The organism is Stenotrophomonas sp. 2694 (assembly GCF_040548715.1).
Taxonomy (GTDB): Bacteria; Pseudomonadota; Gammaproteobacteria; order Xanthomonadales; family Xanthomonadaceae; genus Stenotrophomonas; species Stenotrophomonas indicatrix.
This window is the reverse complement of sequence record NZ_JBEPSG010000006.1, coordinates 1-57,089: the sequence shown is the minus strand read 5'-3', so window position 1 is coordinate 57,089 and position 57,089 is coordinate 1. Positions and strand designations below refer to the sequence as shown.

The window sequence follows — 57,089 nt, the reverse complement described above, 5'->3', positions numbered from 1 at the left end:
TACGTGCTGGACGATTCGCAGGAAGGCATCCGCAACCCCGTCGGCATGACCGGCGTGCGCCTGGAGGTGCATGCGCACCTGGTGGTGTGCGCGCAGTCGGCTGCGGCCAACATCAGCAAGTGCGTGCAGCGCTGCGGCCTGCAGGTGGACGACCTGGTGTTGTCCTCGCTGGCGTCCAGCGTGGCGGTGCTGACCGCCGACGAGCGCGAGCTGGGCGTGGTGCTGGTCGACATGGGCGCCGGCACCACCGACATCGCAGTGTTCGTGCAGGGCGCGATCTGCCACACCGCCTCGCTGCCGATTGCCGGCGACCACGTGACCAACGACATCGCGCACATGCTGCGCACGCCGACCCCGGAAGCCGAGCAGATCAAGGTGCGCTATGCATGCGCCCTGGCCCAGCTGGCCACCGCCGAGGAAAGCATCCAGGTGCCGTCGGTCGGTGATCGTCCGCCGCGCCGCATGCCGCGCCACGCGCTGGCGCAGGCCGTGCAGGGCCGCTACGAAGAGATCTTCGAAATGGTGCAGGCCGAACTGCGCCGCTCCGGGTTCGAGGAACTGGTGCGCGCCGGCATGGTGCTGACCGGTGGTGCCTCGAAGATGGAAGGCGTGGTCGAACTGGCCGAGGAAATGCTGCAGATGCCGGTACGCGTGGGCATCCCGCAGCACGTTACCGGGCTGGGCGAAGTGGTGGGCAACCCGGTGCATGCCACCGGCGTAGGCCTGCTGCTGATGGGCAGCCAGATCGAGCATCCGCGCCGGCCGTCGCTGCCGACCGGCCGCGCTGGAAGCATGTTCAAGAAACTCAAGACCTGGTTCCGCGGCGAATTCTGACGCGGCACCTGTACCACCCGGGCGCTGCCCGGCTGCAACACCGGCAACACGACGCTACACCGGCAACACACATAACCCACACAGCCGCAACGACGGCATGCAGCACGAAGGCAGGACGCCCGAACGCCCATGCAATCGAAAGCGGATACAACGAGGACACGGACATGGCGCATTTTGAACTGATCGAAAAGATGGCACCCAATGCGGTGATCAAGGTGGTTGGCGTGGGCGGCGGCGGCGGCAATGCCGTGGCGCACATGGTCAACTCGGCAGTGGATGGCGTGGAATTCATCACCGCCAACACCGACTCGCAGGCCATCAAGAATTGTGGTGCCAAGCTGCAGCTGCAGCTGGGTACCAATGTCACCAAGGGCCTGGGCGCAGGCGCGAATCCGGAAGTCGGCCGCCAGGCTGCGCTGGAAGACCGTGAGCGCATCATGGACGCGCTGCAGGGCGCGGACATGGTGTTCATCACCGCTGGCATGGGCGGTGGCACCGGTACCGGCGCTGCGCCGGTGGTGGCACAGCTGGCCAAGGAAATGGGCATCCTGACCGTGGCCGTGGTCACCAAGCCGTTCCCGTTCGAAGGCCGCCGCCGCATGCAGGTCGCGCTGAAGGGCATCGAAGAACTGAGCCAGCACTGCGACTCGCTGATCACCATCCCCAACGAGAAGCTGATCACCGTGCTGGGTCGCAACGCGACCATGATCCAGGCCTTCCGTGCCGCCAACGACGTGCTGCAGGGCGCCGTGCAGGGCATCGCCGACCTGATCGTGCGTCCGGGCCTGATCAACGTCGACTTCGCCGACGTGCGCACCGTCATGTCCGAAATGGGCCTGGCGATGATGGGTACCGGTACCGCCCGCGGCGATGACCGCGCGCAGGCTGCGGCCGAGTCGGCCATCCAGAACCCGCTGCTGGACGATGTGAACCTGGCTGGCGCCAACGGCATCCTGGTCAACATCACCGCCGGTGCCGACTTCACCATGGCCGAGTTCGACGAGATCGGCCGCACCATCGACGGCTTCGCTTCGGAAGACGCGACCGTGGTGGTGGGTACCGTGCTCGATCCGGACATGCAGGACGAAGTGCGCGTGACCGTGGTCGCCACGGGCCTGAACCGCGTCTCGGCCAGCAAGACCCAGCGTCCGGGTGAGCGTGCACCGATCAAGCTGGTCCGCAACGCCACCACCGGCCAGCCGGAGTTCGGCGAGTTTGACAACGGCGGCGATGCGGTGTCCAAGGCCGTCGGCGGCATGGGCCTGGGCCTGCGTCGTGCCAGCAGCGACAGCGTGGCAGCTTCCACCCCGACGGCTCCGGCCTCCTCGGCCCCGGCCGCGGCGGAACTGCCGAACGATTACCTGGACATCCCGGCGTTCCTGCGCCGCCAGGCGGACTGATCGACGCTGCCCGGGGCTTGTCCCCCCCGGGTTGCGCCACCATGTCCTGAAAACGCGGGCGCCGGGCCAGGATGGGCCCGGCCGCCCTGCTTCACGCGCGTCCCACCGGCGTTTCAGCCGGGGTAGGGGACCCTGCGTGTTAATCTACTGTGTCACTTCCGGTCGTCCCCCATGATCCAGCAACGCACCCTCAAGAACACGATCCGCGCCACCGGTGTAGGCCTGCACAGCGGCGACAAGGTCTACATGACCCTGCGCCCGGCGCCGGTCAACCATGGCATCGTGTTCCGGCGCGTGGACCTGGACCCGGTCGTGGAAGTGCCTGCGAAGGCCGAACTGGTCACCGAAGTGACCCTGTGCACCGGCCTGACCTGCAACGACGCCAAGATCCAGACCGTCGAGCACCTGATGTCGGCCCTGGCCGGTCTGGGTGTGGACAACATCATCGTCGAACTGTCCTCGGCCGAGCTGCCGATCATGGACGGTTCGTCCGGCCCGTTCGTGTTCCTGCTGCAGTCGGCAGGCATCGTCGAACAGGATGCGCCCAAGCGCTTCATCCGCGTGCTGAAGACCGTGGAAGTGACCGAGGGCGACAAGATGGCCCGCTTTACCCCGTACGAGGGGTACAAGCTGGGCTTCACCATCCAGTTCGACCACCCGATGATCCCGGCCAAGCAGTCGCGCCAGGAAATCGAGTTCTCGACGATGGCCTACACCAAGGAAATCTCCCGCGCGCGCACCTTCGGCTTCATGCGCGACCTGGAATACATGCGCGAGCGCAATCTCGGCCTCGGCGGTTCGATGGACAACGCCATCGTTCTCGACGAGTTCCGCGTGCTCAACGAAGACGGCCTGCGCTATGCCGACGAATTCGTGCGCCACAAGATCCTTGACGCGATCGGCGACCTCTATCTGGCCGGCGGCCAGGTGCTGGGTGCCTACGAGGGCTTCAAGTCCGGCCACGCGCTCAACAACAAGCTGGTGCGGGCGCTGATGGCCGATGCCACCGCCTGGGAATGGGTCACTTACGACTCGCCGGCCGTGCCGGACCCGGTGGTGTACGCCACACCGGCCTATGCCTGATTTCACAAGTTGTTGAATTTGAATGCAAAAACGCCGCCTTCCAGGGCGGCGTCTGCGTTTCCGGCGTTGTTTGACGCACTGGCGCAGTTGGTGACGCGACGGCCGGGCCGAGGTCACGGTTTTGTGAACCTGTTGGATCCGAAGCCTGAATTTAACGTTGTTTTAACAACAATCTAACGACTGGCCCACCGGGGCCAGCTAGGATGCGACCCGGCCCCCGAAATGTTTCACGCTGCGGTGACACGCGCGACGGGGAGTGGAGCAGGACGCTCCGCTGCTTTCAGGTTTCCCGCTTCGGTTTCGAAGGAAGGTCCTGCAGAGCTGCCAAGGCGTCGCGTAGCCCTTTGTGCGTGGCGGCTGAAACTGCGTGGGGTCCATTCCGGTTGTCGAGCGCTGGGGAGCGCGTGGGAGTGGGAGACGCAGTCTTGACGGTCACCTTGGTGGCCTTCAGCCCGATGGACCGGGCCGCGTCGAGCAACTGGGCTTCGGCAAGCCGCAACTTGGCATGCCAGACCGGGGACTCGACGAGAAAAACGAGGTGTTCCCCGTCCACATTGGCCAGCCGGCAACGGCTGCGCAGAGGTGGCGGCAACTGGGGGCGCAACTGACGGTCCAGCGCGTCGAGCCATAGGGCACGCCGCAGCGGGTTCCCGCTTTTGTCCGCCATCACTGCATCCAGGGCCGGTTTCGGTCGGGATGCGGGACGAACGCTGGATTTCGGCTCAGACATGAAAACTCACTGATGGCATTCAAAAAGATCGTAATCAAAACGCGTGAAGGACAGGCCAAATCGGCGCTCACGCGTTTGCGGTTCTACTTCGAGGACCGCCCCCGAGCCCTGCTGGGCAGCGTGCTCGGCGCAGGTTGCATTATCGGCCTTGCCGGTGGAATTGGCGTCAGCGCGCTCAATGACTCGCGCCTGCAGGCCAAGGTCGACCGCCAGGAGGCCGAGCTGGCCAAGGTCCAGCGTGATGCGCAGACCCAGGTCAACGCGCTGGCTGCCCGCCTCGGCGAGCTGCAGGCGCAGGCCACCCGCCTGAACGCCCTGGGCGAGCGACTGACCCAGATGGGCAAGCTGGAAGACGGCGAATTCGACTTCAACGAGACCCCCGGCCTCGGTGACGGCGATGCCGGCGGCCCGACCGCCGACATTCCGGTGAAGGACGTCAACGCCGACTTACAGGTGCTGGAGCAGCGATTTGCTGCTTCAGGCCGCCAGTTGTCGGTGATGGAATCGCTGATGTTCGACCACCAGCTGCAGCAGAACGCCGTGCCCTCGCGCATGCCGATCCGCAACAGCTACGTCACGTCCGGCTTCGGTACCCGTGCCGACCCGTTCGGTCGCGGTGCCGCCACCCACAAGGGCATGGACTTCCACGCCCGCGTCGGTGACCCGGTGATGTCGGTGGCCGACGGCGTGGTCAGCTTCTCCGGGGTCAAGGGCGGCTACGGCAACGTGGTCGATGTGGACCACGGCAACGGCTACGTCACCCGCTACGCGCACAATTCGCGCCTGGTGGTGAAGGTCGGCGACCTCGTCCGTGCCGGCCAGGAAGTGGCCAAGGCCGGTTCCACCGGTCGTTCGACCGGCGCCCACGTGCACTTCGAGGTGTGGGAGAACGGCAACGTGGTCAACCCGCGCAAGTTCCTCGGCGATGGCGGCAATACCCCGGTCGGGCGCATCACCCGCGGTTGATTCGGGCCCCCGTACTCCGGGGCGGTAGTGCCGGCCGCTGGCCGGCAACCTCATGATCTTCGGCAACATCGCGGATTGCCGGCCAGCGGCCGGCACTACCGGAATGTTCGGATGCCAATGCCGCCACAGGGTTGAAACCCCAGCGGCCCATCCCAAGCTACAATGGGTGTTGCCATCGACAGGGCGCCAGGCGCCCTGATTCGTTTGCGGCGGACGGATCCTTCCCGGAGCCGTGCGGCATTTCCATCCAACCCGGTTCCCTCAATGATCAACAGCCTGCTTACCCGCGTATTTGGCAGTCGTAATGAACGACAGCTGCGCCAGCTCAACCGCATCGTCGCCAAGATCAATGCGCTGGAGCCGGAGATCGAGAAGCTTTCCGACGAGCAGCTGCAGGCCAAGACGCCGGAATTCAAGCAGCGCATCGCCGGTGGTGAAGCCCTGGACAAGGTGTTGCCGGAAGCGTTCGCGGTCTGCCGCGAGGCCGGTCGCCGCGTGCTGGGCATGCGCCACTACGACGTGCAGCTGATCGGCGGCATGGTGCTTCACCTGGGCAAGATCGCAGAAATGCGCACCGGTGAAGGCAAGACCCTGGTGGCGACCCTGCCGGTGTACCTCAACGCGCTGGAAGGCAAGGGCGTGCACGTGGTCACCGTGAACGACTACCTGGCCCGCCGCGATGCCGCGCAGATGGGCAAGCTGTACAACTGGCTGGGCCTGAGCGTGGGCGTGGTCTACCCGGGCATGCCGCACAGCGACAAGCGCGAAGCCTATGGTTCGGACATCACCTACGGCACCAACAACGAATTCGGTTTCGACTACCTGCGCGACAACATGGCGCTGTCCAAGGCTGACCGCTACCAGCGCGGCCTGCACTACGCCATCGTCGACGAAGTCGACTCCATCCTGATCGACGAAGCGCGTACCCCGCTGATCATCTCCGGCCCGGCCGACGATTCCCCGGAGCTGTACATCCGCGTCAACCGCATCGTGCCGAACCTGGTCAAGCAGGAAGCGGAAGACGGCGAAGGCGACTTCTGGGTCGACGAGAAGGGCAAGCAGGTGCACCTGTCCGAAGCGGGCATGGAGCACGCCGAACAGCTGCTGGTGGAAGCGGGCATCCTCGATGCCGAGACCGAAGGCCTGTACGCGGCGCAGAACCTGACCGTGGTCCACCACCTCAACGCCGCCCTGCGCGCGCACGCCATCTACCAGCGCGATGTGGACTACATCGTGCGCGATGGCGAAGTGGTCATCGTCGACGAATTCACCGGCCGTACCCTGGCCGGCCGCCGCTGGTCCGATGGCCTGCACCAGGCGGTGGAAGCGAAGGAAGGCGTGCCGGTCCAGCGCGAGAACCAGACGCTGGCCAGCATCACCTTCCAGAACCTGTTCCGCATGTACAAGAAGCTGTCCGGCATGACCGGTACGGCCGATACCGAAGCGTTCGAATTCCAGAGCATCTATGGCCTGGAAGTGGTGGTGATCCCGACCAACCGCCCGACCATCCGCAAGGATAGCCCGGACCAGGTGTTCCTCAACCGCAAGGGCAAGTTCAATGCGGTGCTGGCCGACATCGAAGAGTGCGCCAAGCGCGGCCAGCCGGTGCTGGTGGGTACCACCTCGATCGAAACCTCGGAAATGCTGTCCGAGCACCTGCGCAAGGCGGGTGTGAAGCACGAAGTGCTCAACGCCAAGCAGCACGACCGCGAAGCGACCATCGTCGCCAACGCCGGTCGTCCGGCCGCCGTGACCATCGCCACCAACATGGCCGGTCGTGGTACCGACATCGTGCTGGGTGGTTCGCTGGAAGCGGAAATCCACGAGCTGGGCGAAGGCGCGACCGACGAGCAGAAGGCCGCGATCAAGGCCGAGTGGCAGAAGCGCCATGACGCGGTCAAGGCGGCCGGCGGCCTGCACATCGTCGGCACCGAACGCCACGAATCGCGTCGTATCGACAACCAGCTGCGTGGCCGTTCGGGCCGCCAGGGTGACCCGGGCTCGTCCCGTTTCTACCTGTCGCTGGAAGACAACCTGATGCGCATCTTCGCCTCCGACTGGGTGCAGAAGGCCATGCGCATGATGGGCATGAAGGAAGACGACGTCATCGAAGACCGCCTGGTCAGCCGCCAGATTGAAAAGGCGCAGCGCAAGGTCGAGGCCCACAACTTCGACATCCGCAAGAACCTGCTGGATTTCGACGACGTCAACAACGACCAGCGCAAGGTGATCTACGCCCAGCGCGACGAACTGCTGGACGCCGAGTCGGTGAAGGACAACGTCGATGGCATCCGCGACGACGTGATCTTCGACATCGTTGCCCGCTTCGTGCCGCCGAACTCGGTGGACGAGCAGTGGGACCTGCGTGGCCTGGAAGCCACCCTGCAGTCGGACTTCGGTGTGGACATGTCGCTGACCGATCTGGTCAAGTCGCACGAGGAACTGGACGCCGAAGGCATCACCGCCAAGGTGCAGGAGCGCATCAACCAGCACTTCGCCGAGAAGGAAGCGGGTGTGGGCGAAGAGACCATGCGCGCGCTGGAGAAGCACGTGATGCTGACCGTGCTCGACCAGAGCTGGAAGGAGCACCTGGCACGCATGGATTACCTGCGCCAGGGCATCTACCTGCGCGGTTATGCGCAGAAGCAGCCGAAGCAGGAATACAAGAAGGAAGCCTTCGAGCTGTTCTCGGACATGCTGGAAAACGTCAAGCGCGAAGTGGTGACCCTGCTGGCCCGCGTGCGCATCCGCAGCGACGAGGAAGTGCAGGCACTGGAAGCGGCCGAGCGCCAGCAGGTGGAAGCCCGCCTGAGCCAGTCGCAGTTCCAGCACCAGGACGCTGGCGGCTACGGCGCCGACGAAGAGGCGGCGCAGGTGGAGGCCGCCCAGCAGGGCGTGGCGCAGCTGCAGCGTGACGAACCCAAGATCGGTCGCAACGATCCGTGCCCGTGCGGCAGCGGCAAGAAGTACAAGCACTGCCACGGCCAGCTGAGCTGACCCCGGAGAGCCCCGCGAAAGCGGGGCTTTCCTGTTCTGGGCCTTGAAGCGCCCGGCGATTGCGCCGGTGCCCCGCTTTTCGGCATGCTTCGGCCATGCCTTCCCCGAAACGATCGATCCACGTCGTAGCCGCCGTCATCACCGACGCCCGCGGCCGCATCCTGCTCAACCGCCGTACCGAAAGCCGCGACATGGCCGGCCTCTGGGAATTCCCGGGCGGCAAGCGCGAGCCCGGTGAGACCTCCGAACAGGCGCTGGTGCGCGAGCTGCACGAGGAGCTGGGCATCGAGGCCGAGGTGGGCGAGTGGATCATGGACGTGCCGCAGCGCTACCCGGACAAGGACCTGACCTTGGAAGTGCGCCACGTGCGCAGCTGGAAGGGCGCCCCGCGTGGACGCGAGGGCCAGGCCATCACCTGGGTGACGCCGGACAAGCTGGCCCGTTATTCAATGCCGCCGGCCGACCTGCCGGTGGTGGCCGCACTGCGCCAGCCGGACTGCTACCTGATCACCCCTGCGCCGGACATCGATGAGGGCGGCCTGCAGCGTTGGCACGGCCAGCTGCAGCAGGCGGTGGCTTCGGGGCAGCAACGCATCCAGCTGCGCCTGCCCGCCGAGCATCCACAGCGTCAGGGCGTGATCGAGCAGGCCGTGCGCGCGCATCGGCGCGGTGTGCAGTGGCTGCTCAACCGCGATATCGAACTGGCGCGCACCCTCGGCGTTGGCGTGCACCTGGGCAGCGAGCAGCTGCAGTCGCTGCAGGAACGGCCGCTGCCGTCCGGGCAGCTGGTGGCCGCCTCCTGCCACGGGCTTGAGCAGCTGCTGGCCGCACAGCGGCTGGGCTGCGACTTCGCCGTGCTGGGGCCGGTGCAGGCCACTGCGAGCCATCCCGATGCAGTGCCATTGGGGTGGGAGGCCTTCGCCGCGCTGCGCGCCCAGGTCTCGCTGCCGATCTATGCGCTCGGCGGCATGACACCGCAGCATGTGGCCGAGGCACGCCGGCATGGCGGGCAGGGTATCGCCGCCATCCGCGGACTATGGCCGGTGTAGCGCGATACACAGGGTCGGATCCCCGCGACGCGGGGCTCTGACCTCCTCGCTTGAATCCGGGGTCGGAGCCCCTTCCGCTGGAAGGGGATCCGACCCCTCACCGCAAGCAGTAGATCCACGCCATGCGTGGATGGCGGTTCAGCAGCACCCGCTCACAACGTAATCCAGAAACACCCATACTGCCGCCGCAGCCCAAGCACGGTCGCCGCGCGCGTGGCGCTGCCCGGCAGGGTCTGCTCCAACCGCAACCCGATCGGATGTCGCCGTGCAGCCGGCATCGGCACCGTTTCCGAATCCTGCGAGGCGATGCCCTGGCCCTCATCCAGATCCTGCCGCGGATACACCGGCACCACGTCCACCAGCGGCCGCCGCACCACCGATTCCAGCTGGCCAAGAATCCGCTGCGCGCCGGCATCGGACACCGCGCCCCACAGGTACAGCGAAGAAAGCCGGTTCACATCACCGATGCTGACCGCCGTATGCAAAGCCTGCACCAGTTCGCTCAGCCGGCGCGGACAGCTGCTGCCGAGGCTGTCGCGTTGCAGGGTATTGCCGGAAGGCGCCGGCGGTGGCCGCCGGGACTGCGCGCCCAGGCTGTCGCATGGGCGGTCGGTATAGACACTTTGCCCCTGCGGATCGGTGCAGCGGTTCAAGCGCGTGGTCTGCGCCTGCACACCGGCGCAGACACCGGGCAGCAGCAGGACCAGCAACAGGGACAGGACGAGCTTCATCGACGCAGCGTAGCGCCGATTGCGATAACGCAGCGTACTTTTCAGCCTTGCAGCAGCTTCAGTACCGAGACCGTCGGCTTGGCCAGGTTCAAGGTGTAGAAGTGCAGGCCCGGTGCGCCGCCTTCGACCAGGCGCTGGCACAGCTTGGCCACCACTTCGGCGCCGAAGGCGCGCACCGATTCGGCGTCGTCACCGTAGGCCTGCATCTTGCGGCTGATCCAGCGCGGGATTTCCGCACCGCACTGTTCGGAGAAACGGCGCAGCTGGCTGAAGTTGGAGATCGGCATGATGCCCGGGGTGATCGGCACCTGCACGCCGAGCCGCTGCACTTCGTCGACGAAGTGGAAGTAGGCGTCGGGATTGAAGAAGTACTGGGTGATGGCGGCATCGGCACCGGCGTCGACCTTGGCCTTGAAGTGCTTCAGGTCGAGCAGGGCGTCCTGCGCTTGCGGATGCGTTTCCGGATACGCGCCCACTTCGATGCGGAAGGCATCACCGTGTTCGGCACGGATGAAGGCGATCAGTTCGGAGGCATAGCGCATGTCGCCAGGAAAGCCCATGCCCGAGGGCAGGTCGCCGCGTAGTGCCACCAGGCGCCGGCAGCCGATGGCGCGGTAGAGCTTGAGCAGTTCGCGGATTTCCTGGCGGGTACCGCCGACGCAGGACAGGTGCGGTGCCGCGTCGAAGCCGTGGTGCTGGTTGAGATGGCGCACGGTCTCGGAGGTGTAGCTGAGGGTCGAGCCACCGGCGCCGAAGGTGCAGGACACGTACTCGGGGGCATAGGCCTTCAGCCTGGCCGCGGCACGGTCCAGCTGGGTGCGCTGTTCGTCGGTCTTGGGCGGATAGAACTCGAAGCTGATGGCGGTCATGGCACGGGCGGCGGCATCGGGTGTGAAGCAGTATATCTCTCCATCGAGATGGATGTGCGATGGATGTGTCGGGTCACGTCGTCCCGTGCGGGCGACCGTTCGCCCCGCTGACGGGCCGTTGCTCCGTAATCGCAACCGGGGCAACGGGAGCGAAGCCAAGCTGGTCCCAATCCCGGCACCACCCACGCGATGAAGGAGCAGACGATGAAGATCTTCCAGGCACTCTGGTACGCGATGAAGGCCTTGGCCAGGCTGGCGATGATCGGCATGGCGATGGCCGTGCTTGGCTCAGGCCCAGCCCATGCCACAGCCGTCGATAAAGCCGCCGTTGCAGGCGCAGTGCAGGTCGAGGTGCTCGGCAAGGGCCGTCCCTTGCTGATGATTCCCGGGCTTAACAGCAGTGCGGAGGTCTGGCGTGAGACCTGCCTGGCCCTGAAGGACGTGCAGTGCCATCTGGTGCAACTGCCGGGGTTTGCCGGTGCGGCGCCTGTCGATCCGCGCCCGGCCGATTTCCTGCCGGCGATGCGCGACGAACTACTGGGCTATCTGCAGGCGCGGCACCTGTCGAAGGTTGCCGTGATCGGTCACAGCCTGGGGGGTGTGCTGGCGATGCAACTGGCACTGAAGGCGCCCGATAGCATCGGTCCGCTGGTGATCGTTGATTCGCTGCCGTTCTATGCGGCGGTGATGAACCCGCAGGCCACCGCGCAGAACGTAGGGATGATGGCCGGGCAGCTGCGTGAAGGTTTGCTGGCGGCCGATGAGGCCAGCTTCAATGCACGCAACGATGCGACCGCCAAAGCCCTGACCCGCAGCACCCAGCATCTGCCGGAGCTGCAGCGTTGGGGGCGCGACAGTGATCGCACGAGCATGGCCGATGCGATGTACTCCATGCTGGTGCGCGATCTGCGTGATGACATCGACGGCATCCACACGCCGGTCCTGGTGCTGGGCAGCTGGGCCGCTTATCAGTCGATGGGGGGTACGGAAGCCAGTACCCGTGCGCAGTTCCAGGCGCAGTACGCGAAGCTGCCGGGTGTGCAGATCGAGATGAGCGCACAGGGTTACCACTTCCTGATGTGGGATGATCCGCGTTGGCTGCAGGCGCAGGTGCGCCGCTTCCTCGCCGCACATCCCTGACCGCCGTATGCCCTTTCCGCCACCGCCAAGGCTGCTCATGGACGCTACCACGCCTTCCCGCCGCTTCTGGATCCTCAACGCGCTGGCGTGGTCAGGCTATGCGACGTACAGCCTGTGGCTGGGGGTGCGTATCGGCGGCGGTACGCTGTTCAGCGGCGTGGTGTTGATCTCCCTCAGCATTGCCGTTTCCCTGTGGTTGTGCAGCGGCGCGCTGCGTTCGGTCGCACTGCGGCAGCGCTGGTGGGATGGCAGTCTGGGCAGCCTGGTGTTGAAACTGGCAACTGGCGTGGTGGTCGGTGCCAGCATTGCACAGGCGCTGACGGCGGCGTTGTTGTTGCCGGCGCTGGCCATGGGCTGGGTGCAGTTGCCCGGTGGGCGTGCCGACTACCAGCTGTCGTCGGTCGTGCTGTACTGGATGAACACCGCCCTGTTCCTTTTGATGTGGACGGGACTGTGGGCGGGCCTGCATGGCTTGCGCCGCGCGCGCCACAGCGAGCTGGCGCGATTGCGCGTGGAGGCGGAGCGCAGCGCCCTGGAGCGCGATGCGTTGCGTGCGCGGCTGAATCCGCATTTCATGTTCAACGCATTGAACAACCTGCGAGCGCTGATTCTGGAAGAGCCCGAGCGTGCCCGCGACATGGTCACCCGCCTGTCGCGCACGCTGCGCCACGCGTTGGCCCACAATCGCAGTGAGCAGGTGACCCTGGCCGAGGAACTGGAAGTGGTCGACGACTATCTGGCCATCGAGGCGATCCACTTCGAACAGCGCCTGCAGGTGCGGCGGGAGATCGCCGCAGAGGCTGTGCAGGCACAACTGCCTGCGATGGCACTGCAGCTGTTGGTGGAGAACGCGATAAAACATGGCATTGCCAGCCGCGCTGGCGGCGGCGAGGTACATATCCGCGCGTCGCTGGACGATGACCTGCTGCGCCTCCAGGTGGACAACCCGCTCTGCACTGGCAGCGAACCTGCGCAAGGGCATGGTGTGGGACTGGCCTACCTGCGCGCGCAGCTTGGCACGCGCGGCCGTTTCACCCTGCAGCCGCTCGGCGACCGCATGCAGGCGCTGCTGGAGATTCCGCAATGACGGCCGTGCTGCGTGTGCTGATTGTCGATGATGCACGGCTGGCGCGGCAGGAGCTGCGGACGCTGCTGTCGTCGCTGCCATGGGTGCAGTGCGTGGGCGAGGCCGACGATGTGCCTGCTGCGCGCGAGGCGATCGCCACGCTGGCGCCGGACCTGGTGCTGCTGGATGTGCAGATGCCCTCCGGTACCGGCTTCGATGTACTGGACGGGTTGGAAAGGGTGCCCTCGGTGGTGTTCGTCACTGCCTACGACACCTACGCAGTACGCGCGTTCCGGGCCAATGCACTGGATTACCTGGTGAAGCCGGTGGAAGCGCCGCGACTGCTGGAAGCGCTGGAGCGTGCGCGTCATCATGCGGCGTTGGATACCGAACCTCCCACAGTGCACGGCACGCTGGGTGCGCAGGACCAGGTGTTCGTGCGCGAAGGCGAGCGCTGCTGGTTCGTGTCCATTGCCGAGATCCGTCGGCTGGTGGTGGACGGCAACTACACGCGGCTGTGGTTCCGCGACCAGAACGCATTGCTGGCCCGCAGCCTGAGCGCGTTGGAAGCACGCTTGCCATCGGACCTTTTCTTTCGTGCCAACCGCAACACGCTGGTCAACCTGCGGCGCATTCGCGCGGTCACGCCGAGCATTGGCGATGGTTACGATCTGGCACTGGATGATGGCAGTGAAGTGGAGGTGTCGCGGCGGCAGGCACGGGAGCTGCGCGAGCGGATGGCGCTGTAGCCGCCGATCCTACAGTTCCGCGCTGACCGGGCTGGTCACGAATCCCCACAGCAGCCGCGCCATCACCGCAGGTGAGCGTGCCTGCGCGCGGGAGTAGGCCAGCAGTGCATCCAGCCTTGGACGGTCGTAGAGGTGGCCGGCCAGCAGCACCGCATGCACGCGCCGGCTGTTGCCGATGTCCAGCAGAGGATTGCCGTCCAGCAGCACCAGGTCGGCCGCTTTGCCGACCTCGACACTGCCATGCCGGGCCTGCAGGCGAAGGTGCTGTGCGGCGTGCAACGTGGCTGCGCGCAGCACGTCGGCCTGGCTGAGTCCGGCCTGGTGCAGCAGTTGCAGTTCATCGTGATAGCGGAAGCCGCCAAGCCCGGTGTCGGTGCCCACCAACACCGGAACACCGGCGCGGTGCGCAGCACCGGTCAGTGCCAGGCCATGATTGAAATAGGCGTGCAGTGCGCGCTCGCCACGTTGGCCTGGATGGCGGGTGACCGTGGCCTGCAGGTCGTCGCGCCAGGCCCAGCGCGAAAGCGGATCGAGGTACGCCAGTCGCGGATCATCGATGAAGCCCGGATCGCGCGCGCGGGCATCCTCCTCTCGGGTGACATGAGTGGGCACGAAGGCGCTGCCGCTGGCCTGCATCAGCGCGAAGGCGGCCTTGCACCTTGCAGGCGCATAGCTGTCCACCAAGTGCTCGGCCAAGGCTGTCGGGTCTTCACCTTCCAGCGTCCCGCTGCGCCATGCAGCTGCGGAGCCGGAGCAGTGGCGAACGAACAGATGCGCGTGTTCAAAGCTGTGCTGTCCGGCCTGCAGTGCCTCTTCCAGCGCCACCGCCCTGGGCAGGTGGCCCACCAGTGGACGATGCAGTTGCCGCGCCTCGGCAGCCAGCCGTTGGTAGGTATCCGGGCGCAGCCGGTTGTAGACCTTCAGTGCATCCACGCCGCGCTCGGCGTACTCACGCGCGCGACGGACGGCGTCCTGTGGTGCCAGCGCAGGGTCTTCGAAGTAGAAGCTTGCCACCTGCACGAATCGCGGCGCGGTCAACGTGCCAGCGATGGCCTGTGCGTTCCAGCGACGCTTGTCAGCGACGCAGGCGATCAGCGGATCGGTCGGCTGCGGGCAGTCCATCATGTCGCGGGTGCCGGTGATGCCGTTGGCCAGCATCAACGGGAACTGCAGTTGCGGAGACAGCTGCAGTGCGTGGGTATGCATGTCCCAGAAGCCAGGCAGCAGCCAGCGGCCACCGGCGTCGAATACGTGCAAGGTGGCGTCGTGGGGGCCATTGCCGATGGCGATGATGGTGCCGTTGCGCACCGTTACAGTGGTGGGCGCGCTGGCAACGCCGTTCTGCACGTCCACCACCCGCGCATTGATGATCACCCGGCTGTTGCCGACATCGGGTGGCGGCGGCGCTGGCAACGGCCAGATCAGGGCGGCAGCGAACAGCAGGGGCGGAGCGAGAAGCACAGCCGCTACTGCCTTCAGCAGAGGCCGTTGGTGTGATCGAGGGGAAGGGGACGACGCGCGTGCTGCATCCATGAACCTGCAATCCCTACGGTGGGTCGAAGGCAGGGTGGGGCAAGTCCGGTTCGGATGCCAGTGACTCTCGGCCTGCTCCCCTTGCACCGCCGGTGGCGGTTACCCTGTGCAGCGGATTCTTCGATCACACCGCGCCATGTCCATCGTCCTCACCGATTTCGCCCGCCCCCGCCTGTTCCCGCGCGTACCGCGCGGCAACACCATCCAGGACTGCAGCGCCGAGCAGTTCCAGGCGCATCTCAACGCGCACCCGCCGCTGAAGGTGCTCGACGGCTACGCACCATTCTGCAAGCTGTTCGTCTATGAAAACTGGACCAGCACGCGCTGCCTGACCGTGCCGGTCACCGACGCCAACCGGCACCTGCTGCGCAGCGGCTACGAGGCGCGCAACCGTGAGGAACTGCCGGTGCTGGTGCGCTGGTTCGAGGGCGTGGAATCGCCACGGGCCAATTACCTGGTGGTGATCCTGTACAGCGCCGAGCAGCTGGCCAAGGAGGGTTCACCCATCGATGCGGACTGGGGCATCGTCGGCTGCATCTATACCGCCGAGCCGGAAGAAGTGCCGATGGCGCCGATCACCATGATGCGCAATGCGCTGGGCGTGGAGGAGGGTGGTTCGGGCGTGCCGCTGGACCGCGAAGCCTATCAGCGCGCGGTGGCGTTCTGGGAGAACAACGCCAACTGGCGGCCGTGAGAACACAGCATCGCGATGCGCGTCAGCGCACTGCGATGTGAAATCCGCTGCGGCCACCGCGGGATACGATGCTGTTTCCATCACAGCAGGAAGCAACGATGACGATCAGAACGTGGATGCCGTTGGCGGTGGCGCTGGGCGCCTTGCTGGGTTCAGCCGAGAGTTCAGCCCAGCGTTACGATGCCAACGCCGCATGCGGTGGATTGAGCAACGCGGCATCGATCCAGGATGTGGGCGTCAGCAGCATGGAGGCGCGTGCCCAGCAAGGGCGCTGCACGCTGCACGTCGTGGCTGCGGATGCGGAAGCGCTGGTGCGCCAGCAACGCATGCTGGAAGCGGTGTCGATGGCGGTATGCAAGGCCGCTGCGGAACCTCAGCCGTCCGCGCAGCCGCTGTCACTGGTGCTGCGATTCCCTGCGCGCTGCCCGCTGTCGTCCAAGGCGACACTGTTCCCTGCGGCCAGCGGCAACTGGAGGCGTGAATTCCCCGAGTACCCCTCTGCGGCTGTACGTGACGGGTTGCAGGGCAAAGTGCAGCTGAAGGCGCTGGTGAACGGGGACGGCAGGATTGTCGCGGCCGTGGTACGCGTGTCCAGTGGTCACGCGGTGCTGGACGCGGCAGCGGCCAAGGGGCTCCGCTCGTGGGCCATGCAACGCGACGCGCAACAGCCCGCGTTGCCCGCCATGAGTGTGATGGACGTGCCGGTGACCTTTGCTCTCAACGAATGAAGGATGTGCTCTCCTGGCTTTCGTAGCGGGAGCCGGCACAACCAGGCTTGGCGTGGATCCGCCTTCGCAGTAGAGCCACGCCACGCGTGGCTTCAATCAAGGGCGAGCAAGGTCCACTCCCACCACGGGTAGTGGTACTCACGGTCGGTGGCATCCCAGTGCTGGCCGCAGCAGGTGCAGGCCACCCGATGGCGGTCGCCCCAGCCATCCTCGGCCACGCCCTGTTCCAGCAGCCGCACATGCCCCTGCTCGATGAGCCGGCGTGGGTCGAAGAACAGGTAATCCGGATACAGCGCGCACAGGCAGCCTTTGCGCTCACGCCAATAACGCAGGCGGCGCAGTGCCGCTTGCAGGTGCACATCGTTGCTGACCAGCGCACCGCCAAGCTGCACGCCCTGGCAGGCCTGCTCGATCCGCTCGGTCTGCGGCGCCAGCGCATCCAGCGTCGTAGCGCTGAACAACCGCGCCAGGCTGCTGCTGGCGGCATGGATACGACTGGCATCGCGCGACAGCAGGTCCCGCAGCAGCACATCGGCCTGCGGGTCGTCCAGCCGCGGTGGCGGCGATGTGGACCAGGGCCAGCGCATCAACGGGGCCTGCCGATCGCGGCGTAGAGGCCGCCGGTCAGGTGCAGCAGGTCGGCCGGGGCCAGTTCCACTTCCAGGCCGCGGCGGCCGGCGCTGACATGCAGCGTGGGCAGCACCTGCGCGCTGGTATCGAGGAAGGTGCGCAGGCGCTTCTTCTGCCCGAGCGGACTGATGCCGCCGACCAGATAGCCGGTTGCGCGCTGCGCGGCATCGACGGCGGCCATCTCGCACTTCTTGCAGCCGGCCGCCTCGGCCAGTGCTTTCAGATCAAGCTGGCCGGCCACCGGCACGATGGCAACGAGCAGTTCGTGCGTTTCGGTGCTGGCCAGCAGGGTCTTGAATACCTGTGCCGGGTCCAGGCCCAGCTTTTCGACGGCTTCGCCGCCATAGGATTCGGCATGGGCATCGTGCACGTAGCTGTGCACGGTATGGGCGATCTTCTCGCGCTTGAGCAGGTTGATGGCCGGGGTCATGGGCGTATCGTAGCGCTCCGCCCGGGCATTGCCTTGACCGAGGCTATTGCCGCACCCTGCGATACTGCACGTCGGCTTTCCCAGGCTCCAGCATGCGCGCACCCGCTCACCTCCACGACCTGACCTTTGACACCGAAGTGGCAGCGGGCCCGTATCCACCGCAGGGTTTTCTGCCGATCGCCGAAGGCGCGTTGGGCAACGGCGATTGCTTCGGGCTGTACTGGCCATTGGGGCGCGAAGGCGCATTGCCGCTGGTCTGCGAGATGTTCCATGACGAGGGCAGGATGGTCTACAGCCATTCTTCGCTGGACGTGTTCGTGCACTGGTTGGGCATCAATCGCGCGCTGGACGAGGATGCGTGGGATGACGACGAGTGGGATCCGCGCGCGCATGATGTGGACGACGCAGACTCGCCTCTGCGGCTTGTCGAGTTGGCGCAGGGACATGTAGCCGCAGGCGAGCCCGCCGCTGCGATCCCACTGCTCGACGCCGCAACTGCGGCTTTTCCAGACCTGCAGAAGGGCTGGGCCATGCTCGCTGGCCAGCACATGCGGTTGCGCAATGCCGAGCTGGCGGTGCGCGCGGCGCGCTCGGCCGTGCTGGCCAACTGGGCCTTTGGCGTGCCCGAAGCCGGTGTGCTGCGCATCCTGAAATCGGCGCATGCTGGTGCGGATCCGGTGGTGGCGATGGCGCAGCAGATGGGCTTCGCCTTTGGCGGTGCCAGGAACAACCCGGACTATGCGTTGATGCAGGCCTGCATCGATCGGTGTTGGCAGATCGGCGATAGGGAGGCGGCACTACGGTTGTCGCACAACCGCTGTTACGTGATGGCCGCCGAGACGGTGTCATTCCAGGAGCGCGAGCGCTTTGATCTGCCCGCGTGGCAGCTCGCGTTCCGCGAACAGTGCCGCCTCGCCCTCGGCGACGACCGCCAGCGCATGCAGTAGAGCCACGCCGCGCGTGGATACCGAACCGGACGACAGGATCCACGCTGTGCGTGGATCCGATCCATCGCAGATCAGCGCGACAGCGGCTGCTGTGCCTGTGCCTGTTCCTGCGCCTGTCGTTGTGTCTGTTCGGTGTTCAACGCTTCGCTCTGGCGAGTGCTGGATGGCAGATCCTGGCTGACCGCCTGCGCAAGGTCGATGTAGGTGCGATGCGCGGCAGGATCGCCCAGCTGGCCCTGCACCGCGAATACACCCTGGCCGTCGGGGCGCGCCACCACGGTGTCCACCTGTGACATGCCGACAAGCTTGGACTCGTAGGCAACCTGTCCAGCGGCATTCTCCAGCTGGCCGCGGTCATGGAACAGCGGCGATAGTCCACCTTGGCTGCGCTGCTGTTCCAACGTTTCCAGCTTTTCCACGACCTGCTGGTAGCGCGGATTGTCGGCGTGCCCGGGCGTGGCCATGCTCGGTGCTGCTGATTCGGCCTGCTGATGCTGCTGGCTTGCCGCCTCCAGCGCACCCAAGGTGCCGCTGCCGGCTTTGCCGTCCACCGTCAGCTGATGATCGCGCTGGAACTGCTGGACCGCCTGCAGGGTGCCCGGGCCAAAGTGACCGTCGGCCACCAGCGGTGCACCGTTCTTGCCCGTGTAGCCGAGGTCGGCCAGCTTCTGCTGCATGGCCTGCACCTCATCGCCCTTTGCGCCGTTCACCAGCACGCCACTGCCAGCCGACGCACCGGGTGTGCTGGGCGAGCCGTGCGAGGGGGCATGGGTTGGGGTGATGCCCAGCTGGGTCATGGCCGTGTCGAAGCGTTGATCGCGGCTGGTCACGGCCGCAGGCGACTGGATGCCGAATTTGGTCGCATCGACGAAGGTCTGCACGTCGGCCCGGCTTGGTGGATCGCCGGCCTGGACGGTACCGCCCTGCAGCTTCTCCGCGTTGCCGGCCAGATAGCTGATGAACTGCGGGCCCATGCTGCCGAACTGGTTGTCATAGTCGGCCATGGCCAGCTGCAGTTCCGGGTTTGCCACGATGGCATCGGCGGCGGCCGGGTTGGTCGCACGCACCTTGGCGATGGCCTCGTCGACGCGCTCGATGGCGCTGTCCAGCTTGGCGTTGGTGAGCTGGTCGATGTTGGCCTGCGGAATGGCCTGCAGCTTGGCGTCGAGCGCGGCCAGCTGCTGTGTGCTCAGCCCCCCGTGCTGGGACAGCAGTTCGATGTCACCGTTGGTGAAGCCGTTGTCGCGCAGGAAGCGCCTGGCCTGGGGGTTGCCGCCGACGTCGAACTGCACCAGACCGAACGAGTAGGCGCTGGTGCCCTCCTGGGCGTATGAGAAATGGTCCAGGTGGCGGGTGTTGCCGCCCAGTTCGGTGTTGAGGAACAGCGTGGACAGCTGTTCGCGGGTGAGAGTGGAATCCGTTGCCATGGTCATCGTCCTTCAATGAGGAAAAGGGAGCCGTGCCCGCCCGGCTGATGTCAGCCGGCGCAGTGCTGCTGGGTGAAGCCGAGCAGCTGGCGGGTGGCCTCGGTGCCGTAGGCAGCCGGTGCCGGTTCGATGGCAAACTGGCCGACCATCTGGTTGCTGCACAGCTGCACGTTGCGCTTGCCGCTGGCTGTTTCCAGGGTGCAGTTGGCCGCCAGCAGGGCGTTGTGGCCGGCGCCGATGTTGGTTGCCGCCGTGCAGCCCAGCAGGCTGCCTTTTTGGCCGTTTTCACCCAGCAGCGTGTTGAAGGTCGCCAGCTGGCTGTTGGGGTCGCGCAGCACCAGCATGTCCACGCACTGCTGCTGGCCGTCGGGCACTTCGCAGGCGTCCTGGTCGACCAGACCGTCGCGCGTGGCCGACAGTACCTTGAGGCGGTCGGCAGATACCTGTTGCAGGCAGTGCGCGTCGCTGCACAGGTCGCGCGTGTGCTGGATCCAGCGCTGCTGCTCGGCCTGCAGCTTGGCCTTGCCGGCGGCATCGAGGGTTTGGCTTGCGGCGGCTTCGGCCTTGGCCAGCTCGCCTTCCTGCTTCAACAGGGCGGGGTCGTTGCAGATCAGGGTCTGCACCGGCGATGCCGGATTGGCGCAGGCGGTGCTGCCGGCGGCCGCTGCCGGGGCGCTGGCCACCTTGCCGTCGGTGTTGGCCTGTTCGGTGGCGGCTGCAGGCGTCGTGGCCTGGGCTTCACCGGAGGGCGGGGTGCAGGCGGCCAGCAGGGCCACCCAGCACAGGGTCATGAGGGGCTTGATGGCCCGGGTCATACGTTCACTGCTGCGCTGCATGTCTATCCTTTGATGTCTGCGTCCTGGCGCATGGCCTGCGGGCGGCAGGCATGGGGCGAACCATGGAACGGGGGTGCCGTGGCGGCCGCGCGGCGGGCTGGGCATTGCAACATCCCGCGCCGGGGCCGTTGGCGGGAACAGAGCGTAGCAAGCGACTGCTTAGGGCTCTGTGACAGGGCGCGCGGAACGCGGCGGCGGGTGCCCGGATGCAGAACGGGCGCCCGAAGGCGCCCGTCCGTGTGCATCCGTTGCTGGGGTCAGCGCCCTTTCCTGCGGAAAGGGATCCGACCCCGCGCACGGCATCAGTAGCGGTAATGATCCGGCTTGAACGGACCTTCCACCGGCACGCCGATGTAGTCGGCCTGTTCCTGGCTCAGGGTGGTCAGCTTCACGCCGATCTTTTCCAGGTGCAGGCGGGCCACTTCTTCGTCCAGCTTCTTCGGCAGCAGGTACACCTTGTTCTCGTAGGTGCCCTTGTTGGCCCACAGGTCGATCTGGGCCAGGGTCTGGTTGGCGAACGAGTTGGACATCACGAAGCTCGGGTGGCCGGTGGCGCAGCCCAGGTTGACCAGGCGGCCTTCGGCCAGCAGGAAGATCGCATTGCCGTTGGGGAAGATGTACTTGTCCACCTGCGGCTTGATGTTGACGTGCTTCACGCCCGGGAAGGCGACCAGCGCATCGACCTGGATCTCGTTGTCGAAGTGGCCGATGTTGCAGACGATGGCCTGGTCCTTCATCGCGCTCAGGTGCTCGATGCGGATGATGTCCTTGTTGCCGGTGGTGGTGACGTACAGGTCGGCACGGCCCAGGGTGGATTCGATGGTGTTGACCTCGAAGCCTTCCATCGCCGCCTGCAGGGCGCAGATCGGATCGATCTCGGTGACCACCACGCGCGCGCCGTAGGCACGCAGCGACGCGGCGCAGCCCTTGCCGACGTCACCGTAGCCGCAGACCACGGCGACCTTGCCGGCCAGCATCACGTCCATCGCGCGCTTGAGGCCATCGGCCAGCGACTCGCGGCAGCCGTACAGGTTGTCGAACTTGCTCTTGGTGACCGAGTCGTTGACGTTGATCGCCGGGATCAGCAGGGTGCCGGCCTGGGCCAGCTGGTACAGGCGGTGCACGCCGGTGGTGGTTTCTTCCGAAACGCCCTTCCAGTCCTTGACCACGCGGCCCCAGTAACCCGGGCGCTCCTTGGCCACGCGCTTGAGCAGGTTCTTGATGACCTGCTCTTCGTGCGAAGCAGCCTTTTCGTCGACCCAGGTGCTGCCGTTCTCGAGCTCGTAGCCCTTGTGGATCAGCAGGGTCACGTCACCGCCGTCGTCGACCACCAGCTCCGGGCCGGTCAGGGTGCCGTCGGGCAGGGTGAAGGTCAGCGCGTCCAGGGTGCAGTCCCAGTACTCTTCCAGCGACTCGCCCTTCCAGGCGAACACGGGGGTGCCGGTGGCGGCGATCGCCGCAGCGGCGTGGTCCTGGGTCGAGAAGATGTTGCACGAAGCCCAGCGCACGTCGGCGCCGATGTCCTTCAGGGTCTCGATCAGCACCGCGGTCTGGATGGTCATGTGCAGCGAGCCGGTCACGCGCACGCCCTTCAGCGGCAGCTCGGCCTGGTACTTGCGGCGGATGGACATCAGGCCCGGCATTTCGTGCTCGGCGATGTCCAGTTCCTTGCGGCCCCAGTCGGCCAGGGTGATGTCGCGGATCTTGTAGTCGCCTTCAGTGGAGAAGGTCTTGGCAACAGCATTCATGCAGTAGCTCCGGTTGTGGGCGAGCGGATGCTCGCATCTGGCCGGGCGCCGTTGTTGCAAAGCCACCTGGCCGAGCCTGGCCGGTCTCAGGGATCCGGTCGCAGCGCCCCTCGGCAGGGGAGGATGCCCATTATATCGCGCCTCCGCTGTGACACGGCGATGACCCAACCATCGGCAGATGGGCGGAGGTGCATGGCCTGTTAAGGTCGAGGGCTTCACGCAGCGAACAGGTGGAACAATGATGAGCACGCACGCACGCCGCAACCGGCGCTTGACTGGCCTGGTCCTGTCGATGGCCCTGCTGGCGGTGGTCCCGCAGGCCTGGGCTGCGGCACCGCAGACGGCCGCGGCGCAGGCGCAGGGCGTGGCCGGTTACGAGCTGCCCTCGGCCGCACTGCAGGCCGTGGTCGACGCGCCGCGGGCGCCGTCGCTGTTCCTGTCGCCGCGCCGGGATGTCGCCGCGCTGATGCAGATGCCGTCGCTGCCGTCGATCCAGGTGGTGGCACAGCCGGAGCTGAAGCTCGCGGGTTTGCGCATCAATCCGAAAACCTTTTCCGACAGCCGCTTCAGCTTCGGCCAGAAGCTGTGGCTGATGAATGTGGCCGACGGCAAGGAGCGGCAGATCAGCGGGTTGCCGGCCTCGCTGTCGATCGCCAGCCTGACGTGGTCGCCGGACCAGAAGTGGCTGGCCTTCAACCAGGTCGATGCCGCTACCGGGGCCAATGAGCTGTGGCTGGTGGACGTGGCTGGCGGCAGCGCCCGTCGCCTGGTCGCCGGCCTGAACACCGTTCTGGGCAGTGGCTACCAGTGGTTGCCGGACAGCCGTGGCCTGGTGGTGTTCACCCGCCCGGCCAACCTTGGCGCCGCCCCGGCTGCAGATGGCATCCCGACCGGCCCGGCCGTGCAGCAGACCGGCCAGGGCGGTGGCGTGGTGTCCATCCGCACCTACCAGGACCTGCTGAAGAACGAGGCCGACGCGCGCCAGTTCGATTACTACGCCACCACCCAACCGATGGAAGTGGGCCTGGACGGGCAGAGCCGTGCCATCGGTGCGGCCGGCATCTTCATGGGTTTTGCGGTGTCGCCCGACGGCCGCTTCGTGCTCAGCCAGCCGGTGCAGCGTCCGTACTCCTACGTGGTGCCGCTGAGCAGCTTCCCGCGCCGCATCGAAGTGCTCGACCGCAGCACCGGCAAGCTGGTGCATACCGTGGCCGTACGGCCGCTGGTGGAAGGCCTGCCGACCGGCAACGATGCCGAAGTGACCGGCGTGCGTGACATCAGCTGGCGCGGCGATGCCGATGCCACCCTGGTCTGGGCCGAAGCGCAGGATGGTGGCGACCCGAACCGGGAAGCCAAGGTGCGCGATGCGGTGTTCATGCAGGCCGCACCGTTCGACACGCCGCCGGTGACCCTGGCCCAGCTCGGCAGCCGCTATGCCGGCATCAGCTGGGGCCGCGGCGACCTGGCCCTGCTCAACGAATCGTGGTGGAAGACCCGCCGCAGCAAGACCTGGCTGATCGCACCGGACAACGCCAGCGCCGATGCCAGGCTGCTGTGGGATCGCGACGCGCAGGACCGCTACGCCGATCCGGGCCGCCCGCTGATGGCCAGTGATGACCGCGGCCGCTCGCTGCTGCAGACCACCGCTGATGGCGGCAGCCTGTACCTGGCCGGTGCCGGTGCATCGCCGGAAGGCGACCGTCCGTTCGTTGATCGCTTCGACGTGGCCAGCGGCAAGGCAACCCGCCTGTTCCATTCGCAGGCACCGACCTACGCCGCGCCGGTAACGCTGCTGGATGCGCAGGCCAGTTCGCTGCTGATCAGCCGCGAGAGCCCGGACGAGCCGACCAACTTCTACGTGCAGTCGCTGACCGACACCAACGCCGCACCGCGTGCGCTGACCCATTTCGCCCATCCGCTGCCGCAGCTGAAGGGCGTGCAGAAGGCGCAGATCCGCTACAAGCGCAAGGACGGCGTGGACCTGACCGCGACCCTGCTGCTGCCGCCGGGCTACGACCCCAAGCGCGATGGTCCGCGGCCGCTGCTGATGTGGGCCTACCCGGGTGAGTTCAAGAGCGCGGCGGCCGCCAGCCAGGTGACCGATTCGCCGTACCGCTTCAACGCCATCAGCTACTGGGGCCCGCAGGCGTTCCTGGCCAAGGGCTATGTGGTGCTGGCCAGCCCGTCGATGCCGATCATCGGCGAAGGCGACAAGGAACCCAACGACACCTACATCGAACAGCTGGTGGCCAATGCGCAGGCCGCAGTGGACGAGGTGGTGCGGCGTGGCGTGACCGACCGCGAGCACATCGCCATCGGTGGCCACTCCTACGGTGCGTTCATGACCGCCAACCTGCTCGCGCACACCCGCCTGTTCAAGGCCGGTATCGCGCGCAGCGGCGCCTACAACCGCACGCTCACCCCGTTTGGTTTCCAGGCCGAAGAGCGCAACTACTGGCAGGCGCAGGACGTGTACCAGAAGATGGCGCCGTTCAATTACGCCGACAGGATCAAGGATCCGATCCTCTTCATCCACGGCGTGGACGACAACAACTCGGGCACCTTCCCGATGCAGAGCGAACGCATGTTTGCCGCAGTGAAGGGGCTGGGCGGTACCGCCCGCCTGGTGATGCTGCCGAACGAGTCGCATGCCTACCGCGCACGCGAATCGATCATGACGATGCTGGCTGAAAGCGAGCGCTGGCTGGAGCAGAACCTCGGCCCGGTGCAGCAGGTCAAGGCCAAGAAGACGCGCTGACCAGTGCTGGTAGTGCCGGCCGCTGGCCGGCAACCTCATGGACCTGCGCAACGTGAGGTTGCCGGCCAGCGGCCGGCACTACCAGATGAAACCATTTCTGCAGCGCAGCACGGCACGCGTTCTGGTTTAGGCTTGGGGTCTGGATCCGTTGACCGAGGCCTGTGCGTCGCCGATGAACGAGTACCGCAGCAGTATCGAATTCGCTTCCCCTGATCTTCCCTTGCGTGACGACGTGCGCCGTCTGGGTGCACTGGTCGGTGACCTGCTGGTCGAGCAGGTATCGGCCGCCTTTCTCGATGACGTCGAGGACGTGCGCACGCGTGCCATTGCCCGCCGCGAGAACCAGGCGCCGCTGTCCGAGCTGGCCGACGGCCTGGCCGGGCGTGAACCGCAGCAGGCCGAGACCATGGTGCGCGCGTTCAGCACCTACTTCCAGGTGGTCAACATCGCCGAGCGCGTGCATCGCATCCGCCGCCGCCGCGACTACCAGCGCGCCGTTGCGGCCGCACCGCAACCCGATGGCCTGCAGGATGCCCTGCAGCACCTGAAGGCGCAGGGCGTTGGCCTGGATGAACTGGCGCAGTGGCTGCCACGCATCGATATCGAGCCGGTGTTCACCGCGCACCCGACCGAAGCGGTGCGCCGCGCGCTGCTGGAGAAAGAGCAGCTGATGGTGGCCAGCCTGGTCGACAACCTCGACGGCCAGCGCACGCCGGGTGAAGCGGCCGCAGACGCTGCACGCTTCCGCATGGCGTTGACCGCCTCGTGGCAGACCACCGATTCCTCGCCTGTGCGCCCGACCGTGGACGACGAACGCGAGCACGTCGGCTTCTATCTGGTGCAGGTGCTGTACCGGGTGATCCCGGTGCTGTACGAATCGCTGCAACAGGCACTGCGCGATACCTATGGCGCGGAACTGCCGCTGCCGCGCCTGCTGCGTTTCGGCACGTGGGTGGGCGGCGACATGGACGGCAATCCCAATGTGGATGCGCACACCATCCGCAATACGCTGGATGCACAGCGCGTTGCCGTGCTGGGCCGCTATCAGAAGGAACTGCTGCAGCTGGCCAGCCTGCTCAGCCAATCCACCGAGCGGGTGGGGGTGAGCGATGCCCTGCAGGCGCGTGTCGCGCATTACCAGCAGTTGCTGCCGCAGGTGCAGTCGCGGCCACGACATGCCGACATGCCGTATCGGTTGCTCAACGATCGCATGCGCGCACGCCTGCAGGCCACGCTGGATGATGCCGACGGCGCCTATGCCGGCCCGGACGAGCTGATCGACGACCTGCAGCTGATCCTCGACAGCCTGCGCGCGAACCGGGGCGAACATGCCGGCGGCTTCGCGGTGCAGCGCCTGTTGTGGCGGGTGAAGACCTTCGGTTTCCATCTGGCGAGGCTGGATGTGCGCCAGGAATCGAGCGTGCATGCGCGCGCGCTGGCGGCAGTGCTGGGGGGCGATGCGGCATGGGACGCATTGGATACAGCGGGTCGCGCACGCCTGCTGGCACCGCATGCCAGTGGTGAAACACCATTGCCTGTTGGCGATGATGAGGGCAACCAGCGCTTGGATGCAGTGTTCGCGGCCTTGGCCGATGCTCGTGCGCGGCATGGTGGCGACGCGCTGGGCAGCTACATCATCTCGATGGCGCACGACCGTGGCGATGTGCTGGCGGTGCTGGCCCTGGCACGGCGTGGCGGCCTGGTCGATGACGCCGGCCACGTGCCGCTGGATATCGCGCCGCTGTTCGAAACCGTGGACGACCTCAAGCGCGGCACCGCGACGCTGCGCGATCTGCTGGCCGATCCGGTGTACCGCGCGCACCTGCGTGCACGGGAGGACGTGCAGATGGTGATGCTCGGCTATTCGGACAGCAGCAAGGATGGTGGCATTGCCGCATCACGCTGGGGCCTGCAGCGCGCACAGGTGGAGCTGCTGGAGGTGGCCGCCGAAGCGGGCCTGCGCCTGACCTTCTTCCATGGCCGCGGTGGCTCGATCAGCCGCGGTGGTGGCAAGACCACGCACGCGGTCGATGCCTCGCCACGCGGCAGCATCGATGGTCGCCTGCGGGTGACCGAGCAGGGCGAGGTGATCCACCGCAAGTACGGCATCCGCGCGCTGGCATTGCGTTCGCTGGAGCAGGCCACCGGTGCGGTGCTGCGCGCCAGCCTGCGCCCGCGTGCCGCCGAACCGCGTGAGGATGATTGGCGGCCGGTGATGGACGTGGTCGCCGGTTCCAGCAGCGAGGTCTATCGGGCGTTCGTCGGCCAACCGCGTTTCATGGACTACTTCCGTACCGCCACGCCGATCGATGTGATTGAACGGATGACGCTGGGATCGCGGCCGTCGCGCCGGCTCGGCCAGGATGCGGCCTTGACCAACCTGCGCGCGATTCCGTGGGTGTTCGCCTGGAGCCAGGCGCGCGCGGTGATTCCGGGCTGGTATGGGGTCGGCAGCGGCCTGCAGGCGGCCGCCGACGCCGGCCATGAAGCCACGTTGCGTGAAATGGCGCGGGACTGGCCGTTCTTCCGCACGTTCCTGGATGACATCGCGATGGTGCTGTCCAAGGGGGATATCACCATCGCCGAACAGTTCTCGCGCCTGTCCGGCGAGCTGCACGATGCGTTCTTCCCGCAGGTCGAGCGCGAACTGGAGCTGACCCGGCACTGGCTGCTGGCGCTGATGGAGCAGCAGACCCTGCTGGACCACGACGCGCGGCTGGCGCTGTCGATCCGCCTGCGCAATCCCTATGTGGACCCGATCAGCGTGCTGCAGGTGGACCTGCTGCAGCGCTGGCGCGAAAGCGGACGCGAGGACGACGACCTGCTGCGTGCGCTGGTGGCCTGCGTGAATGGTGTCTCGCAGGGCGTGCAGAACACGGGGTGATGCGCATCCGCCGGGCATGGCCCGGCGAATTCGCAATGGTAGTGCCGGCCGCTGGCCGGCAACCTCGCAGCAGGCAGGCTACTGCAGTTGCCGGCCAGCGGCCGGCACTACCGGTTTGCCAGGTGCCGAGCCCGGTCGGCCCGCTTTCATTCTTCCGGTGACGGCGGATTGGACGCCAGCAGTTCCAGATGCCGCTGCTCCATTTCCTGCCGAAGCTGGCGGCGGATCAGCGCTGCGGCCTGCCGGCGCTTTTCATCCGAACTGGCCGGCTGCAGCGATGGAACCGGCGTCGGCCGGCCGTCCTCGTCCACCGCCACCATGGTGAAGAAGCAGCTGTTGGCGTGGCGCACGCTGCGCTTGAGGATGTCCTCGGCCACCACCTTGACGCCGATTTCCATCGACGAGGTACCGGTGTAGTTCACCGAGGCCAGGAAGGTGACCAGTTCGCCCACCGCGATCGGCTGGCGGAACACCACCTGGTCCACCGACAGGGTGACCACGTAGCGGCCGGCATAGCGGCTGGCGCAGGCATAGGCGACCTGGTCGAGCAGGCGCAGGATCGCGCCACCGTGGACCTTGCCGGAGAAATTGGCCATTTCCGGCGACATCAGCACGGTCATGGACAGCTGGTGGGATTTGAGTTCGGTCGACATGGGGCGATTGTATCGGCAACCACCGGCACTACCATCTGCCGGCCAGCGGCCGGCACCCTCATGATGTGCGCAAACCGATGCATGGTTGCCGGCCAGCGGCCGGCACTACCGAAAGCAGAAGGGCCGCTTGCGCGGCCCTTCGTGTTTCTTACTTCAGCTTCGCATCGGCGCGCAGGGCGGCGGCGCGATCGGTCTTCTCCCAGGAGAAGGCCGTGGCGTTGACGGTCTCGCCTTCGCCGTTGATGTAGCTGAACTCCTTCGGCTTGCGGCCGAAGTGGCCATAGGCCGCGGTCTGCTGGTACATCGGGTGGATCAGGTCCAGCATCTTGATGATGCCGTACGGGCGCAGGTCGAAATGCTTGCGGATCAGCTTCTCGATCTTGTCGTCGCTGATCTTGCCGGTGCCGAAGGTGGTGACCGAGATCGAGGTCGGCTCAGCCACGCCGATGGCGTAGGAGACCTGCACTTCGCAACGGTCGGCCAGGCCGGCGGCAACCACGTTCTTGGCGACGTAGCGGGCAGCGTAGGCGGCCGAACGATCGACCTTGGACGGATCCTTGCCGGAGAACGCGCCACCACCGTGACGAGCCCAGCCGCCGTAGGTGTCGACGATGATCTTGCGGCCGGTCAGGCCGCAGTCGCCCACCGGGCCGCCGATCTCGAACTTGCCGGTCGGGTTGATGTGGAACTTGGTGCCCTTGTGCAGCCACTTGGCCGGCAGCACCGGCTTGATGATCTCTTCGCGGACGGCCTCGATGAGGTCCTTCTGCTTGATGCCCGGGGCGTGCTGGGTCGACAGGACCACCGCGTCGATGGCCGAGACCACGCCGTTTTCATAGCGCAGGGTGACTTGGCTCTTGGCGTCCGGACGCAGCCAGGACAGCGGCGAGTTGCGCTTCTTGCGGATCTTGGCCTGCTGCTCGACCAGGCGGTGCGACAGGTGGATCGCCGCCGGCATGTAGCTGTCGGTTTCGTTGGTGGCATAGCCGAACATCAGGCCCTGGTCGCCAGCGCCCATTTCTTCCGGCTTCTTGCGGTCAACGCCCTGGGCGATGTGCGGGGACTGCTTGCCGATCAGGTTCAGCACGCCGCAGGTGGCGCCGTCGAAGCCGACGTCGGAGCTGTCATAGCCGATGTCCACGATGACCTTGCGGGTCAGCGCTTCCAGGTCGATCCAGGCGCTGGTGGTGATTTCGCCGGCAACGATGGCAACGCCGGTCTTGACCATGGTCTCGCAGGCCACGCGGGCGCGCTGGTCCTGGGTCAGGATCGCGTCCAGCACCGCATCGGAGATCTGGTCGGCAACCTTGTCCGGATGGCCTTCAGAGACCGACTCGGAGGTGAAGAGGTAGCTGGACATCAGGCTTAATATCCTTTGATTCGGATGGAAAGATGGGCGCGAATGATACACGGGGTGCGCCGCCTGTGCATTGTGAACCTGTATGGGTTGCCGGTGGTTAAGGTGTTGTGCCCGGCAGGGCAAGGCTTGGCGGGCATTGCGGCGGCATCGTGCACAGGCAGTGTTCCACTGGCGTGACCATTGCCGCCCCCGCCGGCACCCGTTGGGCCTGCCCAGGCGCCGTCATCATTCTGCCGCCAAACCGCCATCTGGCTGCCGCCTGCCGGGCGCAGGCTCTCGGCCAACCCGGCCGCCGGGCAGGAGGGGACACGCCATGCAGGAACTCGAACAGCGTCTGCAGCAACGCTATCCCGACTGGTTCCATGGCCGTCGGGGCCAACTGGCCCGGCCCCTGCTGCGCAGCGTCGGGCGCTGGTCACGGCTGGACCGGATCGAGGCGTTCCTGCGCCGCAATGCCAACGTGCGCGGTTTCGACTTCGTCGCCGCCGGACTGGAGTTCATCGAGGGTCGCTACCACGTGGACCCCGCCGCGCTGGCGCGGATCCCCGCCACCGGCCGCCTGTTGATCGTGGCCAACCACCCTTCCGGCGCGCTGGATGCGCTGGCGTTGCTGGATGCGGTTGGCCGCATCCGCCGTGACGTGCGGATCGTGGCCAACGATCTACTGGGCGCGATCGGGCCGCTGCAGGACCTGCTGCTGCCGGTACGCATCCTCGGCGGCAAGGTCCAGCGCAGCAGCCTGCAGGCGGTTGAGCAGGCGCTGGCGGCCGAGCAGTGCGTGATCGTGTTCCCGGCCGGCGAGGTCTCGCGGCTGTCGCTGCTCGGCATCCGCGATGGCCGCTGGCAGCGGGGGTTTGTCCGCTTTGCCCGCGCCGCCGCCGCACCGGTACTGCCGGTGCGGGTGGAAGCGCGCAATTCGGCGCTGTTCTACGGCGCATCCACCCTGTTCAAGCCGGCCGGTACGGCACTGCTGGCACGGGAGATGTTCGCCCGCCGCGGCCGGCCGCTGCGGCTGCGCATCGGCGAACCGATGCAGCTGGGGCAGGGTGATCCCGGCGCGCAGCTGCTGGCGGTGCGCCGCGCGGTATATGCGCTGGGGCGCAGCACAGCGCTTGCCGAAGGCTGCCCGGCAGGGCCCGAGCCGCTTGCCGCGCCGGTGCCGCCTGCACAGGTCGCCGCTGCGATTGCCGCCGCCACCGTGCTGGGGCAGACCGCCGATGGCAAACAGATCCTGCTGGCCAGCTGCACGGCCGATTCGCCGCTGCTGCACGAGCTGGGGCGGCTGCGCGAACTGACTTTCCGCCAGGTGGGCGAGGGCACTGGGCGCAGTCGCGACCTGGATGACTTCGACCTGCACTACCAGCACATCGTGATCTGGGACGGCACCGCCCAGCGCATCGCCGGTGCCTACCGGATCATGCGGGGCGCGCAGGCGCTGGCGCGCCGGGGCTTGGCCGGGCTCTACAGCGCTTCGCTGTTCCGCTATTCCGACGACGCCATTCCCCGCATTGCCGAAGGCCTGGAATTGGGACGCAGCTTCGTGGTGCCCGATTACTGGGGCAGCCGCAGCCTGGATTACCTGTGGCAGGGCATCGGCGCTTACCTGCAATGCCAGCCCGGCATCCGCTACCTGTTCGGTGCGGTGTCCATCAGCGCCGCGCTGCCACGCGATGCGCGGGAGCAGCTGGTGGCCTATTACCAGCGTTACTACGGCGTGGCCGATGGCCGGGTGCAGTCGAACCGGCCGTTCCAGTACTTCGCCGCGCCACCGTGTTTCGGCAACCTGGATGCGGCGGCTGCCTTCGACGTGCTCAAAGCCAATCTCGCCGCGCTCGGTACCGGTGTGCCCACCTTGTACCGGCAGTACACAGACCTGTGCGAACCCGGCGGTGCACGGTTCCTGGCGTTTGGCGTCGATCCGGATTTCAGCGACTCGATCGACGGCCTGATCGAAGTCGACCTGCACGCGATCCGGCCACACAAGCGCAAACGCTATCTGCGCGATGCGGGGATGCCGGCATGAGCACGCTGGCGAACCTGGCACCGCATCGTCGCGCCGTGTTCGTCTCCGATGTTCATCTCGGGTCGCGGCATTGCCACGCCACCGAGCTGGCGCGTTTCCTCGGCACCCTGCGCTGCGAGCGCCTGTATCTGGTCGGCGACATCATCGACCTGTGGTGGATGGCACACCGACGCGCCAACTGGCGGCAGTCGCACAGCGAGGTCATCCTGGCCCTGCACGCGCTGCGACGCGCCGGTACCGAGATCATCTACATCCCCGGCAACCACGACGCCTCGCTGCGCCAGGTGTGCGGCCTGATGCTGCCGGCGATGCAGGTGCGCCGCCGTGCGATCCACACCACCGCCGATGGCCGCCGGCTGCTGGTGGCGCATGGCGACGACTATGACGGTGTCACCCACTTCGGTGGCCTGCAGGAGCGGTTTGGTGACTGGCTGTACTACCGCATCCTCACCGGCAACCATCTGTTGAATGCGGTGCGGCGCCGACTCGGGATGCGCTACTGGTCGCTGTCCGAATTCCTGAAACGGCAGAGTGGTGCCGCTGAACGCTACATCGAGCGCTTCGTGCAGGCCGGCCTGGACGATGTTCGCCGGCGAGGCCTGGATGGCATCATCTGTGGGCACATCCACCGCGCCGCACTGATCGAACGCGACGGTCTGGTCTACGCAAATGACGGCGACTGGGTGGAGAGCCTGACCGCGTTGGCCGAGGACCACGACGGCGCCATGCGGCTGCTGGACCACAACGGGCGGACGTTGGTGGAGCTGCCGGGAGCACGGTTGTCGCAGGCGGCGTGATTCACAGCTGCAGGGACAGGCCCACGCGCGGCTGCGGCCGCACTGGCAGCTGACTGACGCGCCGCCGGGCAGGAAACCGCCGCTGCACGGAGATCGCCAAGCCGCTAGCATCGGCCGATGGACTCATTGACCCAGATCGTTCTTGGCGGCGCCGTCGCTGCCGCCATCGCCCCGCCTGGACACCGCCGTGCCGCCCTGCTGGCCGGTGCCGCGCTCGGTACCCTGCCGGACCTGGATGCCCTCTGGCTGGGCTTTGCCGCCGCCGACCCGGTGGCGAACATGACCGACCATCGCAGCTTCAGCCATTCGCTGCTGGTGCTGCCGTGGGTGGCCGCGCTGATCTGGTGGCTGTTCAAGCGCTTCGGCAACGGCCGGGTGGCGCAATCACCGCTGCGCTGGTTCTGGGCGATCCAGCTGGCGCTGGTCACCCATCCGGTGCTGGATGCGTTCACTGTCTACGGCACGCAGCTGTGGTGGCCGTTGCAGCCACATCCCGCGATGGGCTCGAGTGTCTTCATCATCGATCCCGGCTACACGGTGTGGCTGCTGCTGGGCTGCGTGCTGGCGTGGTTTGGCCGCGCGCGACCGTGGGTGGGCAAAGTGCTCGGCGTTGCGTTGCTGCTCAGCAGTGCGTACCTGGGCTGGGGGCTGATCGCCAAGGCACAGGTCGACCGCGCCGCGCAGCAGAGCCTGGCCGCGATGGGCCTGGGCGACGCGCCGCGGTTCTCGGTGCCGATGCCGTTCAATACCCTGTTGTGGCGGGTCGTGGCGATGACCCCGAATGGCTACGTGGTCGCTGACCGCTCGCTGGTGGCCGACCACGGGCCGATGCGTTTCGAGGGGCATCCGTCCAACGTGCAGGCCTTGCGCGAAGCGGCGGGAATTCCGGCAGTACGGCGCCTGCAGTGGTTCAACCGTGGCTTCATGCGCGCACAGGTGGTGCAGGGCAGGCTGGTGCTGAGCGACCTGCGCATGGGGCTGGAGCCGGACTACACCTTCAATTTCGCGGTGGCCGAGCAGGTTGATGGCCAGTGGCGCGCGATCGTGCCCGAGCAGTTGCGGGTGGACTACAGCAGCCCGGCCGCGCGTGCCGATGCCGGCCGCCGGTTGTCGGCGATGTGGCAGCGCATCTGGCACGAACCGGAGGCGGCGGACGGCGCCGCCGCGCACCCGTAGATTCACGCCACGGCCCATCAGCCCAGTAGATCCACGCCACGCGTGGATGGCGTGTACCGCGGCCGCTCAATACACCGTTGCGCGGCCCTGCACGAACGAATAGAAGAACACCGCGTTCGGATCGTTCTGCACCAGCCGGAACTCGCGGCGCATGCCCTCCACCGTCTCTTCGTCCACCGTGCCGGCCTGCAGCAGCTGGTCGGCCGCCGACAGCAGCAGCTGTTCCCAGAAAGCGATCATCGTCTTGCGACGTGCCGGTTCGCGGTTGTCCAGATGGATGGTCTTGATCTCGGTGTGCACATCGCGGAAGCCACCGGCCAGCAGCAGGTTGCCCAGCTTGGCGCCGACGAACGGATCACCGCCGTGGTCGTACTGGAAATCGTTGAAGGCCATCCAGTAGCGCCAGATGTGCGGCGAATACGGATCAAGCAGGAACGAGGCATTCATCACCTCGGTGATGTAGACCGGCGAGCCCGGGGCCAACACGCGGCGTACTTCACTCAGCACGCGCGCCGGCGACGGCACGTGTTCCAGCACCCAGCACAGGAACGCCGCATCGAAGCTGCGCGCCTCGAAAGGCAGTTCGCCGGCATCGGCCTGCTGCAGGGTGTAACGGTCGTTGCACCACGGCGTGCGCGCTAGGTTTTCACGCGCGGTTTCCAGCTGGGCCTCGCTCAGGTCCACGCCGGTCACGTGCAGCTCGGGGAAGCGGCGCAGCAGGATCTCGGTCTGCGCGCCCACGCCACTGCCGACTTCCAGCAGGCGCTTTGCGCCGCTGTAATCGATCTGGCCGAAGATGCTCGTTTCCAGCAGGCGTGCCTGGGTCATCAGGCGCTGCTGCTCGGTGCCGGAGAACCCGTGCAGGTAGGTCGGGGAAGAAATAGGCGGGGTCATGGGGGCGGGCTCAGGCAGCAGAAGACATCGCCGGTTCCCCGGCGATCAGGCGATCGAAATAGTCGGTGGTCAGCGCGATCTGGCTGGCCGGATCTTCGGCGCGGTTGACCACCGCGCGGAACGCGGCATTCTCCGGCCGGTCCTTGGCGTACCAGCCCAGGTGCTTGCGCGCGATGCGCACGCCCTGCGGTTCGCCATAGAAATCGTGCAGCGCGTGCAGGTGGCCGAGCAGGATGTCGCGCACTTCGGCCAGCGACGGCGGCGGCAGCTCCTCGCCGGTGGCCAGGTAATGCGCCACTTCGCGGAAGATCCACGGCCGGCCCTGTGCGGAGCGGCCGATCATCACCGCATCCACGCCGGTCTGCTGCAGGACGAAGGCGGCCTTCTGCGGCGAATCGATATCGCCGTTGGCGATCACCGGGATGCGCAGCGCGGCCTTGATCTCGCCGATCGTGGCGTACTCGGCCTGGCCGGTGTAATGCTGGTCGCGGGTACGGCCGTGCACCGCCAGCGCAGCGATGCCACTGTCTTCGGCGATACGCGCGATGAGCGGGCCGTTGCGATGGTCGCAGTCCCAGCCGGTGCGGATCTTCAGCGTCACCGGCACGTCCACCGCGTTCACCACTGCTTCCAGGATGCGCGCGACCAGCAGCTCGTCGCGCATCAGCGCTGACCCCGCCCAGGCGTTGCACACCTTCTTGGCCGGGCAGCCCATGTTGATGTCGATGATCTGCGCGCCATGGTCGACGTTGTAACGCGCTGCCTCGGCCAGCTGCTGCGGCTCGGTGCCGGCGATCTGCACGCTGATCGGCGCCGGTTCACCGGCATGGTCCATGCGGTGGATGGACTTGCGCGTGTTCCAGAAGCGCGGGTCGCTGATGGTCATTTCCGAGGCGGCCAGGCCCGCGCCCAGCCGTTTGCACAGCAGGCGGAAGGGTTTGTCGGTGACGCCGGCCATGGGCGCCAGCACGACGTTGGGGGCAATGGAGTACGGGCCGATCTGCATGTGCCCATTGTAGGGCGCGGCAGGCGCCCCGGCTGGGTTGGCGGCCCGCCGGTTCAGGCCGATCCGCACCGACCTCATGCCGGACGGGCATCAGCAGATGCTTGATGGTCGCTTCCGTCGCCCCCACGGGCCGGTCATGGTGGGCGGCTGGGCGGGCCGGCAAGGCGCATCCACGCATGGCGTGGATCTACTGTGCCCCGGTAGATCCACGCCATGCGTGGATGGGGCCGTCGCACCCAGCACCCGGTAGATCCACGCCATGCGTGGATGGGGCCATCGCACCCAGCCCAGTAGATCCACGCCATGCGTGGATGGGGCCATCGCACCCAGCATCCAGTAGATCCACGCCATGCGTGGATGTGGCCGTCGCACCCAGCCCAGTAGATCCACGCCATGCGTGGATGGGGCCATCGCACCCAGCACCCGGTAGATCCACGCCATGCGTGGATGGGGCCATCGCACCCAGTACCCGGTAGATCCACGCCATGCGTGGATGGGGCCTTGCCCATGAACGTGAAAAGGCCCGGGCATCTGCATGCCCGGGCCCGATCATCATCCCCACGGGGATGTCGCGTTACTTCACTTCGGCATCGGCCGGGGTGAAGCGCGGCATCGCCGCCGCTGCGCCTTCCTTCTCGGTCGAGCGACCGGCGAACTGGTTGGCGAAGCGCACGTGGCGGGCGAACGGAGCGTCCGGCACCTGTGCCATCGAGGCCACCAGCGCACCGTTGAAGGCATCGCCGGCACCGGTGGTGTCGATCGCCTGCACCTGTTCGGCACCCACGCGATAGTACGGCTGGGTGTCGCCACGCAGGTGCTCGTCGGCATGCGACACGAACACGCCCACCGAACCCAGGGTCACCACCACCGTGCCGTTGCCGACCAGCTTGCGGCACAGCGCGTGCAGGCTGGCACCGTCCAGCGCGGCGACGTCATTGGCATCCACGCGCTCGCCGACATGACGGCCGAGCAGGGCGGCGAACTCGGTTTCGTTCGGGGTGATCACATCGGCCAGCTTCAGCAGGCCGATGCTCGACGGGGCGTCGGCCGGGGCGGCGTTGAGAACGGTGGTGACACCGGCCTCACGGGCCACGGCCAGGGCCGCTTCGATGGTCTGCACCGGCGATTCCAGCTGCACCAGCACCACTTTGGCGCCGGTCAGCAGGGCCTGCTGTTGCTGTACGAAGTCGGTGCTCAGCGCCGCGTTGGCACCCGGGCCGATGACGATGGTGTTGCGGCCACGGGCATCGACGTAGATGCCGGCGGTGCCGGTCGGCTCGCTGCTGGCTTCGGCGATCAGCGCGAAACCATCCTGCGCGGCCAGGTCACGGGCGGTGGCACCACCCGCATCGTCGCCCAGTGCACACAGGAAGCTGGTGTCAGCGCCGGCACGGCAGGCGGCAACGGCCTGGTTGAAGCCCTTGCCACCGGGACCGGTGCTGTAGCGGCCGGCAATGGTCGCACCCGGTGCCGGCAGCGACTCGCACCGCCACACGTGATCGACATTGAAGGAACCGACGACAACGACACTGCTGCTCATAGGGAATCTGTTCTCGAAACTAGGGTTCAGCTGAAATGCGTCAGCACGCCGGCGATGGTAGCCGTCATGAAGGTGGCGATGGTACCGCCCAGCACCGCGCGCAGGCCGAACTTGGCCAGATCGTGGCGACGTTCCGGTGCCAACCCGCCGATGCCGCCAATCTGGATCGCGATCGAACTGAAATTGGCGAAGCCACACAGCGCGTAGGTGGCGATCAGGCGACCTTCGTCGGACAGGCTCATGCCCGGCACCTGGCCATTCACGATCTTCGACAGTTCGGTGTAGGCGACGAACTCGTTGATCACGACCTTCTGGCCGATCAGCGAACCGACGGTGGTGGCGTCGGCCCACGGCGTGCCGATCACCCAGGCGATCGGGGCCAGCACGTAACCGAAGATGGTCGACAGGTCGGTCGGCTTGCCGATCGCAGCCGCCAGGCCGGTCACTTCACCGATCCAGGTCAGCGGCGCATTGAGCAGGGCGATCAGGGCGATGAAGGCCAGCAGCATCGCACCGATGTTCAGGGCCAGCTTCAGGCCGTCACCGGCGCCGGCGGCGGCGGCGTCGATGATGTTGCTGGAGGTCTTCTCCACTTCCATCTTGACCGTGCCGCGGGTCAGCGGGGTGCCGGTTTCCGGAATCAGCAGCTTGGCCACGACCAGGGTGGCCGGGGCCGCCATGATGCTGGCCGCCAGCAGGTGCTTGGCGTAGAACGCCTGCTGCACCGGATCGCCGCCGCCCAGCATGCCCACGTACGCGGCAAGCACGCCGCCGGCGATGTGGGCCATGCCGCCGATCATCATCGTCAGCAGCTCGGACTGGGTCATCTTGGCGATGTACGGACGCACCGTCAGCGGCGCCTCGGTCTGGCCGATGAACACGCTGGCGCAGACGCTGGTGGTTTCCGCACCGGACACGCGCATCACCTTGGTGATCGACCAGGCCATCACCCGTACGATCGCCTGCATGACGTTGAGGTGGTACATGACCCCCATCAGCGCCGAGAAGAAGATGATCGTCGGCAGCACCTGGAAGGCGAAGATGAAACCGTAGTTCTTGACGTCCATCAACGAGCCGAAGATGAACTTCGAACCTTCGTTGACGAAGCTCAGCACCTTCACGAAGCCCTGGCCCAGCGCATCGAACACGTCGCGCCCGCCCGGTACCAGGATCACCAGTGCCGCAAAAGCGATCTGCAGGGTGATGCCGGTGGCGACCAGCTTCCAGTCCACCGCGCGCTTGTTGTTGGAAAACAGCCAGGTGATGCCGATCAGCACCGCCAAACCGAACAGGCCGAAGCCGATCCTGCCCAAACCTTCGACCATCTGAGTGACTCCCCTGGGGCGTCGCGAAAAACGGGAAGCCTAGTGCAGGGCAGGGGCCGGAGCAAGGAAAAGCCGTCTGCGCGCGGCCATCGGCTCCGATCAGGCCAGCAACAGCAAGGGGTTGCGCCTGCCGGGACAGGTAGAATGGTGGCTTGATCCCGGCCCGTATGCGGGCCCGCAGCAGGAGAATCGCATGCTCTACCGTCGCCTTGGCTCCACCGGCCTGCCGATGTCCGCCCTGTCCTTCGGCGCCTGGGTGACCTTCGGCGACCAGGTGCCGCGCGACGAGGCGCGCAACCTGGTGGCGGCGGCCTGGGACCATGGCATCAACTTCTTCGACAACGCCGAGGGCTATGCCAACGGCCGCGCCGAGCAGGTGATGGGCGATGTGATGGCCGACCTGCGCCTGCCGCGCGATGGCTTCTGTGTGTCCAGCAAGGTGTTCTTCGGCAGTGCCAAGGATCCCCGGCCCACCCAGCGCGGCCTGTCGCGCAAGCATGTGACCGACGCCTGCCATGCTGCGCTCAAGCGCCTGCGGGTGGACTATCTGGACCTTTATTACTGTCATCGTCCGGATCCGGACGCGCCGATCGCTGAGACGGTGCATGCCATGGACACCCTGGTCCGGCAGGGCAAGGTGCTGTACTGGGGCACGTCGGAATGGTCGGCCAACCAGATCCAGGAGGCGGTGGACATCGCCGCGCGCCACAACCTGCAGGCGCCGTCGATGGAGCAGCCGCAGTACAACCTGCTGCACCGTCAGCGCGTGGAAGTGGAGTACGCGCCGCTGTATGCCACCGCCGGACTGGGCACCACGATCTTCTCGCCGCTGGCCTCGGGCCTGCTGAGCGGCAAGTACGACGATGGCGTGCCGGCCGATGCGCGTCTGGGCCGCGAAGGCATGGGCTGGCTGCAGGACCTGGTGCTGGGCGACAACGCCGATGAGCGTTTGGCCCGGGTGCGCCGCTTCAGTGCGGTGGCCCGCGAGCTGGGTCACGCCCCGGCCAGCCTGGCCATCGCCTGGTGCCTGCGCAATCCCAACGTCTCCAGCGTGATCCTCGGCGCCAGCCGGGTCAGCCAGCTGCTGCAGAATCTGCAGGCGCTGGACGTGCTGGCGCAGGTGGACGACGCCGGCTGGGCGCAGGTGGAAGCCGTATTCGCCTGAGGAACGGGGACAGGGGGCAGGGCCGAACCCACGCTCGGTCGGCCCTCCCGCGCCCAGTCGGGCCCATTCCAATAGATGGTAGCTATCGAATTTTAGATTTCGATCATTAATTCCATCAATGAAGTTGAGAATGGTTGTTGATTGTCAACTGAGAATCATTATCATTTAACTCGTCCCTCGCACGAGTCCAGATGCTCATGAATGCTCAACCTGTACTGCTGCGCCCCGAAACGCTGACCCTCCGCGACCGCCCGGTGCGTGTCGTGCCGCCGGAAGAGGTCATCGACAGCGAAGCCCTGCTCAAGGGCCGTCGTGAAATCCTGATCCAGCACGGTGACCGTTTCTACCGTCTGCGTCATACCAGCAACGACAAGCTGATCCTGACCAAGTAACGCGGTCTGGTCGCCCGCCTCCCTCCCTCCTGTCGGCAGCGCCGGCAGGGTGGGCGACCCGTCCGCTCCTGCTCTCTCCCCCTCGGTCTACCGTTCATGCCTGTCTGGCGTGGCGGTGGCCGGGGGTTCCCCTGCCTGACCGAACGATGCCGATGACCCGCCCGACTGCCCTTTCCATTGCCCTGTGGATGGCTCTGCCGCTGTCCGCCCACGCTGCTGCCGATGCTGCGCCCGACGCGCGCGAATTCGATCGCGTGCAGGTCACCGCCACCCGTACCGAACGTGCGGTCAGCGATGTCGCCGCCACCGTCGATGTGATCGACCGCGAGCAGATGGACCGGCAGCTGGTGCAGGACATCAAGGATCTGGTCCGCTACGAGCCGGGCCTGTCGGTCAGCCGCAGTGCCACCCGTTTCGGCCTCGGCAGCATCCGCATCCGTGGCCTGGATGGCAATCGCGTGCGCATCCAGACCGATGGCATCGCCATGCCGACCAGCTTCAACATCGGTTCGTTCTCCAACGCCAACCGCAACTTCACCGACCTGGACACGCTCAAGCGCGTGGAGATCGTGCGCGGCCCGGCCAGTTCGCTGTACGGCTCGGACGCACTTGGCGGCGTGGTTGCCTTCGTCACCAAGGATCCGGCTGATTACCTCAAGGACGGCAAGGACAGCTACGTCGGCCTGAAATTCGGCTACGACGGCGAGTGGAAGGGCCTGCTCGGCGGCGTCACCAGCGCCTTCGGTGGCGAACACTGGAGCGGCATGGTCAACATCAACCACCGCCAGGGCCAGGAAACCGACAACAAGGGCGATGTGCGCAGCAATGACAACACGCGCACCGCGGCCAACCCGCAGGACCGCGATGGTCGCAGCGGCCTGGCCAAGCTGGTCTATGCGCCCAGCGAAGACCAGCGTTTCCGCCTGACCGTGGAAGGCAACGAAGACAACACCGATACCGACGTGCTGTCCTCGATCGACCGCACCACCACCACCGGCATGAAGGCGCGCGACAAGCAGAACCGCACCCGCGTGTCCTTCGCCCACGAGATGGATGCGCTGGACAAGGGCTTCGCCGACAGCCTGCACTGGCAGGTCTACACGCAGGACAGCGAAACCACGCAGCGCACCGATGAGGCGCGCGCCAACGGCAGCCGCCGCCATCGCGAGTTCAGTTTCGACCAGCGCGTGTATGGCCTGCAGGCGGTGTTCAACAAGGCCTTCAGCACCGGCAGCGTCGAACACGCGCTGACCTATGGCTTCGATGGCGCCCGCACCGAGATCCGCCAGAAGCGCGATGGCTACCAGGTCAGCAATCGTGGCGTGGTCAGCACGACGATCCTGCCCGACGCGTTCCCCGTGCGCGATTTCCCGATCAGCAAGACCACCGAGCTGGGCCTGTACGCGCAGGATGAAATGCGCCTGGCCGACGGCAGGCTGTCGCTGGTGCCGGGCGTGCGCGTGGACCGCTACGAACTGAAGCCGGACGTGGACAGCATCTTCGCCGAGGACAACCCCGGCGTGGCCGTGTCGGAGCTGAAGAAGACCAGCGTGTCGCCGAAGTTCGGCCTGGTCTATCGCTTCACCGACGAGTGGTCGCTGTTTGCCGGTTACTCGCGTGGTTTCCGCTCGCCGCCGTACAACGACGTCAACCTCGGCTTCACCAACTTCGCTTTCGGCTACACCGCCATTCCCAATCCGGACCTGAAGCCGGAAACCAGCGACGGCGTTGAGCTGGGCCTGCGCTTCCTGTCGCCGGCGGCGTACGTGAGCGTGAGCGGCTACTACAACGACTACAAGGACTTCATCGAGTCGCAGACGCTGGTGGGTACCAACCCGCAGGGCCTGATGGTGTTCCAGTCGCGCAACATCGCCGACGCACGCATCTACGGCGCCGAACTGAAGGCCGGCGTCGACTTCGGCCAGATCCGTCCCGCACTGCAGGGCTGGGCGCTGCGCAGTGCGGTGGCGTGGTCGCGCGGCGACAACAAGACCGAAGACACGCCGCTGGATTCGGTCGATCCGCTGCGCGGCACCGTCGGCGTGATGTACGACACCGATACCTGGGGAGTTGAACTGGCAGGCACCTTCGTCAAGCGCAAGGACCGGCTGGCCAGCACCACCACCTATCGCCCGGCGGGCTATGGCGTGGCCGACCTGATGGCGCACTGGAACTTCGCCCCGGGCGCCACCTTCAACGTCGGTGTCTTCAACCTGGGTGACAAGCGTTACATCGACTGGTCCAACGTCGGCTCGACCCCGTCGGCCACCAGTACCGTTCTGGACCGCTATACCAGCCCCGGCCGCACCCTGTCGGCCAGCCTTGCCGTGTCCTGGTGATCCCATGAGCCGAGCCCTGTCCGCGCGCCGCCTGCCGTCCTCCCTGTCGCGTTCGTCGCCGCGGGCCTGGCCTGCGCCGGCACAGCTGGCAGCGCTCGGTACTGTGTTGTGCCTGTATCACGCCGATGGCAACGAACTGGGCGGTTGGCGCCAGGCGGTATCGGTGCATGCCTGCCAGGGCGTGGACAGCGAGGGCCTGCGCGAAAGCCTGTGCTTCCTCGATGCACGTGGCCGTTGCGTGTGGCGCCTGTACCTGTTGCCGGACAGCGATTTCCTGGCCTGGGACCGGCTGGTGGCGACGCTGCCGCCGGGTCCTTCGCACGATAGTGATGGCAGCGTCGGTGAACGCCTGTGGCGGCGCCTGGCCGGGCATCTGGGCGGACAGCGCTGGCGTCTGTGCACACTGCGCCTGCACGCCGCCGACGAGGGCCGGACCCTGGCCGCCAGCCTGTCCACGCTGTCGTCGCTCGGTGCCGCCACCGCGCGCCGCATCGCACGCATGGAAGGCGCCGAAGGCGAACTGGCGATCGACGACTGCTGCTGCGCCGACGCCGCACGCCGCCCTGCCGCGCGCGCTCCCGGCGACCTGCCGCTGGTACGGCTGTGACCTGATTACGATGGATTGCCTGCCGGCCAGGATGGCCTTTCCACGAAACCTGCAACCCCGAAGGAAGACCCGATGAAGTTCCAGACAGCCAGCGTGATGGTGCTGCTCGCCGCCAGTGGCGCCGCCAGCGCGCAGCCCTCCGACATCGCCCGCGACCATGACAGCATCCTCGCCATGCAGGGTGAGTACACGGTGGATTTCGCCTTCGATGAGACCGTGCTGCTGAAGCCGGGCTACGAGCGCGCGCCGGCCATGCGCAGCGGTGGCAACGAAGTGGTGATCGTGGTCGAGGACACGCCGAAGCGCATCGTGCTGCAGCACCTGCTGCTGGACGAGAAGAGCGGCCACGTGACCAAGCACTGGCGGCAGGACTGGGTGTATGAAGCGCCGAACCGCTTCGAGTTCAGCGCCGACCAGACCTGGCAGGTGCGCACGATCGCGGCCGCGACCAACCAGGGCGCCTGGACCCAGTGTGTGTACGAAGTCAGCGATGCACCGCGCTACTGCGGCACCGGCACGTGGACCTACCTCAACAACGTGCCGACCTGGACCAGCGATATCAGCTGGCGGCCGCTGCCACGCCGCGAGTACACCAAGCGCAGCGATTACAACGCGCTGGCGGTGGTCAACCGCCACACCCTGACCCCGAACGGCTGGACCCACGAGCAGTTCAACACCAAGGTGCAGCGCAATGCGGATGGCAGCCAGGTGGAAATCGCCCGCGAATTCGGCTTCAACGACTACATCAGGACCACCGAGGTCGACTTCACCCCGGCGCGCGATTACTGGAAGGCCACCGCCGGCTACTGGAGCAAGGTGCGCCAGCGCTGGGACGGTTTCCTGACCCAGGCCCCGGGCGTGCACCTGAAGACCAAGCTCGACGGCATGGCGATGATCATCCCGTTGTTCACCCAGGCCGAGGACGTGCAGGCCGGCAAGAAGGTGAAGGACGCGCAGATCGACGAAGTCTTCGCCAAGTACGTGGAAAAGGCGCCGAAGGAAGGTTGATCGGCGCGCTGCGGTGCCGGATGCGCACTGCACGGCATCCACGCATGGCGTGGATCTACCGGACGTGCGCTGCTCTGGTGGGTGCCGAGCTTGCTCGGCACGCTCTCCGGCGGCGATTGCACCCGGCATCCACGCATGGCGTGGATCTACTGGGACCATCGGCACTGCATCCACGCATGGCGTGGATCTACCTGCTTGCGTGGCCGGATCTACTGGGCTCGCTGGTAGATCCACACCATGCGTGGATGCCTTTGCCACAGAACAGCGTCAGGCCTCGCGCAGCGCCAATGCCGGTGGCGTGTGCAGGATCCGCCGGGTCCCCAGCCAGCCGGCCAGCAGGCTCAGCGCGATGCCGAGCAGGCCACCCAGCAGCAGGCCAGGCCACGGCGGCAGCAGCGGCAGTTCGAACACCTTCTGCGACACCGCTACGCCGATCACCGCTGCCGCGCCCACCGCCAGCAGCGCCGCCAGCGCGCCCAGCGCACCGAATTCCACCAGCACCGCGCCACGCAGCTGGCGCCGCGTCGCACCCAGCGTGCGTAGCACCGCGCTGTCATAGCGTCGCTCGCCCGCCGTTGCCTGCAGCGCCGCCAGCAGCACCAGCACGCCAGCCAGCAGGCTGAACACCATCACCAGCTGCACCGCCTGCGCCACCCGTTCCATCACATCGCGCACCTGCGAGATCACTGCATCCACGTCCAGCAGCGACAGGTTCGGCTGCGCGCGCACCAGGGCCCCGAGACCCGCTGCCTGTCCCGCCGGCAGGTGGAACGCCGACAGCAGGTTGTGCGGCGTATCGCCCACCGCGTTCGGATTCAACAACACGAAGAAGTTCGGCCGGAAGGTATTCCAGTCGGCCTTGCGCACGCTGGTAACGCTGAACTCGCGCTGCTGCTCGCCCACCGCAATGGTGATGCGGTCACCGGGATACACGCCGTAGCGCTTGGCCCAGCCGATCTCCACGGATGCCTCCGCGGCGGTGCTGTCCGGCTTCCAGAACGTGCCGTTGACCAGCGTATTGGCCGGCGGGAACGTGCTGCGCCAACTGAAGTTCAGCGGCCGGTTCTCGTCATCGTCGTCGCGCTGTCCTTCACCCTGCGGCTGATTGTCGTCGGCCGGCGTGCGATCCACTCGCAGCGGCGGTTTGCCGTTGATCGCGATCAGGCGGCCGGTGGCCATCGGTTCGATGCTGGCATCGTGCGCACCCAGGCCCTGCAGGGTCGCCAGCACGCTGTCGCGCTGCTCGGGCTGGATGTTGATCAGGAAATAATTGGGCGTGTCCGCAGGCAGGCGCTCGCGCCACTGCTGCAGCAGGCCGGGGCCGATCACCGCCAGCAACAGTAGGGCGCACAGCGACAGTGACAGGCCCACCAGCTGCATCACCGCCAGCATCCGCCGCCGCGTCAGCGCTGCCAGGCCCAACCGCCAGTTGCCGTGCAGGCGGTGCTGCAGGCCACGCAGCAGCTGCAGCAGCAGGAACCCGACCACGCCCGCGGCCACCGCCAGCCCGGCCAGGCCACCCAGCACCCACAGCGCCAGTTTCAGATCGCCGGTGACCTGCACCGCCAGTACCAGGCTGGCCGCCAGCGCAGCCACATAGGCCAGCAGCGAGGCCGGCGGCAAGGCTGCGAACGAACGGTTGAGCACGCGCATCGGCGGCACGCCACGCAGGCGCAGCAGCGGTGGCAGTCCGAAGCCGAACAGCAGCAACAGGCCGATTCCCGCGCCGGTCAGCGCAGGCATGGCTTCGGGCAGCGGCAGGCGTTGCGGCACCAGGCTACCCAGTACCTGCACCAGTCCTTCCTGTGCCGCCATGCCCAGGCCGATGCCGATCGCACACGCCGGCACCGCCAGCATCAGCAGCTGCAGGGCCAAGCCGGCCAGGATGTCGCGCTGGCGTGCACCCAGGCAGCGCAGGATCGCCACCTGGTCGATGCGACGCAGCGCGAACCGGTTGGCCGCCAGTGCGGTGGCAACGCCGGCCAGCAGCACCGCCAGCAGCGCGCTCAGGCCGAGGAAACGACCGGCCAGGTCGAAGGCCTGGCGCACACCGCGCTGGGTATCGTTCACGCTGAGCAGGCGCATGCCTTTTACCTGCGGCAGCAGCCATTGCCGGAATGACGCGATGTCGGCGGCAGGGCCGGCGAACATCACCCGGTAATTGATGCGGCTGCCGGGGCCGAGCAGGCCGGTGCCTTCCACATCGGCGCGGTTGACCAGCAGGGTCGGCGACAGCGTCAGCAGGTCGCCACCGGCATCCGGTTCCGATTCGATGATGCCGGCGATGCGCAGCGTGCCCGCACCGAATTCCAGATCGTCGCCGGCCTTCAGGCCCAGTGCCTGCAGCAGGCGTGGGTCGGCATAGGCCTGGCCCTTGGCCGGCATTCCGGCATCGGCGATCAGCGCGCCGCCGGGCGTGGCACGCACGCGCAGCGCGCCGCGCAGGGGGTAGCCCGCTTCCACGGCCTTGATGCTGGCCATCTGGCTGGCATCGCCCTGGAACAGCACGCTGCCGAAGCTGGCCAGCCGCGTATGCGCCAGGCCGCGTCGCTGCGCCTCCTCAGCGAACGCGGCGGGCGGGTCATCGCGGCCGGCAACACCGAGGTCGCCGCCGAGCATTTCCGCCGCGCTGCCGGTCAATGCCAGGTTCACCCGGTTCACCAGCGTGCCCACCGCCGTCATCACCGCCACGCCCAGTACCAAGGCGGCGAACACGGTCAGCAGGTCACCTGCCAGGGCCTCGCGGCGCAGCGCGCGCCACGCATGCCGCAGCAGGTTCATGCGTCCACTCCATGTTCCACCGGCTGCAGGCGGCCGTTGTCGATGCGATGGATGTACTGGCAGCGCTGCGCCAGGCGCAGGTCGTGGGTGACCAGCACCAGCGTGGTACCGCTGCCGGCATTGAGTTCGAACAGCAGATCGCTGATGTGCTGGCCGGTGGCCTGGTCCAGTGAACCGGTGGGTTCGTCGGCGAACAGGATGCGCGGGCGGCTGACGAATGCCCGGGCAAGGGCGACACGCTGCTGCTCGCCGCCGGACAACTGCCGCGGGTAGTGGCGGGCACGATGCGAGAGTCCGACCGCAGCCAGCACCTCGTCCACCCGCGTGCGGTCCTCGCGCCCGGCCAGTTCCAGCGGCAGCGCGATGTTCTCGGCCGCCGTCAGCGCCGGCAGCAGATGGAAGCTCTGGAAGACGAAGCCGACGTCGCGCGCGCGCAGCTGTGCACGCGCTTCTTCGTCCAGTGCCGTCAGATCCTGGCCCGCCAGCGCGATGCGGCCACGGCTGGGCAGGTCCAGCCCGGCCAGCAGGCCGAGCAGGGTGGTCTTGCCGGAACCAGAGGCGCCGACGATGGCCACGCTGGTGCCTTCATGGACGGTCAGGGTGATGTTGTCCAGTATGTGGACTTCACCCTCCGGGCCATGCACGGATTTGCCGACCTGGGCGACGGCGATGGCGACGGGCGCGCTGCGGGGGGACAGGCTGTCGATGAGGAGACTCCAATGCACAAGACGGAATGGAGCCGGCAAGCCGGCGCAATGATGATGCTGCTGCTAGGGTTGCTGCTGTTGCCGGCACTGGCGTGTGCCAAAGGTCCGGGCGGCGGTACCGTGCTGGTGCTCGGTGACAGCCTCAGTGCCGCCCACAATATCCCGGCCGATGCCGGCTGGGTCAGCCTGCTGCAGCAGCGGGTCAGGCAGCAGTCGAAAACCCCGCCGCGCATCGTCAACGCCAGCATGAGCGGGGAAACCACCGCTGGCGCGCTGACCCGCCTGCCGGGCCTGCTTGGCCGGGAGAAGCCCACGGTGGTGGTGATCGCCCTTGGTGGCAACGATGCGCTGCGCGGGCTGACCCCGGCGCAGGTGCAGGGCAACCTGGAGAAGATGGTGCAGGCCAGCCAGAAGGCCGGTGCGAAGGTGCTGCTGCTGGGCATCGACGTGCCGCCCAACTATGGGGCGGGCTACCGCCAGCGCCTGGCTGCGGCGTACCGGGCACTGGCCACGCAGTACAAGGTTCCGTTGCTGCCGTTCCTGCTGGAAGGCGTGGCCCTGCAGCCCGGCTTGATGCAGGCCGACGGCCTGCATCCCACCGCCCAAGCGCAGCCGAAGGTGCTGGACAACGTCTGGCCGCTGCTGAAGCCGCTGCTGTGAGCACGCCATCTTCTTTTCATTGACGCAACTTCACATCGCGTGCACCGTCGATCGGGCATGTTTCACAAAGCTGAAGAAAGAGGGATTCTCATGCGTCAGACGAAGGAGACTTCCGGCTTGGTGCTGGTGGTCGAAGACAACCGCAATATCTCCGAGATGATCGGTGAATACCTGGAAGGCCGTGGCTTCGAGGTCGACTATGCGCAGGATGGCCTGGACGGCTACCGTCTGGCTGCCGAGAACAGCTACGACGTCGTCGTGCTGGACCTCATGCTGCCGCGGCTGGATGGCATCGAAGTGTGCCGCCGGCTGCGCAACGATGCGCGCAAGTCGACCCCGGTGCTGATGCTGACCGCGCGCGACACGCTGGATGACAAGCTCACCGGGCTTGGCTTTGGTGCCGACGATTACCTGACCAAGCCGTTCGCGATCCAGGAACTGGAAGCCCGCCTGCGCGCGCTGATCCGCCGCGAACGTCGCCAGGTGGGTTCGGAAGTGCTCAAGGTCGCCGACCTGGTGCTCGATCCGGTCAGCATGCGTGCCACCCGTGCCGGCACCGAGCTGCAGCTGTCGCCGATCGGCCTGCGCCTGCTGACCATCCTGATGCGTGAATCGCCGCGTGTGGTCACCCGCCAGGAAATCGAGCGCGAGATCTGGGGCAACGGCCTGCCTGATTCGGACACGTTGCGCAGCCATCTGTACAACCTGCGCAAGATCATCGACAAGCCGTTCGATCGGCCGCTGCTGCACACCGTGCAGAGCGCGGGCTATCGCATCGCCGATATCGCCCAGCCGATGGCCTGATCGACGTCGTGCCGGTGTTGCAGCAGAACCGGCACGGCCGTGGTCGGCAGGGAAGGGGTGCACGTTCCGGATACCGGGTCGTCATCGTCCATGCACGATCACGGCACAGCGCGCTGCCTATAATCGCAGCGCTCTGACCGGGACACCGCAATGCCGCACGGCCTGCCGCGCAAGATCCGTATCGCTTTCATCCTGCAAGCCGTGCTGGCCAGCCTGGGTATCCTGCTGGGTGCCTGGCTGGTTTCGCTGGTGATCAAGCACAGCCTGGTGGGCGCTGCCCTGCGCGAAGAAGCGGCGTACTACTGGACACTGCACGAGGCCTCGCCCGTGCAGCCGCCGCCCAATACCCAGAACATCCGTGGCTACCTGCTGGAACGCGGGCAGTCCAGCCTGTCATTGCCGGCCAACCTGCGCACGTTGGAACCGGGTTTCCACGAACTGCCCGACGACGATCAGCTGGTGCTGGTCGACGCCCGCGAAGAGGGGCGCCTGTACCTGGTGTTCCTGCGCTCGCGCGCGGAGATGCTGGCGTTCTGGTTCGGCATCGTGCCGGTGCTGCTGACCCTGCTTGCGGTATATGGCGCCTCCTGGATCACCTACCGTGCCTCCAAACGCCTGGTATCGCCGGTGAACTGGCTGGCGCGCCGTGTCTCGCGCTGGGATCCGGGCCATCCGGAAGCGGCCGACCTGGAGCCGAACAAGCTGCCGGCAGATATGCAGGGCGAGACCCGGCAGCTGGCGGCGGCACTGCATTCGCTGGCCAACCGGGTCACCGCGCACGTGGCGCGCGAGCGCAACTTCACCCGTGATGCCAGCCATGAACTGCGCACGCCGCTGACCGTCATCCGCGTGGCCAGCGACATGGCGCTGGGCGATGAAAGCCTGGAGCCGCGCCTGCGCCGCAGCCTGCAGCGCATCCAGCGTGCCGGGCGGGACATGGAAGCGGTGATCGATGCCTTCCTGATCCTGGCCCGTGAGGCCGACGTCGAGCCGCAGGTGGAACTGTTCGACGTCAACGACATCGTCCGTTACGAAGTGGACAACGCCAACGAGCTGCTGGTGGGACGGCCGCTGGCGGTGCACCTGCACAGCGACGCGGCCGTGCAGCTGCACGCACCGCCGCGGGTGCTGCAGGTGGTGGTCAGCAACCTGGTGCGCAACGCCTGCAGCTATACCGATGAAGGCCGCATCGACGTGCATGTGCACAACGACCGGGTGGTGGTGAGCGATACCGGCATCGGCATGTCCGCTGACGCGCTGTCGCGTGCGTTCGAGCCGTTCTATCGTGCCGATCCCAGCCGACCGCAGGGCACTGGCCTGGGGCTGTCGATCGTGCGCCGCCTGTGTGACCGCTTCGGCTGGAAGGTCAGCCTGGCCAGCGAGCTGGGCAAGGGCACCGAGGCGACGGTGATTTTCCGCTGAGGGCCGCTTGCCACCTCGGTAGTTGCCGACCTTGGTCGGCGCTTTCACTGGGATGCAGGTGGACGCATTCATGCCAACCAAGGTTGGCAACTACCGGAGCACGCGCGTTGTCGCGGTGGTGCCGGCCGCTGGCCGGCAACCTCGGGATCAATCAGTTGCAGTTGACCTTCGGCGCCAGCGCCTTGGTCCAGATCGCATAGCCGGCCGGGGTCATGTGCAGCATGTCCTCGCGGAACAACGACGCATCGGGTTGGCCGTCGGCCCCGAGCATCGGTGTGTAGATGTCGGTGTAGCCGGTGTTGGGCAGCTTCGCCAACGCAGCCTTGATCTTCGCGTTGGCGTCGTTGATCGCCGGCAGCAGGTGCGCCCGCGAGGGGCTGGGCTTGATGGAGACGTATTCCACCTTCGTCTGCGGCAGGTCGCGATGCACGCGCTGCACGAAGGCCACCACGTCATCGCGTACCTGGGTTGCGCTGCGGCCGCTGTTGAGGTCGTTGTCGCCGGCGTAGAAGAACACCTTGCACGGCGCGTACGGCACGATGGCCTGGCCGGCGTACCAGGTGCTGTCGCGTACTTCCGAACCTCCGAAGCCGCGGTTGAACACCGGTTGCCCCGGGAAATCCCGGGCCAGGCTGTCCCACATGCGGAAGGACGAGCTGCCGATGAACTCAATGCCACCACGCGGCGGCGGATTGGTCCGGTCGGCGGCGGCGAAGGCGGCGATGTCGGCCTCCCAGGCCACGTTGGAGACCTGCGCAGGGATCTGTGGCGGCGCCGGCGGGCTCAGGGCCTGGGCCAGCGGCGCGGCCAGCAGGCCGAGCAGGATCAGGCAGGTGCGGGGACGGGTCATCAGGCACTCCGGCAGGGCAGGGGTATCCATCATAGAAGCTGGGCTGGCCCCGCGCTTGGCCGCGCTGGGCCGTTTGCGGGGTCGTTCGCAGGGCCTCGCGGCGGGGCGTGCGGGGTGCCATTGCCGCCCTTGTGGCAAAATGGGGGCTGTCTGCCTATCCCTGTGCACCCATGATTTCCTGCCGTGCGTCTGAGCGGTCGCTGCGCCGCGCCCCTGTTGCTGGATCCATCACCCGTGGCTGATCAGTTCGGCCACATGCCCCGCGGCCCGCGCCGCATCTTCCAGGCCGCCCGCTGGTCCTGGCAGGGCCTGCGTGCTGCCTGGCTGCACGAGTCCTCGTTCCGGCTGGAGGTCTACCTGCTGGTGCTGCTGACCCCGCTGGCGATCTGGCTGGGCCAGACCCCGGTGGAGCGCGCGCTGATGATCGGCTCGATGCTGCTGGTGCTGGCGATGGAGCTGGCCAATTCGGCCATCGAGGCGGTGATCGAGCGCTATGGCGCGGAAATCCACGAACTGGCCGGCCGCGCCAAGGACATGGGCTCGGCGGCGGTGTTCGTGCTGATGATGAACGTGCTGCTGTGCTGGGCCCTGGTGCTGGTGCCGCGGTTGTTCCCAGCCAGCGTCGGCTGATCCTTCTTCCTCCCCCCTTGTTGAAGACTTCCCATGTCCCTTGAGCTTCTCGCCGATCCGAACGTCTGGTTGACCCTGTTCACCTTGAGCGCGCTGGAAATCGTGCTCGGCATCGACAATCTGGTGTTCATCTCCATCGCCGTCAGCAAGCTGCCCGAAGAGCGCCGCCCGTTCGCGCGCCGCCTCGGCATCGCCGTGGCCTGCATCACCCGTATCGGCCTGCTGGTCTCGCTGGCGTACCTGGCGCACATGCAGGCGAACCTGTTCACCGTGGCCGGCATGGGCATCTCCATCCGCGACCTGGTGCTGATCGTCGGTGGCCTGTTCCTGATCATCAAGGGCTGGATGGAGATCAAGGAGATGATCACCGGTGGCGAGGACGAGGACCCGACCACCACCAAGACCTCGGCCGTGTTCGGCTACGTGATCGCGCAGATCGCGGTCATCGACATCGTGTTCTCGCTGGATTCGGTGATCACCGCCGTCGGCATCGCCGACCATGTGCCGGTGATGGTGGCGGCGATCCTGTTGTCGGTGGCGGTGATGCTGCTGGCGGCCAACCCGCTGGGCCGCTTCATCGATGCCAACCCGACCGTGAAGATGCTGGCCCTGGCCTTCATCCTGCTGATCGGCGCGGTGCTGATCCTGGACGGCCTGGACGTGCACGTGCCCAAGCCCTACATCTACGCCGCGATGGGCTTCTCGGTGCTGGTGGAGTGGCTGAACCTGCTGATGCGCCGCCGCGCACGCGAACACCACGTGCCGGGCGCCGGCGACTGGTAAGCAAGCGAGACAGAACCCCCGGCCCGGCCGGGGGTTCTGCGTTTCAGGCGCCGCTGCGCTCGCCGGGCATGGCCCGGCGCTACCGAAGCGTGGGCCATGCCCGGCGTGGCTTCTTCCCGCAATGCCGGCTTGCACCTTCCACTTGTGAATCGGGATCAACACTGTTTTCCCGCGTAGTGGCTTACTCCCGGCCGGCAAAGCGCGCAGGCTACGCGCTCATTTTCCACAGGGCCTGCCCCCACGCAGGCAACCCCCATGAATTCCAGAGCCGCATTGCTGGCCCTCGCCGTCGGCGCCTTCGCCATTGGCACCACCGAGTTCACGCCGATGGGCCTGCTGCCGGTCATCGCCAACGGAGTGGGGGTCAGCATCCCCACCGCCGGCATGCTGATCACCGCCTATGCGGTGGGCGTGATGCTGGGCGCACCGGTGATGACCCTGCTGATGGGACGCTTCGGCAAGCGCACCGCACTCATGCTGCTGATGTCGATCTTCGTCATCGGCAACCTGCTGTCGGCGCTGGCCCCGAACTACGGCCTGCTGCTGCTGTCACGGCTGGTGACCAGCCTCAATCACGGTGCGTTCTTCGGCATCGGCGCGGTGGTCGCCGCCAGCCTGGTGCCGAAGGAGAAGCAGGCCGCGGCGGTGGCGACGATGTTCATGGGCCTGACCATCGCCAACATCGGTGGCGTGCCGCTGGCGACCTGGGTCGGCCAGCAGCTGGGCTGGCGCCTGGCCTTTGCCGGCACCGCCGTACTCGGTGTGGTTGCGATCACCGCGTTGGCCATGGCACTGCCGCCGTCGGCCGCGGGCGCGCGCCCGGATGTGCGGCGTGAACTGAAATCGATCATGCAGCCGCAGGTGCTGCTGGCGATGGCCACTACGGTGCTGGGTGCAGGTGCGATGTTCACCCTCTACACCTACGTGGCGCCGGTGCTGACTGAACTGACCGGTGCGTCGAATGCCTTCATCGCGCTGTCGCTGGCATTGATCGGCATCGGCTTTACCTTCGGCAACGGTATTGGCGGGCGCCTGGCCGACTGGTCGCTGGACGGCGCCACCCGGATCCTGCTGGCGGTACTTGCGGTGCTGATGTTCGTGCTGCCGCTGGCTTTCATGAGCCACGCGACTGCAGCGCTGGGTGTACTGCTGTTCGGTGCGGCGACCTTCGCGATCGTGCCGCCGTTGCAGATCCGGGTGATGCAGGCGGCCAGCGAGGCGCCGGGCCTGGCGTCGTCGATCAACGTCGGTGCTTTCAACCTCGGCAATGCACTGGGCGCGGCGCTGGGTGGTGCGGTGATCAGCCTGGGGCTGGGGTACGCGGCGATTCCGGTGGCCGGTGGCCTGCTGGCAGCGTCGGCGCTGCTGCTGGCGTGGCTGGGGCGGGCACGCGCGCCGGTGGCTGAGGCTTGCTGAGGGGCGAGGAGGTGCCGGGTCGTACCCGTCCCGGCAACGGCACAACCCGCAAAGCCCTGTTCGCTTTGCTGGCCCTGTTGTGACGACGGTGCATGCGGCGCTGACGGGCTAGTGCTTGTTCAAAACGGTCTCGTCAGGGCTCCCGTTGTCGCCAGCACCGTCCTGCAGTGCTCCCGGTACCGTCCAGATGAGTACGCCGGAGTCGTTGTCGGCGGGCCGATCTGCATGAATCCAGAGCTCCGTCCCTGCTCGATTGAACGCAAGGGATTTCAACGCGATTCCTTCCGGAACACCGAGGCGCGCGACATGCTTGCCGACATCGATGCGCCAGACATCGACGTAGCGCCCCGGTGCGGCGCCTGTAACCGTCATCGCGAGCAGCCTTCCATGAGCCGTGCGTGCCAGTGCCTGAGTACCGGTTTTTCGTTCCACCTCAAATGTCGCTTCCCCGGTGGAAAGGCGATGAATGCGAAGAACTTCCCTCTGGTCTTTTGGATCACGAGCTTCTTCGGCAACCCAGTCGCCTGCGGCGCTTCCCAACACCAGGTGCCCACTGCCTCCGGACCTCATTGGAAAGCTCTTGACCACGTCGCCTGACGCAGGTGAAACACCGACCAGGCCGCAACTGCTGAACCAGAAGAGTCCGTCACCCAGATCCGGTGCTGGACCTGCGGAGCAGGATTGCATGTAGCCGAAGACGCGCCGTCTCAAGTTGGATCTGTCTTTCCAGAGATCCTTCATCTCGATGGCTTCTCCTGATCCTGTGTCCATGATCCGCTCAGGGAAGCGGTCCTCCGTCGCCATATGAGACTCCGCGTGGAGGTAGGAGTTGCCATCGATATCAAGCTGCCACCGTGGAGCGATGGTGCTCTGCATGCAGTGGTCGCTTCGGATGGCCTTGGTCGCATCACCGCTGATCCGTACAGGACAGGATGTGAAAATCTGCTGCGTCAGGCTTGGCTGGGCCGCTGTCAGAATCCATAGGGGTCCTTTTCGGTCGACCTTCGTCTCAATGACCCGCTGACCGTCGCCCATCTGCCGGGCCGTAACGCTCCCAGCCCTCTTTGCGACGATGTAACCGTATGAACTGTCGGTGCCTGACGTGACATGGAACTGGTCTTCTGGCAACGAACGAATCTGACTATAGCTGCAGCCGGGTTGAATTTCCGGGATGGCGTGCCACTGCAACATCGGCATCGCACCGTCCACGGGTGGGCGAGGGACAGTACGCGGAACCGGCGCTTCGTCACGTAGATCGAACAGATGCGAGATGACATCCAATGTGGTTTCGGGGCCCGCTGGGAAGATCGCCGCCAGCGCCTGCACCTCCGCTGAGAATTCCTGGCTGGCGTCCCTCTCAGTGATCAGCTGGGTTTCCCAGTGTGGGTAGGGAACAGCGGCGACCCCGGGGATGGATCCAAACGCCCTCCATTTGACACGGCGTTGCTCTTGGCGCTTCTCTGCATACCAGAGCAGCGTCTGCGAAGGAGCGCCTGTCAGATCCGCCAGGTCGACCAGGACAACGTGCTTTTCGCCCCACTTGCGCCGCGCGGTATCCAGGTAGGAACTGGAGAACGTCAGCCGCCCCACTGCCAGGTCAGTGAATGTGGCGGCTGTGGAGTCGAGATCGGAAGGAGACAGCTGCTCCACGTGGGCGCGCCAGCGGAGTTTTTCTTCCGGAGCGATGGCGCCTGCCGTTGCCGCAGCATCAATCGCAGCAATGTTCCGCGCGAACGCGATTGCGCTCTTCTCCGGATGGAAGTGTCCGTAGACCTTTACCCACTCCCGCTCCATGTCCCCAACAATAAGTTGAGTAACATCACTCTCGCGAAATGAACTGGAAAAATAGCTTCGCGCGTGAATGGCCGAGCTGACGTCCTGGATCGAAGCAGACACGATGTAGGCCTTGCCCACATAGCTGTCACCCCCAGCGCGAAGGTGCAGGTCCCGGGTATGGGCATCGCTTGACGCGGTGAGAGCAGGCGTGGGCGTCAGAGCCACCCGCGTGGGATCAGGGCTTGGCTGGGCGCAAGCCGCAGGCATTAGCACAGCGATGATCGCTGCTGTTGGAAGATGTCTGTGCATGATTGAGGTCGATTTCAATTTTCCGACCGATGGCCGCTGCATCTGAGCGGCGCGGGCGGTTCAAGTGCGAGTTCCCTGCACTATCTGATGCGGAATCTGTGTTGGGCCATGCAAAAAGTACGAAACAGGCCAGCAATTCACTCGCCGGAGCAGCGCCCTCCCGCTGCGGACAGATATCTGGGGCTACGCATTTGGCCGGGGAGGCCAGTGCCGATGTCGGAGCCCTGGCATCCATGGCGTGCACGCTTGGGCCAGTAGGCCCGTGAAGAATGGGCTTTGGCTCCTGATTTTGTTTTTTTCTTTTGATCTTCCCGCGGTGCGCAGGAAACCGTCCGTGGCCGGGAGGGTGGGTTGGCTGGGGGCGTGAGCCGCATGGATGCGGCGACCGAGCTTACATGGACGTACTTGCAGCGTCCCCCAGCCAACCCACCCTCCCG

Annotated in this window: 47 protein-coding genes and 1 riboswitch (1 of these 48 running past the window's edge); of the genes, 28 read left to right on the top strand and 19 right to left on the bottom strand. The window is 66.5% G+C overall.

Annotation, left to right across the window (positions count from 1 at the left end):
• The 3 genes from ftsA to lpxC form a co-directional block, all read left to right on the top strand.
• Nucleotides 1-834, top strand: the 3' portion of a protein-coding gene (gene ftsA, locus ABIA73_RS09630) for a cell division protein FtsA (protein WP_025876580.1). 402 nt of this gene lie to the left of the window's left edge; 834 of the gene's 1,236 nt are visible here — the last part of the coding sequence; its start codon lies beyond the left edge, outside the window; its stop codon occupies nt 832-834.
• 164 nt (nt 835-998) lie between these two features.
• On the top strand, nt 999-2,234 hold the full coding sequence (ftsZ, locus tag ABIA73_RS09625) for a cell division protein FtsZ (protein ID WP_354275710.1): 1,236 nt from the start codon (nt 999-1,001) through the stop codon (nt 2,232-2,234).
• Nucleotides 2,235-2,405: 171 nt separating this feature from the next.
• Entirely contained in the window at nt 2,406-3,317 is a 912-nt protein-coding gene (lpxC, locus tag ABIA73_RS09620; RefSeq protein ID WP_025876575.1) for a UDP-3-O-acyl-N-acetylglucosamine deacetylase, read from the top strand.
• A gap of 280 nt (nt 3,318-3,597) precedes the next feature.
• Here lpxC and ABIA73_RS09615 read toward each other — a convergent pair whose 3' ends face one another.
• The gene (locus ABIA73_RS09615; RefSeq protein ID WP_025876573.1) at nt 3,598-4,047 is read right to left on the bottom strand and encodes a DciA family protein; all 450 of its coding nucleotides are present in this window, start codon (nt 4,045-4,047) and stop codon (nt 3,598-3,600) included.
• 12 nt (nt 4,048-4,059) lie between these two features.
• On the opposite strand from ABIA73_RS09615, the gene ABIA73_RS09610 reads away from it, so the two are divergent.
• The 3 genes from ABIA73_RS09610 to ABIA73_RS09600 all read left to right on the top strand — a co-directional run bounded on the left by ABIA73_RS09610 (nt 4,060) and on the right by ABIA73_RS09600 (nt 9,059).
• Entirely contained in the window at nt 4,060-5,013 is a 954-nt protein-coding gene (locus ABIA73_RS09610) for a M23 family metallopeptidase (protein ID WP_025876571.1), read from the top strand.
• 264 nt (nt 5,014-5,277) lie between these two features.
• A complete protein-coding gene (gene secA, locus ABIA73_RS09605) occupies nt 5,278-8,010 on the top strand; it encodes a preprotein translocase subunit SecA (RefSeq protein WP_025876568.1) in 2,733 nt (910 codons plus the stop codon).
• A gap of 95 nt (nt 8,011-8,105) precedes the next feature.
• Nucleotides 8,106-9,059, top strand: coding sequence for a Nudix family hydrolase (locus ABIA73_RS09600; RefSeq protein ID WP_059066020.1), 954 nt, complete (start codon nt 8,106-8,108; stop codon nt 9,057-9,059).
• A 152-nt stretch (nt 9,060-9,211) separates the two neighbouring features.
• Here the strand turns inward: ABIA73_RS09600 and ABIA73_RS09595 are convergent, their stop codons facing one another.
• Complete coding sequence (locus tag ABIA73_RS09595) at nt 9,212-9,790, bottom strand: DUF4124 domain-containing protein (RefSeq protein WP_025876564.1); 579 nt, start codon at nt 9,788-9,790, stop codon at nt 9,212-9,214.
• 41 nt (nt 9,791-9,831) lie between these two features.
• Complete coding sequence (metF, locus tag ABIA73_RS09590) at nt 9,832-10,659, bottom strand: methylenetetrahydrofolate reductase [NAD(P)H] (protein WP_059066021.1); 828 nt, start codon at nt 10,657-10,659, stop codon at nt 9,832-9,834.
• Nucleotides 10,660-10,863: 204 nt separating this feature from the next.
• Between metF and ABIA73_RS09585 the strand changes: the two genes are divergently transcribed.
• The 3 genes from ABIA73_RS09585 to ABIA73_RS09575 are packed head-to-tail and all read left to right on the top strand — an operon-like array spanning nt 10,864 to nt 13,614.
• Nucleotides 10,864-11,799, top strand: a complete 936-nt coding sequence (locus ABIA73_RS09585) for an alpha/beta fold hydrolase (protein ID WP_025876561.1) — start codon at nt 10,864-10,866, stop codon at nt 11,797-11,799.
• A gap of 37 nt (nt 11,800-11,836) precedes the next feature.
• Nucleotides 11,837-12,886, top strand: coding sequence for a sensor histidine kinase (locus ABIA73_RS09580; protein ID WP_354275709.1), 1,050 nt, complete (start codon nt 11,837-11,839; stop codon nt 12,884-12,886).
• Nucleotides 12,883-13,614, top strand: a complete 732-nt coding sequence (locus ABIA73_RS09575) for a LytR/AlgR family response regulator transcription factor (protein ID WP_025876558.1) — start codon at nt 12,883-12,885, stop codon at nt 13,612-13,614. Before ABIA73_RS09580 ends, ABIA73_RS09575 begins: the two co-directional genes overlap by 4 nt.
• Nucleotides 13,615-13,623: 9 nt before the next feature.
• On the opposite strand, the gene ABIA73_RS09570 is transcribed toward ABIA73_RS09575, so the two are convergent.
• Nucleotides 13,624-15,147, bottom strand: a complete 1,524-nt coding sequence (locus ABIA73_RS09570; RefSeq protein ID WP_025876556.1) for an amidohydrolase family protein — start codon at nt 15,145-15,147, stop codon at nt 13,624-13,626.
• Nucleotides 15,148-15,283: 136 nt separating this feature from the next.
• On the opposite strand from ABIA73_RS09570, the gene ABIA73_RS09565 reads away from it, so the two are divergent.
• Both ABIA73_RS09565 and ABIA73_RS09560 read left to right on the top strand, forming a co-directional pair.
• Nucleotides 15,284-15,841 carry a DUF3228 family protein gene (locus ABIA73_RS09565; RefSeq protein WP_025876554.1) on the top strand — a complete coding sequence of 186 codons (558 nt, stop codon included), beginning with the start codon at nt 15,284-15,286 and terminating at the stop codon, nt 15,839-15,841.
• Between the two features lie 98 nt (nt 15,842-15,939).
• A complete protein-coding gene (locus ABIA73_RS09560) occupies nt 15,940-16,569 on the top strand; it encodes an energy transducer TonB (protein ID WP_158684100.1) in 630 nt (209 codons plus the stop codon).
• 92 nt (nt 16,570-16,661) lie between these two features.
• Here ABIA73_RS09560 and ABIA73_RS09555 read toward each other — a convergent pair whose 3' ends face one another.
• Together ABIA73_RS09555 and ybaK are read right to left on the bottom strand one after the other, a co-directional pair.
• Nucleotides 16,662-17,156 (bottom strand): hypothetical protein, encoded by a 495-nt coding sequence (locus ABIA73_RS09555; protein WP_313282570.1) that lies wholly within the window; start codon nt 17,154-17,156, stop codon nt 16,662-16,664.
• A complete protein-coding gene (ybaK, locus tag ABIA73_RS09550) occupies nt 17,156-17,629 on the bottom strand; it encodes a Cys-tRNA(Pro) deacylase (protein WP_154879384.1) in 474 nt (157 codons plus the stop codon). The genes ABIA73_RS09555 and ybaK overlap by 1 nt, the downstream gene beginning before the upstream one ends.
• A 92-nt stretch (nt 17,630-17,721) precedes the next feature.
• Between ybaK and ABIA73_RS09545 the strand changes: the two genes are divergently transcribed.
• On the top strand, nt 17,722-18,576 hold the full coding sequence (locus ABIA73_RS09545) for a hypothetical protein (RefSeq protein WP_354275708.1): 855 nt from the start codon (nt 17,722-17,724) through the stop codon (nt 18,574-18,576).
• 71 nt (nt 18,577-18,647) lie between these two features.
• Here the strand turns inward: ABIA73_RS09545 and ABIA73_RS09540 are convergent, their stop codons facing one another.
• From ABIA73_RS09540 to ahcY, 3 genes are all read right to left on the bottom strand, one after another.
• Nucleotides 18,648-20,003: a peptidoglycan-binding domain-containing protein gene (locus ABIA73_RS09540; protein WP_238582240.1), complete on the bottom strand. Its 1,356-nt coding sequence runs from the start codon at nt 20,001-20,003 to the stop codon at nt 18,648-18,650.
• A gap of 50 nt (nt 20,004-20,053) precedes the next feature.
• The gene (locus ABIA73_RS09535; RefSeq protein WP_354275707.1) at nt 20,054-20,839 is read right to left on the bottom strand and encodes a lysozyme inhibitor LprI family protein; all 786 of its coding nucleotides are present in this window, start codon (nt 20,837-20,839) and stop codon (nt 20,054-20,056) included.
• Nucleotides 20,840-21,141: 302 nt separating this feature from the next.
• A complete protein-coding gene (gene ahcY / locus ABIA73_RS09530) occupies nt 21,142-22,587 on the bottom strand; it encodes an adenosylhomocysteinase (protein ID WP_025876541.1) in 1,446 nt (481 codons plus the stop codon).
• A gap of 36 nt (nt 22,588-22,623) precedes the next feature.
• Nucleotides 22,624-22,705, bottom strand: a riboswitch (S-adenosyl-L-homocysteine riboswitch).
• A gap of 123 nt (nt 22,706-22,828) precedes the next feature.
• Here ahcY and ABIA73_RS09525 point away from each other — a divergent pair.
• Entirely contained in the window at nt 22,829-25,345 is a 2,517-nt protein-coding gene (locus tag ABIA73_RS09525; protein WP_354275706.1) for a S9 family peptidase, read from the top strand.
• Between the two features lie 172 nt (nt 25,346-25,517).
• Nucleotides 25,518-28,229, top strand: a complete 2,712-nt coding sequence (ppc, locus tag ABIA73_RS09520; RefSeq protein ID WP_059066033.1) for a phosphoenolpyruvate carboxylase — start codon at nt 25,518-25,520, stop codon at nt 28,227-28,229.
• Between the two features lie 146 nt (nt 28,230-28,375).
• On the opposite strand, the gene ABIA73_RS09515 is transcribed toward ppc, so the two are convergent.
• Together ABIA73_RS09515 and metK are read right to left on the bottom strand one after the other, a co-directional pair.
• Nucleotides 28,376-28,882 carry an acyl-CoA thioesterase gene (locus ABIA73_RS09515; RefSeq protein WP_025876535.1) on the bottom strand — a complete coding sequence of 169 codons (507 nt, stop codon included), beginning with the start codon at nt 28,880-28,882 and terminating at the stop codon, nt 28,376-28,378.
• A gap of 148 nt (nt 28,883-29,030) precedes the next feature.
• Nucleotides 29,031-30,242 (bottom strand): methionine adenosyltransferase, encoded by a 1,212-nt coding sequence (metK, locus tag ABIA73_RS09510; RefSeq protein ID WP_025876533.1) that lies wholly within the window; start codon nt 30,240-30,242, stop codon nt 29,031-29,033.
• Nucleotides 30,243-30,555: 313 nt separating this feature from the next.
• Here metK and olsF point away from each other — a divergent pair, with 313 nt between their 5' ends.
• The 3 genes from olsF (at nt 30,556) to ABIA73_RS09495 (ending at nt 34,238) form a co-directional block, all read left to right on the top strand.
• Entirely contained in the window at nt 30,556-32,265 is a 1,710-nt protein-coding gene (olsF, locus tag ABIA73_RS09505; protein WP_140227973.1) for a bifunctional ornithine lipid synthase OlsF, read from the top strand.
• Nucleotides 32,262-33,062 (top strand): UDP-2,3-diacylglucosamine diphosphatase, encoded by an 801-nt coding sequence (locus ABIA73_RS09500; protein ID WP_025877846.1) that lies wholly within the window; start codon nt 32,262-32,264, stop codon nt 33,060-33,062. The genes olsF and ABIA73_RS09500 overlap by 4 nt, the downstream gene beginning before the upstream one ends.
• 117 nt (nt 33,063-33,179) lie before the next feature.
• On the top strand, nt 33,180-34,238 hold the full coding sequence (locus tag ABIA73_RS09495; RefSeq protein WP_279208924.1) for a metal-dependent hydrolase: 1,059 nt from the start codon (nt 33,180-33,182) through the stop codon (nt 34,236-34,238).
• A gap of 66 nt (nt 34,239-34,304) precedes the next feature.
• Here the strand turns inward: ABIA73_RS09495 and ABIA73_RS09490 are convergent, their stop codons facing one another.
• The 4 genes from ABIA73_RS09490 to ABIA73_RS09475 all read right to left on the bottom strand — a co-directional run bounded on the left by ABIA73_RS09490 (nt 34,305) and on the right by ABIA73_RS09475 (nt 39,003).
• Nucleotides 34,305-35,132 carry a class I SAM-dependent methyltransferase gene (locus ABIA73_RS09490; RefSeq protein ID WP_032974924.1) on the bottom strand — a complete coding sequence of 276 codons (828 nt, stop codon included), beginning with the start codon at nt 35,130-35,132 and terminating at the stop codon, nt 34,305-34,307.
• Nucleotides 35,133-35,142: 10 nt separating this feature from the next.
• Complete coding sequence (gene dusB / locus ABIA73_RS09485; protein WP_354275705.1) at nt 35,143-36,138, bottom strand: tRNA dihydrouridine synthase DusB; 996 nt, start codon at nt 36,136-36,138, stop codon at nt 35,143-35,145.
• Nucleotides 36,139-36,712: 574 nt separating this feature from the next.
• A complete protein-coding gene (locus ABIA73_RS09480) occupies nt 36,713-37,678 on the bottom strand; it encodes a ribokinase (RefSeq protein ID WP_025877854.1) in 966 nt (321 codons plus the stop codon).
• 26 nt (nt 37,679-37,704) lie between these two features.
• The gene (locus tag ABIA73_RS09475) at nt 37,705-39,003 is read right to left on the bottom strand and encodes a NupC/NupG family nucleoside CNT transporter (RefSeq protein ID WP_025877855.1); all 1,299 of its coding nucleotides are present in this window, start codon (nt 39,001-39,003) and stop codon (nt 37,705-37,707) included.
• 193 nt (nt 39,004-39,196) lie between these two features.
• On the opposite strand from ABIA73_RS09475, the gene ABIA73_RS09470 reads away from it, so the two are divergent.
• The 5 genes from ABIA73_RS09470 (at nt 39,197) to ABIA73_RS09450 (ending at nt 44,514) form a co-directional block, all read left to right on the top strand.
• Entirely contained in the window at nt 39,197-40,168 is a 972-nt protein-coding gene (locus ABIA73_RS09470) for an aldo/keto reductase (RefSeq protein WP_025877856.1), read from the top strand.
• A gap of 197 nt (nt 40,169-40,365) precedes the next feature.
• Complete coding sequence (gene hemP / locus ABIA73_RS09465) at nt 40,366-40,560, top strand: hemin uptake protein HemP (protein WP_005412278.1); 195 nt, start codon at nt 40,366-40,368, stop codon at nt 40,558-40,560.
• A 152-nt stretch (nt 40,561-40,712) separates the two neighbouring features.
• A complete protein-coding gene (locus tag ABIA73_RS09460; RefSeq protein ID WP_354275704.1) occupies nt 40,713-42,899 on the top strand; it encodes a TonB-dependent hemoglobin/transferrin/lactoferrin family receptor in 2,187 nt (728 codons plus the stop codon).
• A gap of 4 nt (nt 42,900-42,903) precedes the next feature.
• Nucleotides 42,904-43,506, top strand: coding sequence for a ChuX/HutX family heme-like substrate-binding protein (locus ABIA73_RS09455; RefSeq protein ID WP_218788719.1), 603 nt, complete (start codon nt 42,904-42,906; stop codon nt 43,504-43,506).
• Nucleotides 43,507-43,578: 72 nt separating this feature from the next.
• Nucleotides 43,579-44,514, top strand: coding sequence for a DUF6607 family protein (locus ABIA73_RS09450; RefSeq protein WP_025877869.1), 936 nt, complete (start codon nt 43,579-43,581; stop codon nt 44,512-44,514).
• Nucleotides 44,515-44,781: 267 nt separating this feature from the next.
• On the opposite strand, the gene ABIA73_RS09445 is transcribed toward ABIA73_RS09450, so the two are convergent.
• Both ABIA73_RS09445 and ABIA73_RS09440 read right to left on the bottom strand, forming a co-directional pair.
• Entirely contained in the window at nt 44,782-47,295 is a 2,514-nt protein-coding gene (locus tag ABIA73_RS09445) for an ABC transporter permease (RefSeq protein ID WP_354275703.1), read from the bottom strand.
• Complete coding sequence (locus tag ABIA73_RS09440; RefSeq protein WP_059066070.1) at nt 47,292-47,939, bottom strand: ABC transporter ATP-binding protein; 648 nt, start codon at nt 47,937-47,939, stop codon at nt 47,292-47,294. The genes ABIA73_RS09445 and ABIA73_RS09440 overlap by 4 nt, the downstream gene beginning before the upstream one ends.
• Before the next feature lie 75 nt (nt 47,940-48,014).
• On the opposite strand from ABIA73_RS09440, the gene ABIA73_RS09435 reads away from it, so the two are divergent.
• The 3 genes from ABIA73_RS09435 (at nt 48,015) to ABIA73_RS09425 (ending at nt 50,888) form a co-directional block, all read left to right on the top strand.
• Nucleotides 48,015-48,662, top strand: a complete 648-nt coding sequence (locus tag ABIA73_RS09435) for an arylesterase (protein ID WP_032974931.1) — start codon at nt 48,015-48,017, stop codon at nt 48,660-48,662.
• A 90-nt stretch (nt 48,663-48,752) separates the two neighbouring features.
• Complete coding sequence (locus ABIA73_RS09430; RefSeq protein ID WP_002811889.1) at nt 48,753-49,466, top strand: response regulator transcription factor; 714 nt, start codon at nt 48,753-48,755, stop codon at nt 49,464-49,466.
• Nucleotides 49,467-49,616: 150 nt separating this feature from the next.
• Nucleotides 49,617-50,888, top strand: coding sequence for a sensor histidine kinase (locus tag ABIA73_RS09425; RefSeq protein ID WP_032974932.1), 1,272 nt, complete (start codon nt 49,617-49,619; stop codon nt 50,886-50,888).
• Nucleotides 50,889-51,039: 151 nt separating this feature from the next.
• Here the strand turns inward: ABIA73_RS09425 and ABIA73_RS09420 are convergent, their stop codons facing one another.
• Entirely contained in the window at nt 51,040-51,738 is a 699-nt protein-coding gene (locus tag ABIA73_RS09420; protein ID WP_223483375.1) for an SGNH/GDSL hydrolase family protein, read from the bottom strand.
• Nucleotides 51,739-51,972: 234 nt separating this feature from the next.
• Here ABIA73_RS09420 and ABIA73_RS09415 point away from each other — a divergent pair, with 234 nt between their 5' ends.
• From ABIA73_RS09415 to ABIA73_RS09405, 3 genes are all read left to right on the top strand, one after another.
• Nucleotides 51,973-52,368 carry a diacylglycerol kinase gene (locus ABIA73_RS09415; RefSeq protein ID WP_025877898.1) on the top strand — a complete coding sequence of 132 codons (396 nt, stop codon included), beginning with the start codon at nt 51,973-51,975 and terminating at the stop codon, nt 52,366-52,368.
• 33 nt (nt 52,369-52,401) lie between these two features.
• A complete protein-coding gene (locus ABIA73_RS09410) occupies nt 52,402-53,151 on the top strand; it encodes a TerC family protein (protein ID WP_025877899.1) in 750 nt (249 codons plus the stop codon).
• Nucleotides 53,152-53,406: 255 nt separating this feature from the next.
• Entirely contained in the window at nt 53,407-54,567 is a 1,161-nt protein-coding gene (locus ABIA73_RS09405; protein WP_025877900.1) for an MFS transporter, read from the top strand.
• A gap of 108 nt (nt 54,568-54,675) precedes the next feature.
• On the opposite strand, the gene ABIA73_RS09400 is transcribed toward ABIA73_RS09405, so the two are convergent.
• Nucleotides 54,676-56,463, bottom strand: a complete 1,788-nt coding sequence (locus tag ABIA73_RS09400; RefSeq protein WP_354275702.1) for a hypothetical protein — start codon at nt 56,461-56,463, stop codon at nt 54,676-54,678.
• Nucleotides 56,464-57,089 lie beyond the last annotated feature (626 nt).

Coding starts and splice junctions, on each gene's coding strand:
- ftsZ (WP_354275710.1), top strand. CDS start 999: ATGGCGCATTTTGAACTGATCGAAAAGATGGCACCCAATGCGGTGATC.
- lpxC (WP_025876575.1), top strand. CDS start 2,406: ATGATCCAGCAACGCACCCTCAAGAACACGATCCGCGCCACCGGTGTA.
- ABIA73_RS09615 (WP_025876573.1), bottom strand. CDS start 4,047: ATGTCTGAGCCGAAATCCAGCGTTCGTCCCGCATCCCGACCGAAACCG.
- ABIA73_RS09610 (WP_025876571.1), top strand. CDS start 4,060: ATGGCATTCAAAAAGATCGTAATCAAAACGCGTGAAGGACAGGCCAAA.
- secA (WP_025876568.1), top strand. CDS start 5,278: ATGATCAACAGCCTGCTTACCCGCGTATTTGGCAGTCGTAATGAACGA.
- ABIA73_RS09600 (WP_059066020.1), top strand. CDS start 8,106: ATGCCTTCCCCGAAACGATCGATCCACGTCGTAGCCGCCGTCATCACC.
- ABIA73_RS09595 (WP_025876564.1), bottom strand. CDS start 9,790: ATGAAGCTCGTCCTGTCCCTGTTGCTGGTCCTGCTGCTGCCCGGTGTC.
- metF (WP_059066021.1), bottom strand. CDS start 10,659: ATGACCGCCATCAGCTTCGAGTTCTATCCGCCCAAGACCGACGAACAG.
- ABIA73_RS09585 (WP_025876561.1), top strand. CDS start 10,864: ATGAAGATCTTCCAGGCACTCTGGTACGCGATGAAGGCCTTGGCCAGG.
- ABIA73_RS09580 (WP_354275709.1), top strand. CDS start 11,837: ATGGACGCTACCACGCCTTCCCGCCGCTTCTGGATCCTCAACGCGCTG.
- ABIA73_RS09575 (WP_025876558.1), top strand. CDS start 12,883: ATGACGGCCGTGCTGCGTGTGCTGATTGTCGATGATGCACGGCTGGCG.
- ABIA73_RS09570 (WP_025876556.1), bottom strand. CDS start 15,147: ATGGATGCAGCACGCGCGTCGTCCCCTTCCCCTCGATCACACCAACGG.
- ABIA73_RS09565 (WP_025876554.1), top strand. CDS start 15,284: ATGTCCATCGTCCTCACCGATTTCGCCCGCCCCCGCCTGTTCCCGCGC.
- ABIA73_RS09560 (WP_158684100.1), top strand. CDS start 15,940: ATGACGATCAGAACGTGGATGCCGTTGGCGGTGGCGCTGGGCGCCTTG.
- ABIA73_RS09555 (WP_313282570.1), bottom strand. CDS start 17,156: ATGCGCTGGCCCTGGTCCACATCGCCGCCACCGCGGCTGGACGACCCG.
- ybaK (WP_154879384.1), bottom strand. CDS start 17,629: ATGACCCCGGCCATCAACCTGCTCAAGCGCGAGAAGATCGCCCATACC.
- ABIA73_RS09545 (WP_354275708.1), top strand. CDS start 17,722: ATGCGCGCACCCGCTCACCTCCACGACCTGACCTTTGACACCGAAGTG.
- ABIA73_RS09540 (WP_238582240.1), bottom strand. CDS start 20,003: ATGGCAACGGATTCCACTCTCACCCGCGAACAGCTGTCCACGCTGTTC.
- ABIA73_RS09535 (WP_354275707.1), bottom strand. CDS start 20,839: ATGCAGCGCAGCAGTGAACGTATGACCCGGGCCATCAAGCCCCTCATG.
- ahcY (WP_025876541.1), bottom strand. CDS start 22,587: ATGAATGCTGTTGCCAAGACCTTCTCCACTGAAGGCGACTACAAGATC.
- ABIA73_RS09525 (WP_354275706.1), top strand. CDS start 22,829: ATGAGCACGCACGCACGCCGCAACCGGCGCTTGACTGGCCTGGTCCTG.
- ppc (WP_059066033.1), top strand. CDS start 25,518: ATGAACGAGTACCGCAGCAGTATCGAATTCGCTTCCCCTGATCTTCCC.
- ABIA73_RS09515 (WP_025876535.1), bottom strand. CDS start 28,882: ATGTCGACCGAACTCAAATCCCACCAGCTGTCCATGACCGTGCTGATG.
- metK (WP_025876533.1), bottom strand. CDS start 30,242: ATGTCCAGCTACCTCTTCACCTCCGAGTCGGTCTCTGAAGGCCATCCG.
- olsF (WP_140227973.1), top strand. CDS start 30,556: ATGCAGGAACTCGAACAGCGTCTGCAGCAACGCTATCCCGACTGGTTC.
- ABIA73_RS09500 (WP_025877846.1), top strand. CDS start 32,262: ATGAGCACGCTGGCGAACCTGGCACCGCATCGTCGCGCCGTGTTCGTC.
- ABIA73_RS09495 (WP_279208924.1), top strand. CDS start 33,180: ATGGACTCATTGACCCAGATCGTTCTTGGCGGCGCCGTCGCTGCCGCC.
- ABIA73_RS09490 (WP_032974924.1), bottom strand. CDS start 35,132: ATGACCCCGCCTATTTCTTCCCCGACCTACCTGCACGGGTTCTCCGGC.
- dusB (WP_354275705.1), bottom strand. CDS start 36,138: ATGCAGATCGGCCCGTACTCCATTGCCCCCAACGTCGTGCTGGCGCCC.
- ABIA73_RS09480 (WP_025877854.1), bottom strand. CDS start 37,678: ATGAGCAGCAGTGTCGTTGTCGTCGGTTCCTTCAATGTCGATCACGTG.
- ABIA73_RS09475 (WP_025877855.1), bottom strand. CDS start 39,003: ATGGTCGAAGGTTTGGGCAGGATCGGCTTCGGCCTGTTCGGTTTGGCG.
- ABIA73_RS09470 (WP_025877856.1), top strand. CDS start 39,197: ATGCTCTACCGTCGCCTTGGCTCCACCGGCCTGCCGATGTCCGCCCTG.
- hemP (WP_005412278.1), top strand. CDS start 40,366: ATGAATGCTCAACCTGTACTGCTGCGCCCCGAAACGCTGACCCTCCGC.
- ABIA73_RS09460 (WP_354275704.1), top strand. CDS start 40,713: ATGACCCGCCCGACTGCCCTTTCCATTGCCCTGTGGATGGCTCTGCCG.
- ABIA73_RS09455 (WP_218788719.1), top strand. CDS start 42,904: ATGAGCCGAGCCCTGTCCGCGCGCCGCCTGCCGTCCTCCCTGTCGCGT.
- ABIA73_RS09450 (WP_025877869.1), top strand. CDS start 43,579: ATGAAGTTCCAGACAGCCAGCGTGATGGTGCTGCTCGCCGCCAGTGGC.
- ABIA73_RS09445 (WP_354275703.1), bottom strand. CDS start 47,295: ATGAACCTGCTGCGGCATGCGTGGCGCGCGCTGCGCCGCGAGGCCCTG.
- ABIA73_RS09435 (WP_032974931.1), top strand. CDS start 48,015: ATGCACAAGACGGAATGGAGCCGGCAAGCCGGCGCAATGATGATGCTG.
- ABIA73_RS09430 (WP_002811889.1), top strand. CDS start 48,753: ATGCGTCAGACGAAGGAGACTTCCGGCTTGGTGCTGGTGGTCGAAGAC.
- ABIA73_RS09425 (WP_032974932.1), top strand. CDS start 49,617: ATGCCGCACGGCCTGCCGCGCAAGATCCGTATCGCTTTCATCCTGCAA.
- ABIA73_RS09420 (WP_223483375.1), bottom strand. CDS start 51,738: ATGACCCGTCCCCGCACCTGCCTGATCCTGCTCGGCCTGCTGGCCGCG.
- ABIA73_RS09410 (WP_025877899.1), top strand. CDS start 52,402: ATGTCCCTTGAGCTTCTCGCCGATCCGAACGTCTGGTTGACCCTGTTC.
- ABIA73_RS09405 (WP_025877900.1), top strand. CDS start 53,407: ATGAATTCCAGAGCCGCATTGCTGGCCCTCGCCGTCGGCGCCTTCGCC.